Annotated in this window: 39 protein-coding genes (1 of these 39 cut by a window edge); 25 read left to right on the top strand and 14 right to left on the bottom strand. The window is 38.3% G+C overall.

What is annotated here, in order from left to right; all coding sequences use genetic code 11:
• Together MCQ_RS04120 and MCQ_RS04115 are read right to left on the bottom strand one after the other, a co-directional pair.
• Positions 1-242: the beginning of a M48 family metallopeptidase gene (locus MCQ_RS04120; RefSeq protein WP_006923724.1), read on the bottom strand. Its footprint begins 490 nt before the window's first position; 242 of the gene's 732 nt are visible here — the first part of the coding sequence; the start codon lies at positions 240-242; the stop codon falls past the left edge of the window.
• Between the two features lie 22 nt (positions 243-264).
• Complete coding sequence (locus tag MCQ_RS04115) at positions 265-1,056, bottom strand: alpha/beta hydrolase (protein ID WP_006923723.1); 792 nt, start codon at positions 1,054-1,056, stop codon at positions 265-267.
• 215 nt (positions 1,057-1,271) lie between these two features.
• On the opposite strand from MCQ_RS04115, the gene infC reads away from it, so the two are divergent.
• Both infC and MCQ_RS04105 read left to right on the top strand, forming a co-directional pair.
• Entirely contained in the window at positions 1,272-1,790 is a 519-nt protein-coding gene (infC, locus tag MCQ_RS04110) for a translation initiation factor IF-3 (RefSeq protein ID WP_006923721.1), read from the top strand.
• Positions 1,791-2,033: 243 nt separating this feature from the next.
• On the top strand, positions 2,034-3,800 hold the full coding sequence (locus MCQ_RS04105) for an ABC transporter ATP-binding protein (RefSeq protein ID WP_006923719.1): 1,767 nt from the start codon (positions 2,034-2,036) through the stop codon (positions 3,798-3,800).
• 27 nt (positions 3,801-3,827) lie between these two features.
• On the opposite strand, the gene MCQ_RS04100 is transcribed toward MCQ_RS04105, so the two are convergent.
• A complete protein-coding gene (locus tag MCQ_RS04100; protein ID WP_006923718.1) occupies positions 3,828-8,474 on the bottom strand; it encodes a translocation/assembly module TamB domain-containing protein in 4,647 nt (1,548 codons plus the stop codon).
• Positions 8,474-10,435: an autotransporter assembly complex protein TamA gene (locus MCQ_RS04095; RefSeq protein ID WP_006923716.1), complete on the bottom strand. Its 1,962-nt coding sequence runs from the start codon at positions 10,433-10,435 to the stop codon at positions 8,474-8,476. Before MCQ_RS04095 ends, MCQ_RS04100 begins: the two co-directional genes overlap by 1 nt.
• 420 nt (positions 10,436-10,855) lie before the next feature.
• Here MCQ_RS04095 and MCQ_RS04090 point away from each other — a divergent pair, with 420 nt between their 5' ends.
• Positions 10,856-12,388 carry a YifB family Mg chelatase-like AAA ATPase gene (locus MCQ_RS04090; protein WP_006923714.1) on the top strand — a complete coding sequence of 511 codons (1,533 nt, stop codon included), beginning with the start codon at positions 10,856-10,858 and terminating at the stop codon, positions 12,386-12,388.
• A 12-nt stretch (positions 12,389-12,400) separates the two neighbouring features.
• Here the strand turns inward: MCQ_RS04090 and MCQ_RS04085 are convergent, their stop codons facing one another.
• Complete coding sequence (locus MCQ_RS04085; protein WP_006923707.1) at positions 12,401-13,264, bottom strand: transporter substrate-binding domain-containing protein; 864 nt, start codon at positions 13,262-13,264, stop codon at positions 12,401-12,403.
• Between the two features lie 955 nt (positions 13,265-14,219).
• Here MCQ_RS04085 and gyrB point away from each other — a divergent pair.
• The 15 genes from gyrB to trxA all read left to right on the top strand — a co-directional run bounded on the left by gyrB (position 14,220) and on the right by trxA (position 39,013).
• Entirely contained in the window at positions 14,220-16,652 is a 2,433-nt protein-coding gene (gyrB, locus tag MCQ_RS04075; RefSeq protein ID WP_006923706.1) for a DNA topoisomerase (ATP-hydrolyzing) subunit B, read from the top strand.
• Positions 16,653-16,772: 120 nt separating this feature from the next.
• Complete coding sequence (ubiE, locus tag MCQ_RS04070; protein ID WP_035007885.1) at positions 16,773-17,555, top strand: bifunctional demethylmenaquinone methyltransferase/2-methoxy-6-polyprenyl-1,4-benzoquinol methylase UbiE; 783 nt, start codon at positions 16,773-16,775, stop codon at positions 17,553-17,555.
• Between the two features lie 2 nt (positions 17,556-17,557).
• Positions 17,558-19,144, top strand: a complete 1,587-nt coding sequence (gene ubiB / locus MCQ_RS04065; RefSeq protein ID WP_006923704.1) for a 2-polyprenylphenol 6-hydroxylase — start codon at positions 17,558-17,560, stop codon at positions 19,142-19,144.
• Positions 19,145-19,213: 69 nt separating this feature from the next.
• The gene (coaBC, locus tag MCQ_RS04060; protein ID WP_006923703.1) at positions 19,214-20,605 is read left to right on the top strand and encodes a bifunctional phosphopantothenoylcysteine decarboxylase/phosphopantothenate--cysteine ligase CoaBC; all 1,392 of its coding nucleotides are present in this window, start codon (positions 19,214-19,216) and stop codon (positions 20,603-20,605) included.
• Positions 20,606-20,850: 245 nt separating this feature from the next.
• Positions 20,851-21,570 carry a sulfate transporter family protein gene (locus MCQ_RS04055; protein ID WP_006923702.1) on the top strand — a complete coding sequence of 240 codons (720 nt, stop codon included), beginning with the start codon at positions 20,851-20,853 and terminating at the stop codon, positions 21,568-21,570.
• A gap of 566 nt (positions 21,571-22,136) precedes the next feature.
• Positions 22,137-23,057: an acetyl-CoA carboxylase, carboxyltransferase subunit beta gene (gene accD, locus MCQ_RS04050; protein ID WP_006923701.1), complete on the top strand. Its 921-nt coding sequence runs from the start codon at positions 22,137-22,139 to the stop codon at positions 23,055-23,057.
• Between the two features lie 4 nt (positions 23,058-23,061).
• Positions 23,062-24,381, top strand: coding sequence for a bifunctional folylpolyglutamate synthase/dihydrofolate synthase (locus MCQ_RS04045; RefSeq protein ID WP_006923697.1), 1,320 nt, complete (start codon positions 23,062-23,064; stop codon positions 24,379-24,381).
• 43 nt (positions 24,382-24,424) lie between these two features.
• A complete protein-coding gene (locus MCQ_RS04040) occupies positions 24,425-25,423 on the top strand; it encodes a complex I NDUFA9 subunit family protein (RefSeq protein ID WP_006923696.1) in 999 nt (332 codons plus the stop codon).
• 208 nt (positions 25,424-25,631) lie between these two features.
• Positions 25,632-25,757, top strand: a complete 126-nt coding sequence (locus tag MCQ_RS09795) for a hypothetical protein (protein WP_006923695.1) — start codon at positions 25,632-25,634, stop codon at positions 25,755-25,757.
• Positions 25,758-26,258: 501 nt separating this feature from the next.
• Complete coding sequence (gene ahcY, locus MCQ_RS04030; RefSeq protein WP_006923694.1) at positions 26,259-27,656, top strand: adenosylhomocysteinase; 1,398 nt, start codon at positions 26,259-26,261, stop codon at positions 27,654-27,656.
• 37 nt (positions 27,657-27,693) lie between these two features.
• Positions 27,694-30,159, top strand: coding sequence for a PAS domain-containing sensor histidine kinase (locus tag MCQ_RS04025; RefSeq protein ID WP_006923693.1), 2,466 nt, complete (start codon positions 27,694-27,696; stop codon positions 30,157-30,159).
• A gap of 54 nt (positions 30,160-30,213) precedes the next feature.
• Complete coding sequence (locus MCQ_RS04020) at positions 30,214-31,704, top strand: bifunctional tRNA (adenosine(37)-N6)-threonylcarbamoyltransferase complex ATPase subunit type 1 TsaE/phosphotransferase (RefSeq protein WP_006923691.1); 1,491 nt, start codon at positions 30,214-30,216, stop codon at positions 31,702-31,704.
• Between the two features lie 282 nt (positions 31,705-31,986).
• Positions 31,987-35,109 (top strand): double-strand break repair protein AddB, encoded by a 3,123-nt coding sequence (gene addB, locus MCQ_RS04015; RefSeq protein WP_006923689.1) that lies wholly within the window; start codon positions 31,987-31,989, stop codon positions 35,107-35,109.
• Positions 35,106-38,582 (top strand): double-strand break repair helicase AddA, encoded by a 3,477-nt coding sequence (gene addA / locus MCQ_RS04010; protein WP_006923687.1) that lies wholly within the window; start codon positions 35,106-35,108, stop codon positions 38,580-38,582. Before addB ends, addA begins: the two co-directional genes overlap by 4 nt.
• Positions 38,583-38,689: 107 nt before the next feature.
• Positions 38,690-39,013 carry a thioredoxin gene (gene trxA, locus MCQ_RS04005; protein WP_006923685.1) on the top strand — a complete coding sequence of 108 codons (324 nt, stop codon included), beginning with the start codon at positions 38,690-38,692 and terminating at the stop codon, positions 39,011-39,013.
• 101 nt (positions 39,014-39,114) lie between these two features.
• Here the strand turns inward: trxA and MCQ_RS04000 are convergent, their stop codons facing one another.
• The 3 genes from MCQ_RS04000 to MCQ_RS03985 all read right to left on the bottom strand — a co-directional run bounded on the left by MCQ_RS04000 (position 39,115) and on the right by MCQ_RS03985 (position 43,970).
• The gene (locus MCQ_RS04000; RefSeq protein ID WP_006923683.1) at positions 39,115-40,692 is read right to left on the bottom strand and encodes a peptide chain release factor 3; all 1,578 of its coding nucleotides are present in this window, start codon (positions 40,690-40,692) and stop codon (positions 39,115-39,117) included.
• Complete coding sequence (locus tag MCQ_RS03995) at positions 40,692-42,353, bottom strand: lysine--tRNA ligase (RefSeq protein WP_006923682.1); 1,662 nt, start codon at positions 42,351-42,353, stop codon at positions 40,692-40,694. The genes MCQ_RS04000 and MCQ_RS03995 overlap by 1 nt, the downstream gene beginning before the upstream one ends.
• Positions 42,354-42,755: 402 nt before the next feature.
• Positions 42,756-43,970 carry an argininosuccinate synthase gene (locus MCQ_RS03985; protein ID WP_006923680.1) on the bottom strand — a complete coding sequence of 405 codons (1,215 nt, stop codon included), beginning with the start codon at positions 43,968-43,970 and terminating at the stop codon, positions 42,756-42,758.
• Positions 43,971-44,152: 182 nt separating this feature from the next.
• Between MCQ_RS03985 and MCQ_RS03980 the strand changes: the two genes are divergently transcribed.
• On the top strand, positions 44,153-44,791 hold the full coding sequence (locus tag MCQ_RS03980) for a LysE family translocator (RefSeq protein ID WP_006923678.1): 639 nt from the start codon (positions 44,153-44,155) through the stop codon (positions 44,789-44,791).
• Positions 44,792-44,793: 2 nt separating this feature from the next.
• Here MCQ_RS03980 and rlmN read toward each other — a convergent pair whose 3' ends face one another.
• The 6 genes from rlmN to lptC form a co-directional block, all read right to left on the bottom strand.
• On the bottom strand, positions 44,794-46,023 hold the full coding sequence (gene rlmN / locus MCQ_RS03975) for a dual-specificity RNA methyltransferase RlmN (protein ID WP_006923677.1): 1,230 nt from the start codon (positions 46,021-46,023) through the stop codon (positions 44,794-44,796).
• Positions 46,024-46,064: 41 nt separating this feature from the next.
• Complete coding sequence (locus MCQ_RS03970) at positions 46,065-46,574, bottom strand: invasion associated locus B family protein (protein WP_006923676.1); 510 nt, start codon at positions 46,572-46,574, stop codon at positions 46,065-46,067.
• A gap of 1,349 nt (positions 46,575-47,923) precedes the next feature.
• Positions 47,924-48,388: a PTS IIA-like nitrogen regulatory protein PtsN gene (ptsN, locus tag MCQ_RS03965; RefSeq protein WP_006923674.1), complete on the bottom strand. Its 465-nt coding sequence runs from the start codon at positions 48,386-48,388 to the stop codon at positions 47,924-47,926.
• Positions 48,389-49,574: 1,186 nt separating this feature from the next.
• Positions 49,575-50,369 carry an LPS export ABC transporter ATP-binding protein gene (gene lptB, locus MCQ_RS03960; protein WP_006923673.1) on the bottom strand — a complete coding sequence of 265 codons (795 nt, stop codon included), beginning with the start codon at positions 50,367-50,369 and terminating at the stop codon, positions 49,575-49,577.
• Positions 50,370-50,375: 6 nt separating this feature from the next.
• A complete protein-coding gene (locus tag MCQ_RS03955) occupies positions 50,376-50,984 on the bottom strand; it encodes an LptA/OstA family protein (RefSeq protein ID WP_006923672.1) in 609 nt (202 codons plus the stop codon).
• An 82-nt stretch (positions 50,985-51,066) separates the two neighbouring features.
• Positions 51,067-51,711: an LPS export ABC transporter periplasmic protein LptC gene (lptC, locus tag MCQ_RS03950; protein WP_006923671.1), complete on the bottom strand. Its 645-nt coding sequence runs from the start codon at positions 51,709-51,711 to the stop codon at positions 51,067-51,069.
• A gap of 208 nt (positions 51,712-51,919) precedes the next feature.
• Here lptC and ihfB point away from each other — a divergent pair, with 208 nt between their 5' ends.
• The 6 genes from ihfB (at position 51,920) to MCQ_RS03920 (ending at position 57,351) form a co-directional block, all read left to right on the top strand.
• Complete coding sequence (gene ihfB / locus MCQ_RS03945) at positions 51,920-52,198, top strand: integration host factor subunit beta (protein ID WP_035007952.1); 279 nt, start codon at positions 51,920-51,922, stop codon at positions 52,196-52,198.
• Between the two features lie 8 nt (positions 52,199-52,206).
• Positions 52,207-52,503 (top strand): LapA family protein, encoded by a 297-nt coding sequence (locus MCQ_RS03940; RefSeq protein WP_006923669.1) that lies wholly within the window; start codon positions 52,207-52,209, stop codon positions 52,501-52,503.
• Between the two features lie 187 nt (positions 52,504-52,690).
• Complete coding sequence (locus tag MCQ_RS03935; RefSeq protein WP_006923668.1) at positions 52,691-53,623, top strand: class I SAM-dependent rRNA methyltransferase; 933 nt, start codon at positions 52,691-52,693, stop codon at positions 53,621-53,623.
• A 2-nt stretch (positions 53,624-53,625) separates the two neighbouring features.
• Positions 53,626-54,459 (top strand): TrmH family RNA methyltransferase, encoded by an 834-nt coding sequence (locus MCQ_RS03930; RefSeq protein ID WP_006923667.1) that lies wholly within the window; start codon positions 53,626-53,628, stop codon positions 54,457-54,459.
• A gap of 11 nt (positions 54,460-54,470) precedes the next feature.
• Positions 54,471-54,971: a signal peptidase II gene (gene lspA, locus MCQ_RS03925; RefSeq protein ID WP_006923666.1), complete on the top strand. Its 501-nt coding sequence runs from the start codon at positions 54,471-54,473 to the stop codon at positions 54,969-54,971.
• A 445-nt stretch (positions 54,972-55,416) separates the two neighbouring features.
• Positions 55,417-57,351 carry an MFS transporter gene (locus MCQ_RS03920; protein WP_006923665.1) on the top strand — a complete coding sequence of 645 codons (1,935 nt, stop codon included), beginning with the start codon at positions 55,417-55,419 and terminating at the stop codon, positions 57,349-57,351.
• Positions 57,352-57,671 lie beyond the last annotated feature (320 nt).

Below are 57,671 nucleotides of genomic sequence, written 5' to 3'. Positions count from 1 at the left end.
TCTTTGAGATAAGAATTTTCGGAAGAAATAAATATATGAGAAAGGCGCTCTTCAAGCCAAGATCGATGTTTTTCCATAAAACACTGAACTGCACACAGGCTTATCGCCGGCGGCGTTGTCAAAAAAATCCTCCTCCCACCCGCATCAATGCGTAGTGTGAAACGGCGCGCACACTTGTGCTCTTTTATTCGTAAAGGCACTCTACGATTAGAGAAAACAAAATCCTGTTCATAAACAGCCATACACAATATCTTTTATAATAAATCAAACTGGTCTTTCTTCCGCATTGATTCTACCAATTAATGCTGTCAACACTGTTTCTAAACAATCCAAATCTTGCGGACGTGAAAATCGGTGAGTTGCATCACGAATAAGTGTTAATGTTACATCCTGCAAAGGCAAATGATCAAGTAAACCCAGTGTATGCTGATAGGGTATCTCCTGATCTTCCATTCCTTGAAGAATATGGACTGGACATTCAATATCAATGCATCCTTTCATGACGCTATTGTTTCGCCCATCTTCAATCAATGCTTTTGTGAAAGGCATCGGATCCGCATCAGCAACTGCAGGCCGTTCAATATAACCTTTTTCTTCCAAAATCTTCCATTCCGCTGGACCTAATGCTGGTTCCACCAAAGTTTGCGTAAAATCAGGAGCTGGCGCAATTAATACCATACCAGCAAGCGCCTTGTTTTTCTGCGCGAGCATCATAGCAAGCCTTAAAGCAATCCATCCCCCCATAGAGCAACCAATCAAAATTTGTGGTCCTTCACAATAAGCTTCAAAAACTGCTAAACTTTCCTTTACCCAACGCGAAATCGTTCCTTGGAAAAAATCACCTTCAGATTCTCCATGTCCAGAATAATCAAAACGTAAACAAGATAAATCATTTTTTTGAGCTAAATCATCAATCAGCACCGCTTTGCTACTCAGCATATCAGATTGATAACCAGAAAGCCAAACCAAACCAGGAGAACAACTGCCTTTACGATGACGTACAGCAAGATTCGTATCTTCAAATGAAAAAAATTGAAACAGATTATTTCGGTTCATCGCTATCTTTCCTCTCTCAAATATTTTTTACTTATAAAAGAAAAAACTCCCTCTTCCAAGCCAAGTCTCAAAGCAATAAATCAAATAATAAAACGAATTCTAGTTGTTTTTTCGCATATAAATTCTAGTTGTTTTTTCGCATATAATTGTATATTAAATAGCTCGTAGTAGATGAATCAAACTAAGGAGCATAAACCATTCGCAGACCGTTTAAAATGACACCTACCCAGAAAGATGGGCCACGTTCAAATCAGGATATTCGGGTTCCCTGCGTTCAGCTTATCAATGATGAGGGACAGAATCAAGGAATCGTTGCGACGCAAGAAGCGCTTGCTATGGCTGCAGATGTCGGGCTTGATTTGGTTGAAATTGTACCAAATGCAGAACCGCCTGTGTGTAAGATTGTTGATTTGGGCAAACTGAAATATCAAACCCAAAAGAAGGCGGCTGAGACACGTAAAAAACAAAAAGTCATCGAAATCAAAGAGATTAAGATGCGTCCAAATGTTGATGTTCATGATTATGAAGTCAAGCTTAGGGCTGTACATCGTTTTATTGGTAACGGTGATAAAGTGAAGATTACTTTACGTTTTCGTGGTCGTGAAATGGCGCACCAAGATCTTGGAATGAAGCTTCTTCAGCGCGTTAAAGAAGATACAAGTGAGATTGCTAAGATCGAATCTGAGCCAAAACTCGAAGGCCGTCAAATGATGATGGTAATAGCCCCTAAATAATTTTTCATTAAAATAGCATATAGTTGTAGTAGAGTTCGCAACTTATTTACAATAAGACTATTGTACAATATGATTTTAAGAGCACTGCATATACCCATGGGCAATTGTAGTGCTTCTTAAATTTTATGGTTAGTGTGTGCCAGATTTTCTATAGGAAGACACTTTTTTATAAAAACGCTAAACGTTTGTAATAAGGAATGCTGCAATCTTGCATAAAACAATGATAAAATATACAAGCGTTTTATGATCAAAAAACAAATTTCCTCTTTTGATAAACATCTTATCATCCGTCTTTTACGAGAAAATTTTTGTAAACATGTACGTTGGTACAGTGCAGCTATTTTTTCAATGATCATCATTTCCTGCACAACTGCAGCCAGCGCATGGATGATGCGTGATGTTGTCAATTACATTATTGATGCGCAAAATTTTAGTATGATTGTTTTGGTGTCTAGCATCATTGCTTTCATTTTTATTCTCAAAGGAATTGCAACTTTCGCCCAAATTTATTTTCTGAGTAAAGCAGGCAACAGTATCGTTGCTGAACAACAGCGAAAAATCTATGCACGCCTTATGGAACAAGGAGTTTCCTTTTACCAAAATAATACTTCATCCGATCTTCTAGTCCGTGTGACCCATAACGCCACAGCAGCCCGTAATGTCATTGATATCATTATCACAACTTTTGTACGTGATTTGCTTTCCCTCAGCGGTCTGTTACTTGTTATGTTTATTCAAAATTTTGCATTAATTAGCATTACCTTAATAATAGGCCCATTGGCTTTTTTCGGTATCCGAATGGCGTTAAAGCGCGTTCGTAACCTTGTCGAAAAAGAACTTCTTTCGCTCAGTGAAATTATCAAAATTGTGCAAGAAAGTACTATTGGTATTCGGGTCATTAAAGCTTTTTCATTAGAAGAAGTGATGAAAAAACGTATGAATAAAGCCATTTGCAATGTTGAGAAACAAGCAAACAGTATTGCAAAACTTGAAGCTATTACAAATCCGATTATGGAAACACTCGCTGGTGTCGCTATTGCCGGTATTATCTGCTTTTCTGGCTACCTTGCAAACCAACGTGCAGGCGTTCAGGGTGAATTAATGTCTTTTATTGTTGCTTTACTTCTAGCCTACGAACCTGCAAAAAGGCTAGCAAATTTACGTGTTAAAATTGAATCTGGTTTAGTCAATATTCGTACAATGTATGAAATACTCGACACTCCTCTTACAGTTATAGAGCATAAAGAAGCGAAGGATTTGGATCAAACACAAGGAGCTATTCTTTTCGAACATGTTTCTTTCGCATATACGGACGGACAGATGGTGTTGAAAGACATCAATTTAGAAATAGAACCTGGAAAAATGACAGCTTTAGTGGGACCTTCAGGTTCAGGAAAGTCAACTCTTATCAACCTCATTATGCGCCTTTATGACCCCACACAGGGACGTATATTGATCAATGGTCAAGACATCCGTCACATCACATTTCGCTCTCTTCGAAATCTTATGGCCTATGTAGGACAGGATACTTTTCTCTTTCAAGGAACTGTTAAATACAATATTAAACTTGGAAAAGAAGGTGCTAGTGACAATGACATTATAAAAGCAGCAAAAACAGCCAATGCTCACGACTTTATTATGGGATTGCCAAATGGTTATGACACACAGATAGGGGATAATGGCAGTAATCTTTCAGGTGGACAAAAACAACGACTCGCCATCGCAAGAGCAATGCTTCATGAGAGCAAAATCTTGATTCTTGATGAAGCAACAAGCGCGTTGGATTCACACACTGAAGCCCAAATTAGTGAAGCCCTTTACCATCTCACCAAGGGGCGTACAACTATTGTCATTGCCCACCGCCTTTCAACCATCGTTCGCGCTGATAAAATCGTTGTAATTAAAAATGGGCAACTGATTGAACAAGGCACCCAACAAGAACTGCTAGCAAAAGAAGATGGTTTTTATAAAAAGCTTCATAATATCCAATTCAAAAAGCAAATGTCCTAAGCGGTTGGATCTTATAAACTTTCATCCTTAATAGTCTCTTTCATAAAATAAGCCAACACTAGAATTCTTTTCATTTCCTATTGCGCCTTTAGCTTTGAGATGGCGTGAAATGTCCAAATTAATTGTTCCTTTCGTCGTCCCATCTGATCCTGCTTCAAAACCTAAGTAAACATTATTGTGTATGTAACGACCAACGCGTAAGCCCGTATTACCCTTTTCATCAACGATAACATCAAGATCATCAAGACCAATTTTAGTCCGTAAAGCATTCAACAAGGATGTATTAGCAGCACCCGCAAGTTCAGCTGCTGCTGCCGCAAGCTGAGCAATCTGAAATGGTGATAATTCGTTAAGAGAACGATTAAAAATCAAACGCGCTAAAACTTCATCCTGTGGCAAACTCGGTTGTGAAGAAAAATTAACATCAAGATTATCAATCGTTCCACTTACGGTTACAGTGACGCGAATATCACCATTATTATTATTGGTCACAAAATAAACAGTAGGATTAAGATTACCGCTAAAGCTCGCTTGTCCTTGATCGAAATTGAGACGTTGTGAAAGAATATCGAAACGCCCACGAATCATCCGAAACTCACCAACTGGATGCACATCATGCAATGGTCCCATTAAGTTAATGCGCCCTCCTAATTCGGTATCTAGACCTCGCCCACGTACAAAAAGCTGATTGTGCGCAGTAATACGCATATTTAACTTTACAACCGATGAAGATTCTTGAGAAACGCTACGGTTTTGGCTGTAGTTTTTAACATCAGCACGTTCGAGCGTTTTTTGAATTGGTTTGGTTAAATTCTTGTTTTTAATATCAAGAAATTTTGCATTTTGAAAATGATCAGGAACAAAAACTTCAGCTTTTTCAACTGTAATATCACCACCAATAACAAGATCACTCGTAAAATGACCCATCATTGTCATCTTACCTGACAACGTTGCAAGAATCATAGAACCATCATTGTAATTAGCGTGATCGAGATGAATTACCAAATCTGTTTGTAAATCATTTGTGATATGACCTGAAGCAGAAAGAGAGCCTCCACCAGATGAAGAAGCAGAAGCTTGCTCTATTGTAATACGATCGCCATTCAATTTACCTTCAATCGTTATATTGTGTAGCTCCAAATTAGTTTGCGAATCGAAAAAATGACCATTAATGACAGAAAAATTTCCGACAAACTGTGGCTGAAATAAGGCTCCATTTAGAGTAGCATTAATTTTTGCTGAGCCCATTGCATACGCTCCACGCTCAGCTAAAAATGGGTCAAAAAAACCAAGAGGCATTGTACCCTTAATGTTCAATCCAACTCCTGAACCACCAAGAGGTATAGGTCCACTTATAAAGAGATCCAATCCCGTGTATCCATTCATAGTAACGCGCTCGATATGAAATGTCGATTTTTCATAAGAACCGCGAGCAGTCATATTTATCGACGCAAGCCCTTTATGTGTTGTAACGGTTAAGTTTTGGCTAGAAAGCTCAAAATGAGCAGATGGATCTTTCAATGTTCCACCAATATCAACCTTGCCCGTTACTATTCCTCCAAGTGCTTGTTTCTCGATAAAACCATTCGCTAAATACGCAGGCAAATTTTGTAAATTGACATGTAAATCAAACTTATTTTTACCTAAAGACACAGTTCCCTGCACTTGTGCCTGCAATTCCTCACCGGTTAAATCTCCATTCAAAGTAACGATTTGATCTACTGTTTGACCTGTAGCAGAAAATACAAAAGGCATTATTTTTTTATCTTGAAGAGCAACGGTTGTCAGTCCCTCACCTTTTATATCATAGATTACAATAGGTTTTTTTAAACTGCCGCGAATCATAGCTTTGCCTGTTAAAGTACCAGCAACTCCAAGATCAGGTTTCCATAAATTGGCAACAGTGACAGGAAAAGCATTCATTGTAAGATGCAGGTTAAGGGTATCATAAAAATTACCTGCAAGTACAACCTTGCCTCCATTAACTGAAAGTCCCAATTCATTTACCACTATTCCATCTTTATCAAAAACAATCGTAGCGCGTTTGGGCAATTTTGCATGAAAATTGGATTGTTTCACATCCATGGTTTCAATCTGTATTTCTCGTTTTATGCCTCCTAGAATCTCCGCCGTAATCATACGACCAGAGAGTTGTGCATTTGTATTATCATGCAACATTGCTTGAACAGTAAAAGCTGTTTGTCCATCTTCGTCATTGGCGTGAGCCTTCAAACGATTAACCATCATAAAAGGTGTTTGAATATTCTCTGCATTGATAAAACCATCAAACTGGGTCATGCCAAAAGGATCAAATATATCAGCTTTGACTTCCAACTTTTTAATTTTATTCTTTGCAAAACTTAAACGATCAACATGAGCCTTCATATTTGCTTTTTGTCTGCCATTTTGTTCGTCAAAAACAAAATCTCCTTTTACTTTTCCACCACCTTCCTGCAAAAATAATGCAGCAAGCGTTGAAATATCGTCAGAGTCAATATGCAAAGCACCTTTCACAAAACCTTCAATTGTTTGAGAAAGATTACCTGTTATCTTCGTGCTCCCTCCTTTAATATTGATACCTTGAAGTTTTCGAAGCTGATTGGTTTCCTCAAAAGAAGCAGATACATGTAATGGTTTTTCAGCAAAAGTTCCTTCACCTTTTACAGAACCTGTTAAAGAGGTAATTGGTGATGTCTTATCTACCACTGTATTGATAATGAATGTTGTATTTTGGAGTTTCTTACCCACCAAAAAGGCTTCAGCAACATGCGCACGTGTGCTAAGGGTTATACGACTGTTTTGTCCTCTGGCAGCACTATGGATTGTAAACGCCCCACTTATTCTCGGGTCTAACATGGCAAGATCAGATATCTGAGCAAACAAGTCCATATTAGCGCTCTCACTTGAAAAGCGTCCATCAGCTTTTATGTTTGCATATTGATTTTTCAAATGCAAACGACGCAAAACTAAACCCGTCGCATTTCGAGCAACACCCCCTGAAAGAATAAGATTCCCTTTAAATAAACCATCAAAAGGTTTCACGCCTATTTTTGTATTGTTGGCCATCCCTGATAATTCAAGATCAAAAGTGCCACTCATTAAACCAATCGTTCCTTTGGCTTTAATATCTGCGCTACCAGAAGGTGATTTTTCACTCAACAAATCCAAAAGAGCGAATGTTTGTGCTTTTAAACCAAAATTACCTTTGAAAATAAAACGATCTATTTTCCCTTTTAACCAAGCAGAAAAATCCTGAGCTGTAATACTAAAATCATGAATCAAAACTGGTTTTTTAGAAACAATATCAGCATCTAAATGCACATGAACCGTTTGGTTTAAACTTTCTACCAGCACACCCTTATTCTTTGTAATCCCCTGAAGTGTTCCATTAACCTGAATACCAACATGACGAGACACTGGATCATCAAGATTTTCGCTTACCCCGCCCATATCAAAAATTGCATCACGAATATGAATATTTTGATTGCTCAAATGATGTACAACAAGTCGTCCATTCCATAATTGTTGCCCTTCGCGGCCATAATCAATGGTTAAAGCAAGATTATCGACACGCATTGGCGTTTCTGATGCTGGCAAAAGAATAGACCCTTTTTCCTTATCAGGAGCTATTTTGCCATTCACAAAAAGCCGCCGTAAAAATCCATCTGCTGTTACTTCAGCATTGGCAACAACATTCATTGCTTTTCCCTGAATAACCATATTATCAAGGTGCGTTACGCCCTCTTTTGTCGTTCTTACCTCTGCTTTCAATGTAATATCAGATTCAAAGAAGCTACGATATTGAGGAGGCATTAAAGAGCCAAGTGTGCCCTTTAGTTTAGTAGAAAGACTGTGTCCTTCTTCAACACTTGCAAGAATAACATCGCCATCTAAAATAGGATGGTGATCGGCTTCTAAATAAAGTTTGACAGCCAAATCATCAAAAGTACCATCACCTTTAATGGCAAGTTTTAATGCAGGGCACTTTTCAATTTTCAAAACATTGGCTAAAATGCCATTTTGCGGTTCATCAGCAGAAATATCAATTTTAGCTGTACGATTGCTATTGGATAGCTTTGCTAAAACAGAAAAAGAACCAGGATTATCTAAACGATGAGCCGTCATATCAGCATCAAATTCACCATTAGTTAAAGTGAGATGTCCTTTTAAAGCTACATCAGCAGATAGACCAAAAAGATCCTGTTCAAACCCTACATGCTTTGCCGTAAATGTATTGATAGAAATAGCTATAGGCAATTTTGGTAAAGAAAACTTCCTCGTCTCAAGGGAAGACATAAGAGAAGAGTTGCCCTGTGGTTTACGCAAAAACGCAATCTGTCCCAACGAAAGCTGGTTAATATCCATGCGTCCTCTGAACAATGCAAGACGGTTCCAATCCATTTTAGCATCGGTGATCTTAAGCCAAACACCTTTTTTATCACTAACAGTAATAGCATCAATTGACACTTGAGAAGACAGTGTCCCCCGCATATTATGTAAACGAACTTGGCGATTAGGTGCTGAAAGTTTACGTTCAATCAAAGAGACAAACCATGAACGATCATCCATAGTTTCACTGGAAGGTAAATTTCCTCTCTGGGCAAAAACAAAAACGCCTACAAAAAGAAAAGAAAGTCCAAATAAAACGGCCCATAAACGCACACTTTTTTTCATTAAAATGCTTGCCCTATACCTACATAAAAACCAACACGAGGATCGCCTTTCTCCCGCTTAAGAGGAAAAGCTAAATCAATACGTAAAGGACCAAGACCTGTCATATAGCGACCTCCAATGCCGGCTCCCCATTTAATTTTTTGAGAAAAATCAAAACGCGCCTTTTCCCCTACGAGACCTCCATCAAGAAAACTGACAAACCCTATCTTATCATTTAAAGAAAAACGTAATTCTGCCGAACCTTCAACAAGTGCTCGCCCACCAACAACAGCATTATTTTCTGTTTTGATACCAATATTGCGATAAGCATAACCACGAACAGATCCACCACCACCAGCAAAAAAGAGTGTATCTGAAGGTACATATGCTGCATCACTTCCAATAATAGTACCAAGCTTTGCTCGCGCTGCAAAAACAAAACGATCCTTTTCATCCAGCGTCCAATAAGAACGTCCTTCCACAGTCATTTTTGTCACAAAACTGCTAAAGCGCATTTCATAGAAAGGTTCAACAAGCGCTTCACTATAAAAGCCTTTTGTCGCATTAAACTTATTATCACGATTATCGAAAATCAAACCACTTGGTAATCCAATTGTGGTAAAATGACGGCTCCCCAAATAGACATCGCGTGAATAACCATTAGAAACTTCTACAGCAACCTGTCCCGATAGATCATTATTGAAGATATGCGTAATACCTATTTTTCCTCTGATAGCTTTTGTCGTGTAATTGTCTAAGACATCTTGCTGTACTTTTAGTTCCGTCCTGAAGTCTGTATCAGGAGTCAGTGTACCAGGCTTTATAAATGTACCTCCGAAAAGATAATCAAAATTCTTGAAATTATAAGATTGCTCCTTATTACTGCCGACACCGCTTATTTTTGTCTCAATTTTGATGCGTTCCGCATGGCCAAAAAGATTGTTATGCATCCAGTAAGCTTCAAAACCGGCACCATCTAATGTCGAATAACTGCCACCTGCGCCAAAACGACGTGGTTTACGTTCTTCTAAAACAAGCGTAAGTGGTAAACTACCATCAGAATTAATTGTATCAGCTTCACGTATATTTACAGCACGAAAAACATTAAGACGTGCAAGCCTTTCATTCGCCTTAGCTAACTTATCAGAATCGTATTTTTGGCCTAATTTTAATCCTGTCATCCATGCAATATAAGCTGAATCCACGCGTGGCTTCTTACTAACATTACGCACATTTAAAGGACCGTAATAAGCTTCTACTCCAGGATCAACGGCAATTTGCGCATCAATGAGACGTGCAGCATGATCAGCAACCACTTCACTATTAACAACTTTAGCTTTAGCATAACCTTGTCGGCGCCATCCTTCAACTGCCCATCTTTCTGCTTTAAGAATGGTTTCAGATTTAGCAACAGTCCCAACTTTATAGCCTAATTCTTCGATTGTATGCATTTTATTGGGTTTATATTTTAAGAATGGAGCAACTTGATCAATACCAGCAACACTAAAAACATATCGCGGACCAGCATCAATTGTAATAACAATATGGGATTTTGCTGGAAGTTGAGTCACGGGACTCAAATCAGCGGCTTCTAAACCATTAATCTTAATACTAATAACACCACCATAACGTCCATCAGCATAAAGAGCAGAAAGTATTGCCCGATAATCTGAACGGGCTTTAGCTAACAAACCAGAAGAACTAGATAAGGCTTTATCTTTATCAGCGACAAGAGAAGAAACAGATTTAACTATCTTAACACCTTCTAACGACGCACCCGGCGATGGAACAACATCAACTGTATAAAACTTCTCTGTACCACTAAAATTAGAAGAGGAATTTATTTTTTTTCGACCAAAAAGAGGAATACCGAAAAGCTCAAATGCTGCAAGCGGCTGCGGAAAAGCAAAAACGAAGCATAAACCTATAAATACACTGCGTATGATTCCTGATTTTAATAAAATCCCTGTCCGACATATCATCAAATCAGATACCTTTAGTACAATTACATCTTTATAAATAACATCAAAAAAAAAAGATAAACATATCTATTTGCAATATTTCATAGCTTTGCTCACATCAAATAACAGTTTTTTGCTAAATAACGTTTTCTGCTGGAGATGTATAACTCATCCTCCCCCTTCTATTCAGAAAATTGTGCATTGCTGTGCAACACAAACAGCCACTTCTTTTTTTCTAGCATATTCATTTAGCGTATTATAAATGTTTTATTTAGCCGCATATTATCGTGGTTAAATTTGCGCAAATTATCACCTATGACTGCACTACAAAAGCTTGCATACGTATATAGATCTCTCACTCCAAAAAACCATACAGACATTTCTTGATTTTTATGCGCAGATATGATTGTTTCTTCCAAGTCAAAAGGGGGGGGCAAACTGATGATCGCACGTATTACAACTGTTGCTTTTCGCGGTCTAGAAGCAGTACCTGTTGATGTACAGGTTATGATTTCTTCTGGTAAAATAGGGATGGCTATTGTTGGATTGCCAGATAAGGCGATCGCAGAAAGCCGTGAACGCGTGCAAGCAGCTCTCCATGCTTGTGGGCTTTCTATGCCTAACAAACGAGTTACCATTAATCTTGCGCCAGCGGATTTACCTAAAGAAGGATCACATTATGATTTGCCAATTGCCGTCGGCTTAATGCTTGCTATGGGAATTCTTCCTCCTGATGTAGCGCAAGATTACATCATTTTAGGAGAATTATCGCTGGATGGGTCACTTACAGCTGTCAATGGTGTTTTACCAGCCACAATGACAGCTTTATCACTTGATAAAGGGCTTATTTGTCCCCACCCATGCGGACCTGAAGCGGCATGGGCAAACGCAGAAATGAACATTCTCGCGCCTGAAACTCTTCTCACCATGGTCAATCATTTTAAAGGAACACAAATACAAAAACGCCCGCAACCACGCCAATATACAATCCAGACTGAACTTCCAGATCTTTGCGAAATTAAAGGACAAAAAACCGCCAAACGTGCATTAGAAGTTTGTGCAGCTGGGCGACATAACCTTTTGTTTGTAGGTCCTCCTGGTGCAGGAAAGTCTATGTTAGCTCAACGCTTACCTTCCATTTTGCCGCCTCTTGATAGCCGTGAGCTCTTAGATGTTTCTCTCATTGCTTCTATTACAGGAGAAACAGTCCATAATACCATTTCACTCCACTGCCCCTTTCGTGCCCCGCATCATTCTGCTTCCATGGCAGCAATGATCGGTGGTGGACTTAAAGCACGACCAGGAGAAGTCTCACTTGCACATAATGGCGTTTTATTTCTTGACGAGTTGCCTGAATTTTCTCCACAAGTTCTCGATTCTCTTCGTCAACCTTTAGAGAGCGGAGAATGTGTTATCGCCCGCGCTAACCATCATATTAGTTACCCTGCCCGTATCCAGCTCATTGCCGCAATGAACCCTTGTCGATGTGGTATGGCAGGCGAAAAAGGCCATGTTTGCGCAAAAGGAATACGCTGTCAAATTGACTATCAATCTCGTATTTCTGGTCCTCTGCTCGACCGAATTGATTTACGCATTGATGTTCCTGCTTTAACAGCTATGGACCTTATGCAACCAGAACAATCAGAAAAAAGTTGTGACGTTGCAAAACGCGTCGCGCGGTGTCGTGCAATTCAAGCCAAACGTTTTACAGCATTGGGTCTTGATCAGATTCGCACTAACGGTGATTGCCCTGCCAAAATCATCGAACAAATTGCTATTCCTGATCAAAACGCTGCTAAACTCTTACGGGATGTGAGTAAAAAGATGTACCTTTCTGCACGTGCCTATCACCGCATTCTCAAAGTTGCACGCACCATTGCTGATCTGGAAGAATCAGAGCATCTTTTACGCCATCATCTCGCAGAAGCTATTTCCTATCGACTGGGTACTGAACAATTAGCAGCTCTCTCTTAAGAAAAATATTCATCAATAAAAACTAATCGGAAAATAACGCAGATAAAGCTCTGTAAGCTTGCCATCATTTTCTAGAGATTTCAGAGCATAATTGAGTGCACTAATCAATTTTTCGTTCCTTTTTGCAACAGCAAGCCGCATTCCTTGACCCAATAACTGTGGAGCAATATAAGCACCCCCAATAAAATGGCAACAATCAAAAGATTTTGGATCATTTAGCCATAATGATAAAGCAAACCCATCATCAAAAATAAGATCAATTTTATGATCCTGTAGCGCTTTATAGAGCTCTGTTCTATTCTTAAATCCCTGCCCTTTAGCTTCAGGAAAATAACTATGAAACAGCTTTTCGTGAACACTTTCGAACAAAAATCCACTGTTTAAATGTGTAAGCTTTTTACTTATTGGCTCATCAAAATTCATAGGACGAGAAGCAACAAACCGGGCAGGAAAACGTAGATAAGTCTTTGTAAAAAGAAGATTTTGATGCGTTTTAATGGTTTCTTTTAAACCAGCGATTATCACTTCTGCGCCACCATTTTTAACACAATCTACGAGCTCTTCCCAAGGAAGCACTTCCACTTCACAAAATTTCTCTAGATTTAATTTTGAACAAATAGCACGCAATAAATCGATATTATAGCCTGCAAGGCGTCCTGTTTTGTCAAGAAAGTTAAAAGGAGGGTAATCAAAAGTTGTTACAAAACGCAAACGGATTATAGTCGTTGTATCAGGTCGTAGCAAATGTTCATGCGAATCAAAAAAAGAGGGCAGTCTCAAAGCTGTTTCAGCCTTTGCAAGGAATGGAAAGAGCATTTTCCACACTATAAAGAAGATTCTCATAAGAGCCCTTAACACATCTATAGGTTTATTCATTTTCAAAATTTTTCCCCCTCCATGCTTTTTCAAAGCCAAAATGCAACTTGCTCAGTTGCAATATTATTTAATGCACTTAACTGAAAAATCTGGTATTTTAATAAATTAAAGGCTGATATTTTTTTATTTTTAAAAAACTGAACAGTTTTCATATATGCTTCAGAATATAGCGACAATGTCCAAATTTTGGCACAAACCTTCTCAAATTAAATAAATGCACAAAAGAAAGACATTCTGGAAGAAAGTGTTTTTTAGTATAAATGTAAAACATAAAGACTTCTGTATGATCGTCAGCTTTATTTTCTCCTAAATATCGCCACTGAATCAAAAAAATTTCTTGTATCTTGCTTCTGAACAAACGAAAAATCCGTTCTCTAAACAATACATTCTGATTTTTCTGCTCGCATAAGCTACAAACCGTACATACTTTGAACGTCATTCTATAATTTTACCCAAATCCTCCACTTACCAATACCGAATGCCGTAAAAACACGTTATCCATTTTAGGCATTATGTTAAGAATAAGCAAAATGAACGACATATTTTTATCTAGTCAATCATTATATATCGGACAAAAAGAATGTTCATTAAGGGTTGGTTTGATTAGCTTGCAATATGCTCTTATTCATCACCATAAAAGAAACGATAACATCTCATTCTTCGCATAAACAAAAAATCCAAATGACTATTTTTTCTATCAAAAATTAATATTCCATAGAAATCACCTTTATTAAATTGCACGCATTATTTTACATTCAAAACGCAATTTACAGTACAACATCATTTACATATGCAAAAATCATTCTCTTTCTCTTAATGTATTAACAGATGTTGAATATAGAAATGATATACGGTAAATGTTTAATGTGGTTATTCCATAAATAACTGGCCAAAACATTAAGCTTAGAAAATGCTGATGAAATATCGCAATTTGAATACAGAAATGGATTAACTTATGAGTGATGAAATAACCTCACCAGTGTATAGTGACGAATATGATGCCTCTTCCATCAAAGTTCTTAAAGGTCTTGACGCTGTACGCAAACGTCCTGGCATGTATATCGGCGATACAGATGATGGTTCAGGTTTGCACCATATGGTCTATGAAGTTGTAGACAATGCTATTGATGAAGCTTTAGCAGGCCATGCCACGCTTGTGAATGTCACACTTCATGCTGATGGATCTTGCTCTGTTCGTGATAATGGACGCGGAATTCCAACAGATATTCACCCAACAGAGGGTATTTCAGCAGCTGAAGTTATCATGACACAGCTTCACGCAGGCGGAAAATTTGATCAAAATTCTTATAAAGTTTCAGGTGGATTACATGGTGTTGGTGTCTCTGTTGTTAATGCATTATCGGTTTGGCTAAAACTGCAAATCAAACGCAATGGTAAAATCCATGAAATGTCATTTACTCATGGAGTTGCCGACTCCCCGCTAAAAATCATTGGTGATTGCGATGCTGAAAGTGGAACAGAAATCAGGTTTTTACCAAGCTCTGAAACCTTTACTATGGTTGAATTTGATTTTGAAACCTTGGAACGCCGCTTGCGGGAACTCGCTTTTTTAAATTCTGGCGTCTATATTCTTCTTGTTGACGAACGTCATGCTGACATTAAATCCGTCGAATTGCACTATGAAGGTGGACTAATTGAATTCGTCAAATATATTGACCAATCGAAAAAAGCGCTGCTAAATAATCCTATTTACATTGCAAGTGAAAAAGACGGGATGAGCGTCGATGTTGCTTTATGGTGGAATGATTCCTACCATGAAAAGGTATTGTGTTTTACCAACAATATCCCTCAACGTGATGGTGGAACTCATTTAATAGGTTTTCGTAGTGCTCTAACACGCCAAATTAATGGCTATGCTGAATCTTCCGGTATTGCAAAAAAGGAAAAAGTTAACCTGACTGGTGATGATTGCCGTGAAGGTTTAACCGCTATTCTTTCAGTCAAAGTTCCTGATCCCAAATTTTCTTCGCAAACAAAAGACAAATTGGTTTCCTCTGAAGTACGCCCTATTGTTGAAAATTTGGTGAATGAAGGGCTTTCGGTATGGCTGGAAGAGCATCCCAATGAAGCGAAGTTGCTTATTAGCAAAGTTGTGGAAGCTGCGACAGCACGTGAAGCAGCACGTAAAGCGCGTGAACTCACAAGACGAAAAGGAGCGCTTGATATCACTTCTCTGCCCGGAAAACTTGCCGATTGCCAAGAACGTGATCCAGCGAAATCTGAAATTTTTATTGTTGAAGGAGATTCAGCTGGTGGTTCCGCAAAAAGTGGACGTTCACGTCAAAATCAAGCGATTTTACCCCTACGTGGTAAAATTCTCAATGTTGAACGCGCTCGCTTCGACCGCATGCTCTCATCTGATATGATTGGAACACTTATCACCGCTCTAGGAACTTCCATTGGTAAGGACGAATTTTCACCAGATAAATTACGTTATCATAAAATTATCATTATGACAGATGCGGACGTTGATGGTGCACATATTCGCACCTTGCTCCTTACCTTCTTTTTTAGGCAAATGCCCGAATTGATTGAGCGTGGACATCTTTATATAGCTCAACCACCCCTCTACAAAGTAGCACGAGGTAAGTCTTTCCAGTATATTAAAAATGAAGCAGCATTCGAAGAATTTTTGATTGATACTGGACTAGAAGAAACAACATTAGAACTATCAACAGGAGAAGTTCGTGCAGGTGCTGATTTGCGCCAACTCGTTGAAGACGCTCGTGTGTTACGTCAACTTTTGAATGGTCTTCATACCCGCTATAATCGCAATATTGTTGAGCAAGCAGCAATTGTTGGAGCTTTTAATCTTGAAACCTTTGCAACACCAGAAAAAGCTCAAAAAACAGCCGATAATGTGGCACGTCGTCTTGACTTAATTGCCGATGATATGGAGCGTGGTTGGAGTGGTCATTATACATCGGAAGGAAGTTTATGTTTTGAACGTATTTTACGCGGGGTCAAAGATATCATTACCCTCGATGCAGGGCTTATAAATTCAGCTGACGCACGTCAAATTGATCGCATTTCCCAAAATTTCATAGAAATATATAGTCCTCCCCCCCTCCTGCATCGCAAGGATAAATCAGAGCGCATTTTGGGACCTATGAGTCTCTTAGAAAGCATTTTTACAAATGGTAAAAAAGGCATCACTCTACAACGTTATAAAGGTCTTGGAGAAATGAATGCTGAACAACTTTGGGAAACAACCCTTAATCCTGATGCGCGCGCACTTTTACAAGTTAAAATCAATGATGCAACCGATGCAGATTCTCTCTTTTCCCGTTTAATGGGTGATGAAGTCGAACCGCGTCGGGCTTTTATTCAAGACAATGCCTTAAGCGTTGCTAATCTTGATATCTAAAAGCGCTCTTTTGTTTCTAGCTTTATACAATGTCGCGATTTTACACGTTGTTTTTTCGTATTTGAAAAATTTTTCCTATGCTTCATTTACGATAAAAGAAAAATAAGGAAGGTCATGCACATGACAGCTGAAACAGAACGCGTAGGAATTAAAGGAGGCATGGAGCATTCTTTTGGCTTTAAAAAAATTGATGAAGCGCAAAAACAATCTATGGTTGATGGTGTGTTTCACTCTGTCGCTGAAAACTATGACAAGATGAATGATATCTTATCACTTGGGTTACACCGTGCATGGAAAAACTCCATGGTTGCATGGCTCTCTCCACCAAGGCGTTCTAATTGGAAAGTTCTTGATGTGGCTGGTGGTACCGGTGATATCGCCTTTCGCATTCTTAATGCTTCACGCCGACAAGCGCATGCTACAGTACTTGATATTAACGGCTCAATGCTCAGTGTCGGCAAAAAGCGTGCACAAAAAAATGGTCTTGCCCCTCTCATTAATTTCGTTGAAGCCAATGCAGAACATCTCCCTTTCGAAGATCAAAGCTTTGATGCTTATACAATTGCCTTTGGAATCCGCAATGTACCGCATATTGATCTAGCTCTTAGGGAGGCTTTTCGTGTTTTAAAACCGGGTGGACGTTTCTTAAGTTTGGAATTTTCAAATGTCGAGATGCCTCTGCTTAACAAAATTTATGACCTTTGGTCTTTCCATGCTATCCCTAAGCTTGGTCAACTCATTGCAAATGATGGCGATGCTTATCGCTATTTGGTTGAATCCATTCGTAAATTTCCTAAGCAAGATGATTTTGCTCATATGATCAATCATGCAGGTTTTTCGCGGGTATCATACCGCAACCTCACGGGCGCAATCGCAGCACTACATTCAGGCTGGAAGATTTAAAAATGGTGCAAATTTCTACTTACTTTCAATTGATGCGCGCAGGATGGGTTTTAGCACGTGAAGGCGTTTTGAGTGCTTTGCCTCATGACGATCTTAAAGGATTTCCAGCATTATGTTATCGTATAGCAAGTATGTTAGCACGACGAAAAACGAAAAAAAAACGGAGATCTGAGAATATTTCGTATGCTATTAATAGGCTCGGCCCTTCTTACATAAAACTTGGTCAATTTCTTGCTACCAGACCTGATATTGTTGGACGTGATATTGCGGAGGATCTGGCACAACTACAAGATCGTGTCCAAACATTCTCTTATACCGATGCAATTATCCAAATTGAAAGTTCTCTTGGCCGATCCATCAATGACTTATTCCTAGACTTTTATCCATCTATTGCCGCTGCCTCTATTGCTCAAGTTCATCCAGCTGAATACTATGACAAAGAAGGCCATAAAAAAAAATGCGCTGTTAAAGTTATTCGTCCTAATATCAGAACACGTTTTGCTAAAGATCTTAGAGGCTTCTATCTCATTGCCCATCTACAAGAACGATACATTCCTGCTTCTCGACGCCTTCGTCCTGTTTGTGTCGTAGACACTTTAGCACAAACCACACGTATTGAAATGGATTTACGGTTAGAAGCGGCCGCAATATCAGAAATGGCTGAAAATATTCAACATGATCTAGGTTTTCGCGTACCCCAAGTCGATTGGGAACGAACAGGACGCAATGTTTTAACAATGGAATGGATCGATGGCATACGAATATCTGACATTTGCGCACTCAAAGAAGCTGGTTTTGATTTAAAAGCTTTAGCAATCACACTTATCCAATCCTTTCTTCGCCATACACTACGTGATGGTTTCTTTCATGCCGATATGCATCCTGGTAATCTATTTGTAGACTCAGAAGGATGTATTGTTGCTGTTGATTTAGGAATTACGGGACGGCTTGGCAAAAAAGAAAAGCATTTCCTTGCTGAAATCCTTTACGGTTTTATTACCCGTGATTACCATCGAGTAGCGCGTGCTCATTTTGAGGCAGGATATGTGCCTTCATACCACAACATTGAAAGCTTTGCTCAAGCCAATCGCGCTATTGGTGAACCGATTCATGGACAATCAGCGCAAAGTATTTCCATGGCTAAGTTGCTCACATTGCTGTTTGAAGTCACCGAATTATTTGATATGCAAACGCGACCTGAACTTTTATTATTACAAAAAACTATGGTTGTCGTGGAAGGTGTTGCACGCACATTAGACCCAGATTTTAATATGTGGAAAGCCTCTGAACCAGTTGTTAAAGAATGGATTGGCAAAAATTTAGGACCCGTGGGAATTGCAAAAGACTTCAGTGAGGGAGGGCAAGCACTCCTTTCGCTAGCACGTAAAACACCACAACTGATACAAAATTTTCAACGTATGGAAGAAGATCTCAATCAAATGGTAAAAACAGGATTTAATCTTTCTCCTGCTAGCCTCAAACAACTTGCTGTTGAGCAAAGTCGCACTAACCGCTATGGCCGTTATAGCCTCTTCATCATTGCATTTTGTTGTATTTGCCTTACTTTTTACTTTTTTTATCTTTTCTAATCTACTCAATATGCTAAAACATAGCGATTATGAAATCATTGAAATCGCTTTATTTCTTGGATATATTTTATGGCAAGTATTACCATTCGTAATCTTTCACCTGAAGCTAAAGAATCTTTGCGTATACGCGCCGCGCAAAATGGGATTTCTATGGAAGAAGAAGCCCGCCGTCTTTTAAGCAACTCTGCTATTCCAGCCATAATCCCCTCTCAACCAAGCTCTATCGAAATGAAATCATTGAAATCAAAGTCACTCCTTCTTATTATTGGTGGTAGCATTGCAGCCTATAAATCGCTTGATCTCATTCGCCGTTTGCAAGAACGGGGAGCACGCTTGAATATTGTCATGACAAAAGCAGCGCAAAAATTTATTACTCCTTTAGCAGCTGAAGCGCTCAGTGGTCGTACTGTGTATAGTGATTTATTCTCACGTGAAGAAGAACATGATATTGGCCATATCCGGCTAGCACGTGATGCTGATTTGATTATTTTAGCACCGGCCACAGCCAATCGTATTGCAAAAATAGCCAACGGCATAGGAGATGATCTGGCCGATTGTGTGCTTTTAGCAGCACGCTGTCCTGTTTTGATTGCACCAGCCATGAATCCAGCGATGTGGGCACATCGAGCAACTGTTCGCAATATCGCGCAACTACGCGCAGATGGTATTCATATAATTGGACCAGAAATCGGCAAAATGGCTGAGCGTGATGAAACTGGCTGTGGACGCATGAGTGACCCCTTAACCATTGTAGCCGCGGTAGAAACGCTTTTACGTGTACAAGAAAGACCACTTTCTGGTCGTCATTTCATTGTTACCTCTGGTCCGACCCATGAACCAATTGATCCAGTGCGTTATCTTGCTAATCGCTCTTCAGGTAAACAAGGCCATGCCATTGCAACGACTTTAGCCAATTTAGGTGCAAAAGTGACGCTTATTTGTGGACCTGTTGATCTTGCCGATCCACAAGAGGTGAAAACTATTCATGTTGAGACAGCATGTCAGATGTTACAAGCCGTTCAAGCAGCTTTACCCGCCGATGGCGCACTTTTTGTTGCCGCTGTTTGCGACTGGCGCAGCAAAACGCAATCTTCACACAAAATTAAAAAGCATGCTCATCAAACACCACCATCCTTGCAAATGGTCGAAAATCCTGACATTTTGGCAACAATTGGCCATGCTTCAAACCGCCCACCACTCGTGATTGGCTTTGCTGCTGAAACCTGTGACGTCATTACCAATGCACAAAAAAAATGTATCGAAAAAGGAGCAGATTTTATTCTTGCTAATAACATTTCTCTTCCTGATGGCACAAATGTTATGGGTGCTGATACGAATCAAGTGTGTCTTGTTAGCAAAGAAAGCATTGAACAATGGCCACACATGACAAAACAACAAATAGCTGAAAAATTGGCAAATATTGTTGTGTCATTTTTCTCATACACTGCTTTTCCTAATTAAATTAAATAATAGCACTTGATGTATGAAATTAAAAAAATAATGCGCTCTCTTCCAAAAATCGGTTATGTATATAGCTATAAAGGAAACTCGTAAATTTTACCTTATTTGTAAAACAATATCAGTTTTCCATCCTTAATGCCTTAATCGATCAAAATCATTTAGCTTGTAAAACGAAAAAATAGACATTCTATATTCTTTAAATTTATCCTCTTGTTTTCTCATTTTATTTTCTTAATCTATTATCTATGATTTTTACTGCTGCATATCGTGCTCTACAACGCCTCTTAACTCCCCAGTATCGCACCATAATATTGAAAGCATTGGGACTTACTTTTATTTTGCTTTTCATTATATGGTTATTTATACGTGAACTTTTTATGACTTATTTTGGGCTTTGGATTGCTCATTTTCTTCCTGATTTATCAGATTGGGCAGGATTATTAGAATTAAGTATACTTATCATTTTTAATTTAGGTTTAGCTTTAGTTATGGCTTTTCTAATTGCCCCAATCACAGCCATGATCGGAAGCTTTTTTATTGATTCGGCTGCTGAAATTATTGAAAAAGAAGATTATCCGAGCGAACCTATTGGGCACGCATTGTCATTTGGACGTTCACTTATTCTTTCTTTAAAATTCTTTATTTTAAGCCTTCTCGGTAATGTACTCGCTTTTATTTTGTTTTTCGTGCCAGGTATCAATTTGATTGCCTTTTATGTTATTAATGGATATTTATTCGGCCGTGAGTACTTTGTATTTACTGCTTACCGTTTTCGGTCTAAACAAGAAGCTCATGCTTTTCTACATGTTCACGCCATAACGGTTTTTGGGGCAGGATTGTTGATAGCGTTTTTTGTTTCAATTCCTCTTCTTAATCTAACAACACCACTTTTCGCAGCCGCACTTATGACACACTTATATAAAATGCTTTCCCAAAAAGGCATCACACGCATCAAACCCAAATAAAGGCATTCTTTTACCTAAAAATTAGCAAAATGCATGAATAAAAACGAACATAAAAAACGTTTGATCCTTTAAAAAATCGCGTTACTTTTTCATCATCAGGTAAAATTCTTGCTCCTGTGCAAGCATTTTGCTAACATAATATTATCGCATGCATTGTTTTTATGGACTATTTATCCTTATTGATGTTTATAATTATAAGGCTTTTTTGTTTCAGGTTTGCAATACTGACATTAATGGTTTGCTGAATGTTTATTTTTCATCAGCAACAAATGAGAAGCTTGCAACCAGCACAAACAATGGAATTTAATATCAAAGCAAAAGAGTAAATAATGGAAGTTATTAAAACTTCTAACAGATTTTTTATAAGGAAATACTTTTATTTAAACTACCGCTGTAACATTGAAAAAATAAAAAATTAAAGGATAATGGGGTTAAAAGCTGTACGCATATAGATAAAAGTATTAAATGGGTCTGTTTATTAACTGGAAAAGCGAGTCTGTCTATTCAGTCCTATATTCCCTCGAATCGCGCAAAAAGTGTATAATTTCTAAAGAGAGGCTACAAAGATGAACTGGATTACAAATTATGTTCGTCCTAAAATCAATTCCATACTGGGACGCCGTGAAATTCCAGAAAATCTATGGATTAAAGATCCCACCACTGGTGAAATGGTGTTCCATAAAGATTTAGAAGTTAACCAATATGTAATCCCCACTTCTGGTTATCATATGCGCATCAGCGCCAAAAATCGTCTCCTGCATTTTTTTGATAATGGTGTTTATACGCCTCTTGAAAATCCAAAAGTTGTAACCGACCCTTTAAAATTTCGCGATGAAAAACGTTACATTGATCGGTTAAAAGATTATCGTTCCAAACTTGGTGTTGATGACAATATTTTAAGCGCACGAGGTACTATTGAAGGTTTACCGATTATAGCTACTGTTCAAGATTTCGCTTTTATGGGTGGATCACTTGGGATGGCTTCGGGAGAAGCTATCATCAAAGCTTTTCATACTGCCATTGCTGACAAATGCCCTTTAGTTCTTTTTGCCGCTTCTGGCGGAGCACGCATGCAAGAAGGAACACTCTCATTGATGCAGATGCCTCGTACAACCGTAGCAATTGAAATGCTGAAAGAAGCAAAACTTCCTTATATTGTGGTTCTAACCAATCCTACTACCGGTGGCGTTACTGCTTCTTACGCTATGCTTGGTGATATCCATATTGCCGAACCTGGTGCCATGATTGGTTTTGCAGGACCACGTGTGATTCAACAAACCATACGTGAAACCTTACCAGAAGGTTTTCAAAGCAGTGAATATCTGCTCGAACATGGCATGGTTGATATGGTTGTATCGCGTTTAAAAATGAAAGCTACCATTGCACGACTTTTACGTTTGATGATGAAATATCCTGCAGCTGTTAATCCTTCCAATCCATCGCAAACAAATTCTCAAGCATCGCTTTCTAACACAGAAGCTGCCTAAACTCATGAAAAAAAATCAAGTGCAAAGGATGGTAGATGATTTACTGAAAAACTATCCAAAAAAATTTGATCTTTCTTTAGAGCGTATTTCTCGTCTTTTGGGACATCTTGATAATCCCCACTTAAAACTTGCGCCTGTTATTCATATTGCTGGAACAAATGGCAAAGGATCTGCTTCAGCCATTTGTCGCGCTCTTTTAGAAAGTGCAGGCTACCGGGTTCATGTCTATAGTTCACCTCATTTGGTGAACTGGAATGAACGGTGTCGACTAGGTAAAATAGGAGGCGGTCAACTTGTCACAGAGAGCCAATTGGCTGAAATAATTCACGAAATCATAAAAGTAAATCGTCAAGAGCTGATTACTATTTTTGAAATTTTTACAGCAGCTGCCTTTATGTTGTTTAGCACACATCCAGCTGATGTAGTGATTCTAGAAGTTGGATTAGGAGGACGTTTTGATGCTACAAATGTGATTAACAAGCCAGCTGTATCTCTCATTATGCCTATTGACTATGATCATGAGATTTTTCTTGGAAGCACAATTGCACAAATCGCTTTTCAAAAAGGTGGAATTATCAAACCAGCAGTTCCTGTAGTCATTGGTAAGCAAGATCATGATGAAACCCTTTCTATTTTAACGTCTATTGCTGATAAAAATAAAGCACCTTATTCCCTATTTGACCAAGATTATCAAAGCTATACAGAATATGGACATATGGTATTTCAAAACAATCAAGGTCTTATGGATCTTCCACTTCCTAACCTTATTGGGGCTCATCAAATTGCTAATGCCGGAGCCTCTCTTGAAGCAATTCATCAAGCAGGGTTTCAACTTTCAGAAAAAACGATAAGCCATGCCCTGCAAAATATTTACTGGCCAGCACGGATGCAACATCTCACCCATGGAAACTTAGTTGATCAACTGTCTCCTAATATTGATCTATGGCTGGATGGTGGACACAACCCGGCCGCTGGAAAAGTAATTGCAACAGAACTTGCTCAATGGAAAAAAAAATCAAACCGCCCTATTATTATGATTGCTGGCATGATCAACACCAAGGATACTGTCGGTTACTTTCGGCCTCTCGCAAACCTTGTAGATAAAGTCTATACGATCCCATTGAGTGACAATAACGCAAGTATTTGTCCAACAATTTTAGCTGAATCAGCGCGAAAAGTAGGAATTCTTGCTAGCCCTCAAGCTCATCTACAAGATGCTTTACAGAAAATTCACTCAGAACATAGAGAAGCTATCGTCCTTATTAGTGGTTCCCTTTACCTTGCCGGTGATATTTTACGTGACAATAAAACACCACCATGTTAGGGATTGCTTATTCATAAAGTTTTAAAAGATAGAACTTCTAGTCATGCAGCTTGATTGTGCACTTTATCAAAATCCTAAACTTATTACTGTTTTCGGCGGCTCTGGTTTCGTGGGGCGGCATGTCGTTGAGGCTTTAACTAAGCGAGGTTACCGCGTTCGCATCGCTGTTCGCTATCCACAAAAAGCCTATTACATGCTACAAATAGGAGAAGTGGGACAAACCCAAATGCTCAAAACTGATATCAAGCATCGTGCCTCTGTTGCACGCGCGTTGCTTGGTGCAGATGGTGCTGTGTTTCTTGCTGGTAGCTTAACACAAGCAAATCAATCGAATTTTCAAAAGATACAAACTGACGGTGCACAAAATGTTTCTGAATTAGCAGCTGAAGCGGGTATTCCACTCATTTATATGTCCGCACTTGTAGCTAATCAAAACGCTTCTTTTCTTTATGCACGTGTTAAATCTATGAGTGAGAAAATTATTCAGGACAAGCATCCTCAAGCAATTATTATGCGCCCATCCGTTATCTTCGGGCCAGAGGATTGTTTTTTTAATACCCTAGCAAATCTATCGTGTTTTTTACCGATTATACCCCTTTTTGGAGGAGGACAAAGCAAATTGCAGCCCGTCTATGTTGGTGACATCGCTGAATTTGTTGTGCGTGCTTTAGAAGGACAAGTTATCTCTGGAAAAAGTTATGATCTTGGTGGTCCACAGATTATCACATTTCAAAATGTTCTTGAAAACATATTGAAAATCATTCACCGTAAAAAAATATTTGTCTCTATGCCTCTTTCTGCAGGGCTGTTGATCGGAAGTTTTTTGGGAGCTATCGGTAAATTCCCTCTCATGCCAACATTGATAACAGCCGATCAAATACGCTTCCTGCAAATGGATAACATTATTTCTCAAGAAGCTATAGAAAATGGATATACTTTAGAAGGAGCAGGTATTACCCCCAAAGCAATGGCTGCACTCTTGCCAAGTTATCTATGGCGATTTCGTCCACAAGGTCAATTTTCCCAAAATTTACCAGCCTAACACATGCTCTCAAAAGACTTAGTCAAAATATTGATTTATAGTAGTGCTTTATTTTTACCCATATTGAGAAATTAGAGTACCGAATATAATTCTATATTCTCATTTCAAGTCCTTGAATTTAACATCATTAAAAACTTTTATTTTCACATCACAACAAGAAACAACGTGTGAACACAAATCGTTTAAAAAAGGAATCGCTATATCTCTTATGAACCATCTTAATGCAAAAGCAGGTGCAATATTGGGAACTAGAGAAAATAATAATGGTTCTGGTTGGAATAATGGTTCTGGTTGGTACCTTTATAAGCGTAAAGATGATGGCGGTATCCAATGATCTTGCTTTCGTACCATTCATGGGTAGCATTCATGGGCAGCGCCAGAAAATGCCAATGACGAGCAAAGTGAAATGTTCCTTGAAACAAATAGTGAATGACAGCACGATAGTATACTACTCTTGGTAGCACATATCTCTTGTGACTAAATTTTTCTAATTTACAAAAAGAAAAAAGTAAAAGTAGATGTATTAATGAAATTTATATATTTGCGCTTTTTTTCAGAAGACAGAATTTCATAACAAATTCTCTTTGTAATTTTACCCTTCTCTCAGTTCAAAAACTAACAAACGCAGATAAGATTTGTTCGCACAATAGAGTTTTTATAAGCCTCCCTATACCCTGTCAATAACATCACTACCCATTAGCAAATACATGCCTTTTGCACAAATTTATAGAAACTTCAAAAAAATTTTTTCACAGAGAGAAGTTTTTCTATTGGCTTGCATTTTTTTTTAATTTCTCCTACCGTCTCGAAGAAATTAATTTTGAAGGAATAAAGAATGGCAGCCCAAGATTATGTTGTCAAAGATATTGCACTTGCTGCTTATGGTCGTAAAGAACTTGATATTGCCGAAACCGAAATGCCTGGTTTGATGGCTTGTCGTGAGGAATTTTCTTCCAGTCAACCTTTGCGGGGAGCACGTATTTCCGGTTCATTGCATATGACCATTCAGACAGCCGTTTTGATTGAAACACTGAAAACACTCGGTGCCGATGTACGGTGGAGTTCTAGCAATATTTTTTCTACGCAAGATCATGCAGCAGCAGCTATTGCAGCCACTGGTACTGCTGTTTTTGCGGTTAAGGGTGAAACACTTGAAGAATATTGGACTTATATAGATGCCATTTTCCAATGGCCTGATGGCAATCCTTCCAATCTTATCTTAGATGATGGAGCTGATGCCACAAATTATATTTTAACGGGCAGCCGTGCAGAAATAGATAAGGATATTCTCTCTCATCCCAAGACAGAAGAAGAGACATTTTTTTTCAAACAAATTCAAAAGCGTATGGATGCTACACCAGGATTTTTCACACGCCAGCGTGCAGCAATCAAAGGTGTGAGCGAAGAAACCACAACGGGCGTACACCGTCTTCATCAACTACAAAAAGAAAAGCTTCTGCCTTTTCCTGCTATCAATGTCAATGATAGTGTCACGAAATCAAAATTTGATAATAAATATGGATGTAGAGAATCATTAGTAGACGGTATCCGACGCGGGACAGACGTAATGATAGCTGGGAAAACTGCCATTGTCTGCGGTTATGGTGATGTAGGTAAAGGTTCAGCAGCATCTCTTTCAGGCGCTGGGGCTCGTGTTAAAGTGACAGAAATTGACCCAATTTGCGCTCTTCAAGCAGCTATGGACGGCTATGAAGTGGTGACTTTAGATGATGCTGCCTCCAGTGCTGATATTATCATAACAACAACAGGCAATAGAGATGTTGTCCGCTTAGACCATATGCGTCAAGTTAAAGATATGTGTATTCTTGGAAATATTGGCCACTTTGATAATGAAATAGAAGTATCAGCCCTTAGAAATTTGCCATGGACGAATATTAAACCACAAGTCGATATGATCACTTTTCCCGATGGAAAACGCATAATTTTGCTCTCTGAAGGTCGTTTGCTAAATCTCGGTAATGCTACAGGTCATCCATCTTTTGTCATGTCAGCTTCATTTACCAATCAAGTTTTAGCGCAAATTGAACTCTTTACCCGTTCAGAGCACTATAAAAATGAAGTGACTGTCTTGCCCAAACATCTTGATGAAAAAGTTGCACGTCTTCACCTTGATCGACTAGGAATAAAATTAAGCGTTTTATCAGAAGAACAAGCTGCCTATATTGGAGTCACACCACAAGGACCTTATAAACCAGATCATTATCGTTACTAAATGTTTCCTTGGGTTAAAAGAAAAAGGAAAACGCATCGTGCCCAGCTTTGGTGATTATGACCCCAAAGAAAAAACTCAAAAAATAATCCGAATCTGCAGCGAGATTTTTTGTCTTGTTTTCCTTTTCTCTCCAACATGCGCTATTGCGCAGTCATTGGAAACACATCTCCCTTTCGACTTCACTTTACCAGATGGTCCATGGCTCCTTTTAGCGCTCTGTGGAGGAGTTTCTTGTGCTTCACTTCTCATTTGCATGGCAGTTATTATGCGTGCAAAAAAAGCTTCATGGGAGCCTTTGAAGAGAATTCAAGCAGACTTTTCTGAAAAACTTCAATATTATGAATGGCTTCTAGAAGAAACTGGACAATATCTTCTTATTTGGGAAAATCCAACGACTTTACCACGTATGGTAGGCAATATTCCTGCATTGCAAAAAGTGGGAATTCACCAAGAAAACTTTCAGCGTTTTGAGCTTTGGCTTGAAGAAACCTCTCTGCGAGAACTTGACTATGCACTCACACAATTGCTTTACAAGTCTCACCCTTTTGACCTCTCTATCACCACCAATAACAATATATTGTTGCAAGTTACAGGTGTAATCGCAGGAACAGTAGCCATTGCACGTTTTCAAGATATCTCAACCCAGCAAAGCGAAAATGCTCGTTTACAGAAAGATATCGCCCGCATTCTCAACGAGCTAAGAATGCAACGCAACCTCCTTGATCTTATTCAAGAACCGGTATGGATACGAGATTGTGAAGGGAACTTTTATTTTATCAATCGTGCCTTTAAAGAAATGACAGGCTTTCGAGAAAACAGTAACGAAGTTGTTGATCTTTTCAATGAAACAACGCAACGTAAAACAAATGAAACAGAAACAATTTTTCAAGAGTCCGTTTATACAGTCATTGATGGAGAACGGCACCGTTTTCATCTCACTCGTATTACAACAACTGAAGGGATGGCAGCTTTTGCGCGTGATGAGAGCGCATATGAAAATCTTGCCAATGAACTAAAACGTGTTCTTCAAAGTCATTGTGAAACACTTGATCAAATCTCAACGGCTGTAGCCATTTTTGATACTAACCAAAAATTAAAATTCTGCAACCATGCTTTTAAAATCCTATGGCCGCTAGAGAGTTCTTTTCTAGAAAGTGAACCAAGCCATACATTGCTTCTTGAGCATTTGCGTGAAAAAGGGCTCATTGGTGAACACCCTGATTGGCGCAGGTGGAAAGAAGAACTTTTTAAAGCCTACCAACAAACAGAATCAAATCAGCAGATTTGGAATCTTCCAGATGGGCGTACATTACGTGTTATTTCTAGTCCTCACCCACAAGGAGGTGTTACTTGGCTTTACGAAAATCTTACAGAAAAAATCGATCTTGAACGACGCTATAATACACTCATTAAAATACAAGGCGAGACACTTGATAAACTTTCAGAAGGAGTGGTGGTTTTTGGCACCGATGGACGTCTTCGTTTATCGAATCCAGCTTTATCAAAACTATGGTTTCTCCCTTATAATTTACTGGTAGAAGGCACCCACATTACACAATTACAAAGTCATTGTTCAGCCCTAAGCGTGGGAAAAGAATGGGATGAATTTACCAGATTTATTACAGGTTTTGCTGAAAAACGTGACACATATTCAGGGCGGATGGACCTAAAAAATGGAATGATTATTGATTACACACTGGTCCCGCTTCCCAATGGACAAACGATGCTTACGTTCGTTAATGTTACTGATACTGTCCATGTCGCGCGTGCTCTTCAAGAGAAAAATGAAGCATTAGAAAAAGCTGATCATTTGCGCAATGAATTTGTTCAACATGTTTCCTATGAATTGCGTACACCCCTTACCAATATTATCGGATTTTCTGATATTTTACGCGATAAGATTTTTGGTCCTATCAATGAACGTCAACATGAATATCTTGGACATATTCATTCAGAATCAGGTACTCTCTTGAATATTGTTAATGATATTCTTGACCTCGCAACCCTTGATGCAGGTATCATGGAGCTGGACATAAAACCAGTTAATATTGCCGATTCTATGGTGCAAGCAGTAGCGCGCGTAGAAGAGCGCCTTAATGGACGCCATATTACGCTTTTACAGCAAATTTCTCCTTCCTTGAATTTTATTTCTGCTGATGCAACACGTTTGCATCAAATCTTTGTTAATGTGCTCAGTAACGCCATTAATTTTGCAACCGAAGCAAGTACGATTGAATTTTGTGCTGAAGAACAAGATGATAACATCGTCTTCAGTGTTCACAATGAGGGGTCTGATATTCCAGAAGACATCCTTGATCGAATTTTCAAACGTTTTTCTTCCCATGCACATAATGGTAGGCGTGCAGGAGCAGGCCTTGGTCTTTCCCTTGTCAAAAGTTTCGTTGAACTCCATGGTGGACACGTTGAAATTCTTACCGGCACTGGACAAGGAACAACGGTTAAATGTTTTTTTCCAATTCCCAAAGGAGATAAAGTTTTTTAATCTCGTTCTCTGATTATTACAAATTTTTTTCTCATCCATTTCATGGAATTTTTAATGAATTTTAGTTTTTTTCTTGAAAATGAAGAAGCAACAAAGCTTTTTGCGCAAGATTTAGCCCTCGCTTTAAAACCGGGCGATCTTGTGACGCTTCAAGGAGATCTTGGAACAGGAAAATCAACCCTCGCGCGTACGCTCATTCAAACACTTGCTAACGATAACACCCTAGATGTTCCAAGTCCTACTTTTACTCTTGCTCAAAGCTATCAACTTCCACAATTTGAAATTATTCATGCTGACCTTTATCGCCTTTCTATGGCAGAAGAAATCAACGAATTAGGACTTCATGAAGCACGTGAACAAGGCATTTTACTTATTGAATGGCCAGAAAAAAGTGCGGATCTTTTGGGACCAGTTACCTTTGCACTCACCTTACAGTATGAAGACTATGGGCGTCGTTTGACTCTTACATCAGCAAAACATTCTACTGAACGTCTACAGCGATCTTTTGCAATTCGCACATTTTTAACAACTCATGGGCGCGGTCATGTTCATCGTTATTTTTTAGCGAATGATGCCTCAACACGCACCTATGAACTTCTGGATAATGGGTATCATCAAGAAATCCTCATGGATTCACCAACCATGCAAATGGAACAAAATACAGATCCCTCCTACGCAACAATGGCAAACCTTGCAAAAGACATCTATCAATTTGTAGGAATTAGCCAACTCATTTTAGATAATGGATTTTCTGCCCCTCATATCTTTGTCGAAGATTTTGAAAAAGGTTTTTTGATTTTAGAAGATTTTGGACGTGAAGGACTTTTAGATCAAAGCGGTAATCCTATAGAAGAGCGTTATATTGCTTGTAGCGAATTGCTGGCTGCCTTTCACCAAAAATCATGGCCTTCAGAAAAGCAATTTGCAACATTTTTGCTTCAAATTCCCTCCTATGATTGCCAAATACTACAATCAGAACTTTCCTTATTGTTGGATTGGTATTTCCCCTTTCAAACACAAAAAACTTTAGATCAACAAAAACGTAAAGCTTTTTTTACTTGCTGGAAGCCCTATCTCGATAACCTCGTCAAAGGAGAAAATACCTTTGTCATGCGTGATTACCATTCACCTAATATTCTTTGGCGTGCGCATAAAAAAGGAACTGCACGTATTGGTCTGATGGATTTCCAAGATGGCTTAAAAGGTCCAACTTCCTATGACCTCGTTTCTTTAGCACAAGATGCACGTCTATTTATTTCACCAACACTTGAAGAAAAAATTCTCGATGCTTATTGCACTGCACGTCATAAAGCACCACGACCTTTCGATGAAGATGAATTACGTAAGCTTTACGCATTTGCAGGTGCTCAGCGGGCTTCGAAAATTCTAGGGATTTTTGTACGTCTTCACAAACGCGATGGAAAATCGTCTTATCTTAGATATCTACCCCATATACAGGATTATCTTGCCCGTAATCTTTCACATCCAACTCTTGCGCCTCTACAAAGCTTTTATCAAGAAATAGGACTCCTTCCAAAAGCATAAGAGAGTCTTACACTTTAACCTTCGCAAAATACTTTTGACCTAATAAATCCATTTTTCTAAAAAACATGAAGATAAGTATATGCCCGCAATCCATTCTCTTTTTGCAAATCTTTGATAAAAATGAATAAATATTATCGGTTAACCGCGGATTAACTTAAGTTAAAATCCTCTGCACAAGCATAGCTTTTCAGTTTTTCCCTGCATGAAAATTGTATACAGTAGAAACAATGCAAATAACTAATAAGAATGGAATATTTTCCATGTATCTCAAACGAGGGGTAAATGAGTCATACACCACGTGTTTTTTCTATTTCTCCAGGAACTTCTTTTCTACCGCATTTTGTTGATGCACTGCTCTCAGGAGCTCTTATTGGTGACTTTGCACCAAATGAAGATATGCAGACTGCTCTTGCTGATACCCTCATTTATGTGCCAACACGCCGTGCTGCTCGCGCTTTACGTGCTGCCTTTGTTGAAAGAAGCGATACACGATCAACCTTCTTACCAACCATTCGCCCCTTAGGAGATCTGGACGAAGATAGTTTCCTTTTTGTTGAAAACCATACCAATACTCTGAATCCTCCCATTGGAGAAAGTGAACGCCTCCTGCTTTTAGCACGCCTTATTCGTCCTTGGCGTGAAAATTTGCCTGCTCACCTGCGTGCCATGTTTGGTACAGAAGATGTACTTATTCCTGCTCATACTGCTGATGCAATTTGGCTTGCTCAAGATTTAGCACACTTGATGGACGAAATTGAAACAGAAGCAGCAGATTGGTCAAAGCTAAAAGAAATTGCACCTGATATGATAGCCGAATGGTGGCAAATAACCCTCAATTTCCTTACCATTGTCACACAAAACTGGCCGCAAATCTTACAAGAAAGACAAAGAAGCAATCCTGCTGAATGGCGCAATCAAGCACTCAAAATGCATGCAGAAACTTTACAACGTACGCAACCGAATAAACCCATACTTGCAGCCGGTGTGGCGAGTTCTATTCCAGCAATTTCTCATCTTTTAAAGGTAATTTCTTGCCTGCCAAAAGGAGCTGTCGTCCTTCCAGGTCTTGATCTTCAGATGGATAAAGAACAATGGGAGGCATTAGGCACGATCAATGAAGAAAAAACAACTTGTCATTTTTTCGATCATACTGCGAATGCTTTTAGCCATCCCCAATATCATTTAAAAAAACTTCTCTCTCTCATGAAATATCACCGCATTCATGTTCGTGAAATTGGTCAACAAAGTACAATAAAGAAAAAACGTATCGCTCTTTTATCAGAAGCATTTCGACCAGCCTCTACAACAGATCGCTGGGTACAAATTGTCCGTGATGATTATGAAAACCTTTGTGCAGACTGGTCATTCATTGAAGCTATCAACGAGCGCGAAGAGGCTCTTGCCATCGCTGTTGCCTTACGCAATGCCATTGAAGAGCCTCAAAAAACTGCAGCCCTTATTACAAATGACCGTAATTTAGCACGCCGTGTTGCTGCTGAATTACAGCGTTTTGGAATTGAAGCAAACGATTCAGGAGGAATACCACTTGCACAAACGTTGCCCTCAACCTTGTTACGGCTTCTTTTAGAAAATATATTTCAGCCCAATGATCCGATTGCTTTTCTTTCCCTTCTTAAACATCCACTCACAACGCTCCAACAAAGCCGTCATCGTTTGCGCAAAATGGCAGAAAATTTTGAACTCTTTGTTCTTCGCGGAAGCACTGGTCGCATTAATCTTTGTGAATGTGACCAATTTCTTGAAACATGGATAAAAAAACATTTGCATGATACTTCTGACAATAACACCCTTAATCAACAAATGAGAGAGGAAGCACATCTGCTTTGTCGTCTTTTAGTCAAAGCAGTAGAACCTTTAGCATCTCTCATGAAACAAGAGAAAGAATGCACTATAAATGAAGCTGCAATAGCAACTGTTGAGGTTTTTGAAAATTTTGGGCGTGATGAAAATGATTCTCTTGTAAATCTTTATCAACATGAAGCGGGACAAGCCTTATCAACTTTTTTACGTGAATTAGTGAGTGATCAATCAGGCTTAAAATTCCATCTCTGCGAATGGCCCGCTATGTTCTCAGCTCTTCTAGCAACTCGCTCCGTCACGCCTTCCCCAGGGGGACATCCACGTTTATTCATCTGGGGTACTTTGGAATCACGTTTGCAAACGGTTGATACTGTGGTCATTGGTGGTCTTAATGAAGGAACATGGCCCATAACAACCCGCAATGATGCTTTTTTATCACGACAGATGAAAATGATGTTAAATCTTGAACCACCAGAACAACGTATTGGTCTCTCTGCGCATGATTTTCAATGGGCTATGGGAATGAATACAGTGGTGATGAGCCGAGCGATAAGGGTTAATCATGCTCCTTCCCTTCCTTCACGCTGGTTACAACGTTTAGAAACGGTTATAGGAAAACAGGTTTGGAAAAAAATTCGTGCTCGAGGAGAAACATTGCTTCACTGGGCAAAAATGCTTGATAATACAGATATGATCGCCTGTGCAGAACGCCCTTGCCCTGTTCCCCCACTTGATATGCGTCCACGCCATTTTTCGGTCACTGAAATAGCAACATTGCGGTATGACCCTTATGCCATTTATGCTAAAAAAATCTTGCGTCTTAAACCTCTTAAAGCACTCATCCATGACCCAAACGCCGCGGAACGCGGAATGCTTTATCATGCTATTCTTGCTGCTTTTTGTACACAAATAAAGAATCTAAATGACGCAAATGCATTAGATATACTCCTCGCTCTTGGACGACAAGAATTTGATAAGTTCAATTTACCTGCCGATGTTGAAACAATTTGGTGGACAAATTTTGAAAATCTTGCTCCGTTTATTATCCAGTGGGAACGAAGTTTAGAACCACGCGAAAGGCATGCCGAAGTTCTATCGCAAAAAATACCTATAGGCACAACAGGTGTAACCCTTTCAGGACGTGCCGACCGTATTGATGTTTTGCCAAACAAAATGGTTGAAATTCTTGATTTTAAAACCAGCACTCCCCCTTCTTCCAAACAAGTTCGCGATTTATTATTTCCACAATTGGCACTGGAAGCAGCTTTGCTCATGCAAGGAGCCTTTACAAATTTTCAAAATCTTACCCCGGTAAATTTATTTTACATTCCCCTCACTGGAAAAGGTAAAATCGCTCCCCAATCTATTCTTTTAAAGAAAGGAGCAAAAGAACACCAAAGCGCAATCAAGCTTGGTGAAAAAGCATGGGAACATCTTGTTGCATTAATGGAATATTACCAAAATTCACAACAAGGCTATCTTTCACACGCAGTCCCTTTAAAAAAAGAATATGAAGGTGATTATGACCATCTTGCACGATTATGGGAATGGTCAAGCGATACTCATAAAGCAGATCAATCATGACTCTTTTTTCTATTCCTGAAGCAGCCCTCGATTCACAAGCAACGGCAACACATCCAAAAACAAACGTATGGGTTTCTGCAAATGCTGGATCTGGAAAAACCCACGTTTTAAGTGAACGCGTCATCCGTTTACTTTTAAACGGTACTCCCCCAGCACGCATCTTATGCCTTACTTACACAAATGCAGCTTCTGCTGTTATGCAATCGCGGATTTTTCGCACACTTTCCAGCTGGAATGAACTTGATGATGAACAGCTTCAAAAAACCTTATCGCAGCTTGAAAATGAACCCATCAATGCGCAAAAATTAACCTATGCACGTCAACTCTTCGCTCGTGCCCTCGAAACACCAGGGGGCTTAAAAATCCAAACTATTCATGCATTCTGTGAATCTCTCTTGCATTACTTTATGTTAGAAGCAAATATTGCTGGACATTTTGAACTTCTCGATGATATTAATCGAAAAAAATTATTACAAGAATCCCGTCGCCAGCTTTTAGAGCATAAAGATGCACAATCTTCTTTGAAACACTTACTTAAAGTTGTCAGTGAGCGTTCTTTTAATCAATTGCTATATGAAGCGACCGAGAAACAGCATAAACTCTCTGATTTTTTATCTTCTCTTCTGTCTGAAAATGAAGAGGAAAAATTGCGTGCCCTTTTTAATTTAGCGCCCGATGAAACTAACCAACAATTGCTGGAAAAAATTCAACAGATTGCTCATCTACCTCTTTATGCTCTTACACATTGCCAAACCTACGGCAATCAAAATCTCAAGGATATGATCGCAAAATTTTCCCAACTAGCAGAAGCTTCTTGTGAAACAACCATTATCAATATTATTTCTGATATCTATTTTACAACAGCAGGAGAACCCCGTAGTTTTTCACGTTTATCTTGTAAAAAAGCAGATGAAATTTGGCCTTTTATTCAACAAATGATTGAAGATAAACAAAGCAAACTTTCTGTTCTTTTAGAAAAATATCAATGCTTAAAAAGTGTTACACTCAATAGAGCTGCTTTTCAAATTTGCGCTATTTATCTTAAAATCTATACGAATTTAAAAAAAACAAATGGCTTTTTAGATTTTGATGACCTTATTGAACGTACACTTCATTTATTGCAACGTAAAGGCGCAAGCCAATGGGTGCACTATAAACTTGATAGTGGTCTTGATCATATTTTGCTTGATGAAGCACAAGATACTAACCCTGAGCAATGGCAAATCATTCAACTTTTAGCGCAAGAATTTTTCACAGGTCATAGTCAACGTGACAATGTACGCACTCTTTTTGCTGTTGGAGATGAAAAGCAATCTATCTATTCTTTTCAAGGTGCTGCTCCAGAAAATTTTGCTGCAAATGGGCGAATGATCCAAAAAAAAGCACAGCAAGCGAAACAAAAATTTGAAAAAATACAACTAAACTATTCTTTCCGCTCTACAGCTGATGTTCTTAAAAGCGTCGATCTTGTCTTTGAAACACCAGAGAATTACAAGGGACTTTCTGCAGAAAATACAAAAACAGTGCACGAAGCTATTCGTGTTCATAGCCCAGGTGATGTTATTTTATGGGATGCACTTTCCAAAGAAAAAAATGAATTTCCTGATGATTGGCATGTAACCGTTGATCATTTGGATACGCCCGCAATACATTTGGCGGAAAAAATTGCTGAAACCATTGCGGGTTGGTTGCATAAAGGAGAAATGCTTCCAGCAAAAGGACGCTTAATGCGTGCAAGTGATATTATGATCTTGGTTCGTAAGCGTGACGAATTTGTTTCAGCGCTTTCTCGTGCACTTAAGCAACGTAATGTTCCTGTAGCGGGTGCTGACCGTTTACAACTCACCAACCATATTAGTGTGCGTGATTTGATGGCGCTTGCACGTTTTGTCTTACAACCTCAAGATGATCTTTCCCTTGCTTGTGTTTTAAAAAGTCCTCTTTTTGCGCTCACCGAGGAAGAACTTTTTCAGCTTGCAGCCAACCGTACAGGTTCCCTTTGGCAAAGCCTTTGTATGCACGCATCAACACATTTATCTTTTAAAGATACCTTTGAAAGTCTTAGCAAATATCGCAATTTAGTTGATAAAATGCCGGTTTTTGAATTCTATAGCCATATTCTAAACAATGATAAGGGACGTCAAAAAATTCTAGCCCGTTTAGGTTCTGAAGCAAATGACGTGCTTGACGCTTTTATGGATTACACACTCACGATTCAAAAAACGGGATTACCAGGATTACAAGCTTTTTTGGAAACACTAAGCACAAGCGAACCAGAAATTAAACGCGAATTTGATCAAAACCATGAAGAAGTTCGTATTATGACTATTCATGCCGCAAAAGGACTTGAAGCTGCTGTTGTTTTTCTGGTGGATCCTGGTAGTGCCATTTGGCATCCCCAACATGCTCCACACCTTCTTAAAATTTCTTTAAACAATAAGCACTTGAATGATGAACAAGGTTTTATCTGGTGTCCAAACGCAGAATTCAACACAAAACCTTCTGAAAAAGCGCTTTCACATTTAAAAGAACGTGCAGAAGAAGAGTATAAACGCCTTCTCTATGTAGGAATGACACGTGCTGAAGATCGATTGTTTATTTGTGGATATAACGGTGAGAAAATCTCCTCGGATACATGGCTACAATTAGTAAAGAAAGCTCTCAAACCACACGCAGTTCCAATAAAAGGTCCTGCAGAGGATATTGCAGCTTGGCGCTTTCACATCACACCATCTTCTTCTACCCCAATAAATCAAGAAGCATCTTACATTGAATGCCCAACATTTCCGCCTTTGCCGGATTTTTTCTCTCATAAACTGCCAGAAGAACCAGCCTTACCAAGGCCGTTGAAACCCTCTGTTGCCAGTCTCTCCATTGAAGCTGATAATGAGCTTTTTTCTCATTCAAAACAGTTTAGTATTTCACCCGTTTTAGGAGAAATAAACACCAACAGAGCTTTTTCCATTGAATATGGTAATATTGTTCACCGATTGCTGCAATATTTACCCAATTGCGACCCCGAAAAACATCGAGATTATGCTCGACACTATCTCAATACCAAAGCCTCTCATTGGGATGAATCCCAAAGAGAAAAAGCACTTCATCATGTTTGGCAGATTTTAGATCATTCCTACCTGAAACCCCTCTTCTCTGACAACTCACGGGCTGAAGTCTCCTTAATGGGTATTGTAAAAATCCGTGGCAAAGAACAAGCAATTTCCGGTCAAATTGACCGTCTCTACATCACAAAAAACAGCATTATATTTGCTGATTTTAAAACAGGAACCCCACCAGCAAACGAAACCGCTATTGCCTCACGTTATTTGTTACAAATGGCTCTTTACCGAAAAATTTTACAGGTTATTCATCCCAATAAAGATGTTCAAGCTCTTCTTGTCTACACTAAAGAAGCAAAAATTTTTGAACTTTCTCCTGAAAAACTCGATGCGCTTCTTGATGAAATTGCTACCTAAGCTAAGAAAACCATTTCCCTCAAAGCTTATCATAATTTATCTTTGTAATAACTTGATATGAAGTACCATCATACCAATGTATAAAAGTAAATATAAAGGATAAACCAATGACCTGTATAAAAATTGATAAGAGCAATTTCGAAAGTGAAGTTCTCAGCTCTTCCACCCCTGTTGTAGTTGATTTTTGGGCAGAGTGGTGTGGCCCTTGCAAAATGATTGCTCCGATTTTGGACGAAATTTCAACAGAAATGCAAAACCAAATCAAAATTGCTAAAGTCAATATTGATGAAAACCCAGAACTGGCTACTCAATACGGAGTGCGATCGATTCCTACTTTATTGATGTTTAAAAATGGAAATGTTTCATCAAATATGGTTGGTGCTGCTTCTAAAGGACGTATTTCTGAATGGATTAAAGAAAATCTTCGTTAAATCTACCTATAATGATTTTTCCAAAAAGGAGAGGGATTTTACCTCTCTCTTTTATTTGACTTGTTTAAGAATAATTCTTTTCACATAGAAAAGATATCTGTTTATTCAGAGCGTATTTGATAATCTTTAAAAGTTGAAAATTTTATTTTCGGCGCTCGCTCTGCTTCATAATTCAATGAAAAATGATTTTCTGCCAAAAAAACTGGATCATTATCCAAATCATGAGCAATAGCAGAGCGATGATTGGTTACAAACTTTTGCAATTCATCTTTATCCTCTGCTGAAATCCAACGGCATACACTAAAGCGCGCTGATTCAAAACTTACCGGTAAAGAATATTCCACTTTCAGCCGCTCCGTTAAGACATCAATTTGCAAAGCACCAATCACTCCGATAAGAGCAGGAGATCCATCATCTGGAATAAATAATTGCACAACACCTTCTTCAGCCATTTGCTGCAGAGCTTCCTTAAGTTTCTTTGCTTTCATTGGATCGCCCAAACTAACACGACGTAGAATTTCTGGCGCAAAATTGGGCACGCCTTTAAAGAGAATATCTTCTCCCTCCGTCAATGTATCACCTATACGTAATGTTCCATGATTGGGAATGCCTACTATATCACCAGCATAAGCTTGATCAGCAATTTGACGCGAACGAGCAAAGAAAAACTGTGGTGTCGAAAGAGTCATCAATTTTCCTGTTCTTACTAATTTTGTCTTCATACCACGTTCAAGCGTCCCTGAACAAACTCGCAAAAATGCAATACGATCACGATGATTAGGATCCATATTAGCCTGAATTTTAAAGACAAATCCTGCCATTTTGGGTTCAGTCGCTATGACACTGCGTTGATCTGCAACCTGATCACGAGGACTTGGACCAAAATCAATGAGCGCATTGATCAAATCACGAACACCAAAATTTCGTAGAGCTGATCCGAAATAAACCGGTGTCATATGTCCTTCACGGAAAGCTTGCAAATCAAAATTCTTACAGGCACTACGGGCAAGTTCGACTTCTTCAATAAAAAGCGCACGTTGATTTTCAGGAAGCAAAGTTGCAACCTCATCAGGTCCAGAAACCACCTGTTGTGTTATCTCATCATCTTTTTGACGAAAACAATTGTGATGAAGATCAAAAGTGCCAACAAAATCTTTACCTATACCAATAGGCCATGTAATTGGTGCAGTGTCAAGCGCGAGCTTTTCTTCAATTTCATCCAAAATTTCTAAAGGATCACGCGCCTCACGATCCATTTTATTCACAAAAGTAACAATAGGAATATCTCGCAGCCGACACACTTCAAACAGTTTCAGTGTTCTCGGCTCAATCCCTCGTGCACCATCCAATACCATGATAGCACTATCAACAGCCGTAAGCGTACGATATGTATCATCCGCAAAATCTTCGTGACCTGGAGTATCTAATAAATTAAAAATATGATCTTCATATTCAAATGTCATCACCGATGTCACAACCGAAATACCACGATCACGTTCAATATTCATCCAATCAGAGCGAGTTTGAATACGGTCCTTTTTCGCCTTCACTTCACCAGCAAGCTGAATGGCACCACCAAACAATAAAAGTTTTTCTGTCAGGGTTGTTTTCCCAGCATCAGGATGCGCAATGATCGCAAATGTACGCCGCCGCTTTACTTCTTGCACTCTCTTTTCCATTATTCCCCCATAGGTCGTGCAAGCGCTTCAGCAATAAGTGTGCGCATTTCATTAATCCCATAGAGCGCAATAAATGATCCCAATCGTGGTCCTTTTTCTTGCCCTAAAAGAACTTCATAAAGCATTTGAAAAAAGACATTTGAAACCCCCGGCCCTCCTTCAGGACTTTTTTTGCTATGATCTTGGTAGCGTTCAGTTAAGCGAGCAACATCAAGAAGCGCATTTTGAAGAATGTTTCCATCAACAGTTTCTGGCAAACTGGCTAATTTTGCATCAATATTAATCAGCGTTGAACGCTCACTCTCATCAGGAACGCGAAATTTTTTATTTGGTTTGACAAAAACATCAAAATATTTAATGGCAAAATCCACCAACTGATCAAGTGCTGGATAAGTTTGTGCATTTGCTCCTTTAGCATAGCGAGAAATAAAACCCCAAAGAACCTCTTTATTATCAGCATTTGAAGCACTGACCAAATTTAATAACATCGCAAAGGACACAGGCAAATCATCCTGTGGAGGACAACCATTATGGATATGCCATACAGGGTTATTCAGCCGTTCTTTCCACTCTTGGCGACCATAAGCAGAAAGATGCGCATAATATTCATCAACGGCTTTTGGAATGACATCAAAATAAAGCCGTTTTGCTGTTTTTGGTTTTAAAAACATATAAAGCCCTAAACTTTCCGTTGGTGCGTAAGTGAGCCACTCATCAATGGTTAAGCCATTTCCCTTGGATTTGGAAATTTTTTGCCCCTTATCATCTAAAAAGAGCTCATAATTAAATCCTTCAGGCGGATTTCCACCAAGCACTTTGCAAATTTTAGAAGAAAGATTTGTCGAATCAATAAGATCTTTTCCTGCCATTTCATAATCAATGCCAAGTGCTGTCCAGCGCATTGCCCAATCCACTTTCCACTGGCATTTGACTTTTCCCCCTGTAACCTCCGTTTCAATGGTTTCTCCGGTTTCAGGCTCAATATAGGTAACAGTACCTTTTTCGACATTACAAGCAATCATCGGAACTTGTAATACTTTTCCAGAAACAGGCGAAATAGGTAAAAAGAGTGAATAAGTAGCACGACGCTCTTCACCCAATGTTGGCAAAACAATAGCCATTACCTTGTCATAACAAGCAAGTATTTTTAAAAGCGTTTCATCAAAACGACCGGAACTATAATAATCAGTAGCACTTGCAAACTCATAATCAAAACCAAAGCGATCAAGAAAAATACGTAAGCGTGCGTTATTTGCTGCTCCAAAAGAAGTATAAACGTCTCCAAAAGGATCTGGCACACAGCTAAGTGGTTGACCAAGATAGCTTTCCATTTTTTCTCGGTCAGGCACATTATCAGGAACTTTACGCAACCCATCCATATCATCAGAAAAACAAAGAAGTTTTGTTTTAACTTTATCCTCAGTTAAAACCCTAAATGCATGACGCACCATGGTCGTGCGTGCCACTTCTCCAAAAGTGCCAATATGTGGTAAGCCAGATGGCCCATAACCTGTTTCAAATAAAACCGTCTCTGGGTAACCAGTTTTTTCATACCGTTTGATAATTTTGCGTGCTTCTTCAAATGGCCAAGCTTTTGATTGAACAGCTATATCTCTTAATTCGGTTGTAAAGCTAAAGGTATCACACTGGTCACGCATCATTATCTTTATCCTAAAATTAAATTCTTTCACGAGATGGTGTATGGTTTTTGAATTTATTCGTCGATAATAGCAAGCGAAAAGGCGCAGATTTTCACCATACTCTTGCCATAATCAGCATTCGTCCTATTATTTTGTTTATATTTTATGTAAACGAAAGTGTGAATATTATGAATCGCAATTTTCTTGTTTTGATTATCGGTGTTTTAATCATTCTTCTCATAGGTTTTTCTTATTAAACTTATCGGCAAGAAAGCAAAACCTCTAGCATTGAGCTCAAGATTGATAAATAATCCATCTACAACCAAAATCAATTAAACAAATTGCCATTTTCAATTTTTGATATAAAAACTGTTCTGCACTTAACACTGTCAAAATGACTTCTGTTATGTTTTTCGTATGTATTCATGAGCGTGCTGCTAATGTACGTAGGCGTAATGCATTTAATTTAATAAAACCGGCAGCATCTTTTTGATCATAAGAACCCTGATCATCCTCAAAAGTTACTAAATTATGAGAATAAAGCGATTTTTTGCTTTCACGACCTTCAACAATCACATTACCCTTATAAAGCTTTAGCGTAACTTCACCTTCAACATTTTCTTGAGATAAATCAATGGCTGCCTGTAACATTTTACGTTCAGGTGAAAACCAAAAGCCATAATAAATCAACTCTGCATAACGCGGCATTAACTCATCTTTTAAATGAGCAGCTCCCCGATCCAATGTTAAAGATTCGATTGCCCGATGAGCCGTTAAAAGAATTGTTCCCCCCGGTGTTTCATAAATGCCCCGCGATTTCATACCTACAAAGCGGTTTTCCACCAAATCTAATCGACCAATACCGTTGTCGTGTCCATAATTATTCAATTCAGCAAGTAAATCCGCAGGAGATAAATTTTGCCCATTAATCGAGATAGCATCACCTTTTTTAAAACCAATTGTGATTATGGTTGCTTGATCTGGAGCAGCTTCTGGAGAAAGAGTACGCATATGGACATACTCAGGAGCAGGAAGTGCTGGATCTTCCAAAACCTTGCCCTCTGATGACGAGTGCAATAAATTTGCATCAACGGAAAAAGGTGCTTCTCCTTGATTATCCTTCTCTACTGGGATTTGATGTGCGCGCGCAAATTCAACCAACTCTGTCCGACTTTTAAAAGACCAATCACGCCATGGAGCAATAATCTTGATATCAGGATTAAGAGCATAAGCAGAAAGTTCAAAGCGAACTTGGTCATTACCTTTCCCTGTTGCTCCATGGGCAATCGCATCTGCACCCGTTTCCTTGGCAATTTTAATAAGGCGTTTTGAAATGAGTGGGCGAGCAATAGAAGTCCCCAAAAGATAGCACCCTTCATAAACTGCATTGGCTCGAAACATTGGAAACACAAAGTCACGCACAAACTCTTCACGTAGATCTTCAATATAAATTTCTTTAACGCCCAGTATTTCAGCTTTACAACGCGCTGCCTCTAATTCTTCTCCTTGCCCTAAATCGGCCGTAAAGGTTACAACTTCAACACCCAGTTCACTTTGTAACCATTTAAGAATAATAGACGTATCTAGCCCTCCTGAATAAGCTAGAACAACTTTCTTAACATTTTTCCATTTTTTCATTTTAAAGCTCTACATTATTTGCTTTCTTTTTACTCAGAAATCAAAACTATGCAAGCAATGAAAATAAATTCCCTTTAGACAACATTAAACAGATGCAAAAAAAAACGAAAAAGCGTAAAAAGGACCGTTTGTGTAAAGATATAAGTCGTGAACAAATCTTTTAAAGAATAAAGGAGATTTATATGTCATTTTTCCCTGAATGGTCTAGCATGATACAATTTTTTTCAGCAGCGTTGATTCTAGCACTCATTCCAGGACCTGATATTATGCTATCTGTATCACGCACCATTGCACAAAGCAAAAAAGCTGGAATTATGTGTACGTTAGGGAGTGCGACAGGTTTTGCTATTCAAGTTGTTGCTGTCGCACTTGGCATATCAGCGCTCATTTTTACCTCACCGCGCGCTTTTTTTGTTCTTAAAGTTGTAGGTGCCTTTTATCTTCTATGGCTTGCCTTTCAGGCATTGCGTAAACATTCGACATTTTCTCTCAAAGAAACATCCCCCAAATATCAAAGTCTTAGACGCAATTATTTTATGGCTATTGGAATTAATCTCTTAAATCCAAAAGTCATCCTTTTTAATGTAACTTTCTTACCACAATTTATCAATGCAAATGACCCTATGGCTATGCAAAAATTGCTCATTTTGGGTTTCTCTTATATTCCTATTGCTTTACCCATTAACATTTTTATAGTTTTTATGGCTCATAAATTTTCTAATGGACTTAAGCGAAATCCTTCTTATATTCGTTTTCTTGATTGGCTTATTGCTGGTATTTTTACCAGTTTTGCTTTACGCATTCTTATTGATGAAAATTAAGATCATTCACTGCCAATCACGTTTTCAAATTGCAAACGTTCTGATTTACGTAAACGTTCTGAAGCAGATTTAAGCTGGCCGCACGCAGCTAAAATATCGCGTCCACGCGGCATCCGAATAGGTGAAGCATAACCTGCTTGATTAACCACATCAGCAAAACGTTCAATTTGTTCCCAATCAGAACATTGATAATTCGTCCCTGGCCAGGGATTAAAAGGAATCAAATTGATCTTAGCAGGAATACCTTTAAGTAACTGAACCAATCGTTTGGCATCACCCAAACTATCATTTACATCTTTCAGCATAACATATTCAAATGTAATTCTCTTAGCATTCGAAAGACCCGGGTAATTACGGCAAGCTTCCATTAACAGTGCAAGTGGGTATTTTTTATTGATTGGAACAAGCATATCTCGTAACGTATCGTGCACCGCATGGAGTGAAATCGCCAACATTACCCCAATTTCCTTCCCTGTTCGTATGATTTCAGGAACCACTCCACTAGTTGAAAGGGTAATCCGACGTTTTGACAAAGAAAGACCGTCTCCATCAGAAGCGATTAATAAAGCTTTTTTGACTGCTTCAAAATTATAAAGTGGTTCCCCCATCCCCATCATAACAATATTGGTAATTTTACGCCCTTCAACTGGAACAATTGCACCATCAGGGGTCTTCTTATCAGGAAAATCACCCAAACAATCACGAGCAACCAATAACTGCGCCAAAATTTCTTCCGCAGTCAAATTGCGAACAAGCACTTGTGTTCCCGTATGACAAAAAGAACAAGTTAACGTACACCCTACCTGAGATGAAATACATAGAGTACCACGCCCTTCTTCCGGAATATAAACCGTTTCAATTTCAACAGATCTTCCAGCCCCACGTGCTGGAAAACGCAACAGCCATTTACGTGTACCATCTTTTGATATTTGTTCTGCAATAATTTCCGGACGTACAATGGAAAAATGATTTTTAAACATTTCTTGCATTGGTTTAGAAATGTTCAGCATTTCATCAAAATTTGAAACGCCACGCACATAAAGCCAATGCCAAAGCTGACGTACACGCATACGAGTTTGACGTTCTGGTACACCGATTGCCTTTAAAGCTTCGACCATTTCATCCTGCAACATGCCAATTAAAGAGAGCTTAGATCTCTCCTTCACTACAACACTATCTGTTGCTCGGGCTAAGCGTGCACCAACGGGTCTAAGATCATACGAAACGGCCATTGTTTTCCAATTTATATCGCTATTTTAAAGTTACAGAGACCTTAATGGCATTTTTGTGCCGCACTTAATGCAGCGGTCACCCCTTTTAAGGAATAAGTATAAGTGGTGTGGGTTCCCCGTTTTGAGAGTGCTCTCACTGTCATATTTTTTCCAGCACGCATAGCAGAAACAAGCTGTTTTTCTAGTGCTGATGATGCTAACCAAGCTGAAGAATCTTTCGTGAAAAAATCAAAACTCTTATCTCCAATAGTCACAGTAACCTTTGAACCTTCTTTAAGTGTATAACCAGCCATGAATTGCGGTTCAAACAAAACAGGTGAATTTGAACGCTTGGTTACCAAAAAGAAATTATCGCCGTGATTAACCGTCGTTGGCAGTGCCTCCAAAGGTACCGACAATACATAGCAAATTGTATTTCCTGGCGATTTATAAGAATAGGCTCCCCAAGCTTCAAATTGATCTAAACGGCTTGGCGCTTGTGCCCACACTGTTCCAGCAATCACCAAAACCATTACAGATGTAGCGATAACAGTTTTTTCAAATATTTTCATTTAGCTCACTTCTCTAGTCTCTAACAAGATTCTCTTCATTGAAAAGTTCAAAAAACTTGCCAATGCTTTAGTTCAATTGTTCCACCCCTCCTCCTTAAGCGAAATATTTTTGCGCCAATCAGAACAGTTTTCCTACGTCTAATTGTGATATTTTAGTTGTTACTACAACATGAATTTTTTACTCAATAACCAGATTTTAAAAAACAACATTTTGATTTTATTTCACCAATTTTGTTTTTTGTCTAAAAATCTACCTCTTTAAGCAATTATATTTCAAAACAAAATATAAACATACTATCACTCCGTTAAGAAATAAACTATGCTATTTTACTGCAAGCGATTTGTTGCAAAACCGTGTATATGCGTTCCCTTAAAGAACACTCCAAATTTCACAGCCTTTCGGATAGCATCAATAAACTTACCATACTAAACGCATTTGCGTTAGTAAAAATCGCAAAATACCCTCTATTTTCTCCAATTATAGTGTGTCCATGCTCTTGTTCAATATTGCCTAATTACCGGCCTTTTACAATTTTAAAGCCATTTTGCAAAAAAATACCAAATATTATCAACCTTTTTACCATGAAATAAAAGCGTATAGTTCTGCCTCAATCACCGCATATAATTCTGCCTATTTGAGATCATCTACTCTCGCCACATGCCTTACATTTTAAATTGCCAATTTCTGAAACGATAACAGTAACTAAAAAGGGCTTAACCGTACTGTTTCAACGAGTGAGATCACATTCACTCCCTTCTAGTAAAAATTTCTGAGAAATTCGTGTGACAAACATCACCATTTCATTTTGTATAATTATAAACAAAACATTAAACTCTTATTTTTCGATAATAATTCCTAAACCTTCTACCTCATAATTCTTTAAACAACCTCTCAGTCGATTAAATAAGCTTTTACACACATAAAAAAATCTCTTTTTAATAGCCAAACTGTCCTTAAATATTTGGCTTCTCTCACCATCTGATACAAAGGAAATGATATCTCTCATCCCTCTGAACCTTCAGGACTAATATTTATCAAAAATACTCAAATCATCCTGACTTATGAAAAAATTTCTATTCACAGATGAATACCTCCAGTAAATAAACCTAAGAGTATGATAATGAGTGTTTGATATTTGAAAAAACATAACAAAAGCCGGCGCTTGCTCCTATTCCCTGTTTTTTGAAGCAAAAATTCCTTTGCAAGCGATTTTTTAAATCATTTGGAGGCAACCAGTGTTCTCAAGTCCTTGAAGCCTAGATTACATCATTTTCTAACCTTCTCTGTAGTGCACTTACCCACAAGGTAACCATTACGCAGACTTTTGATTTATTCAATATGAGAACATCTATGCTGCATTTGATGCTGAATTCTGAACCAATAAAGCATAAAGCGTATTGGCATCATGCGTATTGCGCAATTTTTGGACAACTTCAGAATGACGCAAGATACGCGCGATCTGTGACAAAGCTTTTAAATGATCAGCACCAGCGTTCTCAGGTGCCAAAAGGAGAAAAACAAGATCAATGGGCTCATCATCAAGAGCTTCAAAATCAACAGGACTTTCAAGGCGCGCAAATATACCAATGATTCGGTTAATATTAGGTAGTTTCCCGTGAGGAATTGCAATACCACTACCCAGACCGGTTGAGCCTAATTTTTCACGTTGCAAAACAATATCAAAAACCACCCGCTCATTAAGGCCTGTCAACTCAGCAGCTTTTTCAGCTAAAATTTGTAGAACTTGTTTCTTCGAATTCGCTTTAAGAGCCGGAATAATAGCTTCCGGTGCAATTAACTCACTCAAATTCATACTTTAATCTTCCTTTTGCACGCTCAAATGCCCACCTACAAACCCGTAAATAGTATGGATAGTTAATAGTTGTATGACTTTCTTACATCATAGCATGTGTATTTACTTTTCAAACTGTAACGGGTAATAGGTCAATTCATCTCATAATTCACTATCAGCACAACAATAAGTAGTCTTCAGTCCCTAATTAAAAGGACGATAAAACAAGGAAATGTATTGTCCGTAAAAATAATGTCCCTACGATACTAACAAAGACCACCATTCACAAATTTTCGACCATTTAATCATAAACAGTTTGTGTACAATTCTTCATCAGATCTTCCTCTTCCTTTTAAGAACTGGCTCTCATAAAATGATGAGCATATCGAGATAAAATGGCTCCTTACTTTGACGATAGCTAGTGTAGCTTGAATAGTGCCCACTACAACCATCTAAATAGGCTTTAATACGTTCAACGGATATTTTAAAAAGACTCGCAAATCTGTCCTGATATCCACAGTAGTGCACCAGCTTTTAAATGCGCAAAGCAGAACAACAAAACATCACAACCCCTATTTGACAACCGTAATATATATAACCCATGGTGCTACCATCAAAATATAAGAAACAGCATCATCGATGCACTATATTGATTCGACAGAGAAAGTATTCTTAATTCTATATACCTTCCAATAACATGTGCATTTATTTACAGCTTCATTTATCATTCATTATAAAGTTAATCTAGCGATATCTTTTCCATGGTGCAATTAAAAGCAAACAAACCGATAAAATAATGATAGCATCCTATCTTGATGGATTTTTTCATCTCTCAACAAAAATTCAGTTTAAGATTATAGTTTATAAAAAAGTTTCGGCACAAAAAAGGAGATTTTCAGCAATAATGCGATAAACATAATAACAATAGAAAATTTTGTGCGTAACCCAATTAAAAAACACCCATTCCCCCTTTGCTTTCCAACACAAGCTCCTTAAAATATTATCATAATTTCCACCTTGTACCAATAATTGCTTTTAGTTACGTAATAGAAACGTTTATTGATAACACCTGTATTAAAAATCAAAATAAAATCTCATTCAACTTTGCGAAATACGTTTGATCATTTGAATATATGGGAATGGCACTTATGCTCACCATGATGTTGATCTGTTTAAGCTCAAGCAAAAACTCATAGAAGTTGTAAAATCAGAGAGAGAATTGATTTCCCAAATAAATTCTGCGCACATCAGCGTTGTTAATAATATCGTTAGGACAACCATGAACTAATACTTTGCCCGCGTGAATGATATAAGCGCGATCGACAAGCCCCAATGTCTCACGCACATTATGATCAGTTATCAAAACACCAATACCACGTCTAGTTAAATGACGAATAAGCTGCTGAATATCAAAAATGGCGATAGGATCAATGCCTGCAAATGGCTCATCAAGCAACATAAAATTGGGACGAGAAGCTAAAGCCCGCGCAATTTCAAGTCGCCGACGTTCACCCCCTGATAAGGAAAGAGCTGGCATTTTGCGTAAATGATCAATTTTAAATTCATGCAAAAGTGCATCTAATTCTTCATGTCGTTTAAGACGGTCTTTTTCGATTACCTCTAAAACAGCTTTGATGTTATTTTCTACTGTAAGACCACGAAAAATAGATGCTTCCTGCGGAAGATACCCAATACCTAAACGAGCCCGCCGATACATCGGTAGATGGGTGATATCAAATCCATCAATCTTAATTGACCCTCCATCAGATTTAATGAGACCTGTAACCATATAAAAACAAGTCGTTTTACCAGCACCATTTGGACCTAAAATGCCAACAGCTTCTCCGGTACGAATGCCGAAAGAAACACCATTAACAACCTGTCTTCCACGGTAAACTTTAACTAAATGACTGGCAACTAAGGTTCCCCTTAAGCGCTTTCTTAGGGCTTCACTTGCAAGCTCATGTCTGTCTATCTGTTTTTCTCTTTTGATTCCAAACATGAAATCTTAATGGCCATTCTTTTGACTTTGTTTAAAAATGATGGATACGCGACCCTTTTTTTCAGGCGTTTCACAACCTTCTAGAAAAGATTTTCCGCTTTCCATATCTGCCGTAAGTTTGCATCCCGTTGCCACATTATCACCATCAGTTAATACAACATTACTCCCTGTCAGGCTCATCATTTTTGACTTTCCATCAAAAACGCCTTTATCACCCGTAGCGATTTGCGTAGCAATTTTTATATAAACCTTGCCTAAAGCTTCCATTTTCTGAATACCCGTAGAACCGAACCAAGCAGGTAATTTTGCTTTCGTATCTACGTGATCCCTATCAGCACCTTTATGCGTCTTATCGTAGTAAACAACTAATTTTGCCGTTCGTAGAAGACGTTCACCTTGAACCACTGAAACATCACCATTAAAGAGTGCTATCCCCTCTTTATCACGTATTTCTAAAGAATCTGCATAGAGTTTCACCGGTTCTTTGTCATTTGATAGATTAATGCCAAAATAGGCAACTTCAGCATATCCAAAAACTGTTCCAAACCCTAATATTCCTACGCTCAAAGCTAAAATCAAACCCTGCCATTTTCTGTATGATCCCCTCGGCTTCATCTTATTGCTCTCAACTCTCTTGTTCGCACATGTATATACTTCTCTTTCATAAAATCGCTCAACGTTCGTATTTGATGTTATCTCATTGCTTGTCAATCACCAAATGCACCCCACCATGAAAATACATATTTTGCCCTTTTTCTCGAATTTGCAAAGCATTTGCTGCAAGATGCAAACCCGCATGCTGAATATCTACACGTTGATCTGTGATTAATTGCCCCTTAGATAGATTAATATCTGCTGCCATAAATTGTGCAACCATTCCATCATTTGTTGTAATAGTAAATGGCTTATCCAATTGCAAACATCCCTTAATATTATCGTAAATTCCTCCCTGTGCATCAAGAGAAACTTGTCTTTGTTTGCCTACAAGCACCTTAGCTGTAATGTTTTGCAACCCAATCACCCCAGAACGCATGCGATCTTGAAATGCCTTCTCCGCTTTGAGCCAATAAGGCTCATGAGAACGCGTGTAACCTTCTAATTTTGGATTGAGCATTGTCAATTTCATTATTCCATCTTCTTCATCATTCAAAATTACAGGGTCAGAAGCAGCAGGAACAAAGAAAAATGTAAACCAGCAAAAAACAAGTGCTGCGGCCAATGCACAGAGAGGTAAAAAAAATTTTAATATGCTAATGCGGCGTGAATGACGAGATGCTTTTTTAAAAACATCAGTAAAAGATGATTTTGTTGAAAAGATTTCATAATGATTGGGTACGGCCATACTCTCTTAATCTCTTAAATATTCAGCGTTTTTCAGTCTGTATAACCTCTCTAAGCGATATTTTCAAATTTTGCTTCTTGCAATTCGTTTTTTCTTGGTTTTATTTTGCTTTCGTCCATTTATAAATGTAATATGCATGTATATATGTAATGTGTTGCGTGAAGTTCACAATTATAAAAATCTTTTTTTGTATGAAAGAGAGGTTATTTTGGTTAAATCAGAGCTTGTGCAAATTATTGCCCGTCATAATCCGCATCTTTTTCAACGTGATGTGGAAAACATTGTGAATGCTATTTTTGAAGAAATTTCAACAGCACTCGCCAATGGCAATCGCGTTGAACTTCGCGGTTTTGGAGCTTTTTCTGTGAAAAGCCGCTCAGCCCGGAATGGTCGTAACCCACGGACAGGTGAAGCTGTTGTGGTTGAAGAAAAATGGATTCCTTTTTTCAAAACGGGTAAAGATCTGCGTGATCGTCTCAATCAGTGAGTAAAATGATGACAACTAAACGTATCCTTTTGGCAATTATTTTGCTACCTATTACAGTTGTTTTGATTGCTTTTATCATAGTTAACCGTCAAATAGTTACATTGACTCTTGATCCTTTTCGAATCAGCTCTGAAAATTTTACTTATCAAGCTCCTTTCTTTATATGGCTCTTTATTTTTTTCGGCTTTGGTGTTTTGTTAGGCAGCATAATCAATTGGTTTTCATATCATAAATGCAAAAAAGCTCTTAAAGAAAGCAAAGCGGAACTTGAGAAATTAAAAATGTCGATTGCAGATATGATATAAGAGTGCTTTGGTGAAATTTTTCTTTTGTTATGTTCAATACATCATGAGAAGAAATGGAAATATTCTTCTTCCTTTTCTTTATACATAATACATACTTTAAGCAGTTTTAGACCGTTGTATTATTACGAATAATTTAAGAGCCTTTTAAAGTGAATTTTTTTAAAATACCTGTATCGTGAAACCCAATATGCTTGCACAATGCTTTCAACCACACCACAGCAGTATGTATCCGCAGGAAAAACTACCTCTTATTTTAGAAACAGGTGTCAGTGCAGATTATGCTTTAATCGACTCTGGTAATGGGAAAAAATTGGAGCGATACGGTCCTTACCGCATTATTCGGCCAGAAGGTCAAGCACTTTGGAAACCAGCTTTATCACAAGAAAATTGGGCTAATGTTGATGCCATTTTCACAGGAAATCGAGATGAAGAGGGTGTTGGTCGCTGGTATTTTCCTAAAAAACCTCTTGGTGAAACATGGCCACTTTCATGGAATGGTTTGCTCTTTTTGGGACGTTTTACATCTTTTCGTCATGTTGGTGTTTTTCCTGAACAGGATGCTCATTGGCGCTCAATGGAAGAACAAATTGTTAAAGCCAAACGCCCCATCAAATTACTAAATCTTTTTGGCTATACAGGTATTGCCTCTTTGATTAGCGCACGCGCTGGTGCCGCTGTTACTCATGTTGATGCCTCTAAAAAAGCCATTACTTGGGCAAAAGCTAATCAGGAAAGAGCAGGATTAGTAGATTATCCAATTCGCTGGATTTGTGATGATGCAATAAAATTTGTCGAACGCGAACTGCGTCGGCAAAAAACTTATGATATGATTCTTCTTGATCCCCCTGCTTATGGACGTGGACCTCATGGTGAAATTTGGCAGTTTTTCGATCACTTACCAGAAATGATCAAAAACTGTCGTAGACTTTTATCCAATCAACCACTCGCTGTTATACTGACTGCTTATTCCATTCGTGCTTCTTTTTACACGCTTCACACTTTAATGCGTGACGAATTTATAAACTTTGGTGGTACAATCGAATCAGGAGAGCTGATCTTGCGTGAAGAAAGCGCTGGACGCGCTCTTTCTACTTCTCTTTTTAGCCGCTGGATTGCTTAAATATGTATACGTCTAAAATCGGTAAAGTTAAAGAAATTACCTCCCTTAGTAACCCAATTATCAAAGAACTTAAAGCACTTAGCCAAAAAAAGAACCGTAATCGAGAAGGTATTTTTATGGCAGAAGGACTTAAATTGATAATTGATGCTTTAAATCTCGGATGGAAAATACAAACACTCATCTTTTCCAAAAGCAAACTTGGTAATACTGCTGTTGAAAACACTGCTGCACACACAGTCGCGAGTGGTGGTTTCGTTATTAAAGCCTCACAAAAAATCATGGAATCACTTACCCGCCGCGATAATCCGCAAGCCGTTGTTGGTATTTTTAAACAACAATGGCAACCTCTTGAAATGATAAAACAATTAAGCGAAGATGTTTATGTGGCTCTTGACCGCGTGCGAGATCCAGGAAATCTTGGTACCATTATTCGCACCGCTGATGCAGTAGGGGCCAAGGGAATTATCTTAATCGGCGAAACAACAGATCCTTTTTCACCTGAAACAGTACGAGCAACTATGGGATCAATTTTTTCTGTACCACTTTACCGTAGTGATGAAGGCGCCTTTTTAAATTGGTCCAAAGGCTTTAAAGGCATGATTGTTGGTACACACCTCAAAGGAGATGTTGATTACCGTAGAGTTGATTTTAAAAATGGTCCCATTATACTCTTAATGGGAAATGAACAAAAAGGTTTAACAGATATTCTTGCAAATTGCTGTGATCAACTTGTACGTATTCCACAAAGTGGGCGTGCCGATTCGCTTAATTTGGCAGTTGCCACTGCTATCATGCTTTATGAGATCCGTCGTTCTCATTTAACACTTGAATCATAAGAGACCAAAATATGAAATGTAAATCTTTATCTTTTCTTCTTGGTTTGATTATTACAGTAGGGCTTGATCAATTGATCAAATATTGGGTTATGGATAACATGCCTTTAGGAGCAGTTATCCCAATTCTCCCTTTTCTCTCCCTGTACCATGTACGAAACTCTGGTATTGCATTTTCATTTCTTTCTTCTTTTTCTCAATGGGGACTCATTACCCTTACGTTAATTATTATTCTCTTTCTTTTATGGCTATGGAAAAATACCGAACACAAAAAATCTTTATCACGTTTTGGTCTTATTCTTATTATTGGTGGGGCAATTGGTAATCTTATTGACCGTATTTGTTTCCATTATGTCACCGATTATATACTATTTCATATTGATGATATTTTTTCTTTTGCTGTTTTCAATCTCGCTGATACATTTATCACGCTTGGTGCCATTGCCGTACTTATTGACGAATTTCGAATCTGGATTGAAGGAAAACGGACTTCTAATAAAATCTCTTCTGGATGAGAATACTGTTTCCCGCAAGCGTTCATTTGGATAAACGAATCAACCGAAAATGTGGTAAATTATTGATTTTTATTCATCAATTTTATTTTAGAAAATTTTCAACCATTTTACTTCTGAAACCCAATATCTTTATATTTTTCCATGTCAACTGCTTCATGAAGTTATAATAGATTTAAGTAGAAAGACTTGTTGTGACACGTTGTTATTTTCATTCAATGAGTTAAAATGATCAATGATCTTATCAATAATAGTTAAAAACTGTTATTTAGCCAAAGCTAGTATAAAATTAGCATCTTCTATCTGTTTAGATGTAGTCACCTACACAAGAAAAACAGCATTTTTATTGACTTGAAATCAAAAAAATTGCATTAATATCCTTAATTCTTCTCAAGATATGTGTCTTTCTTTTATTTCCATAGTATAATAGAAAGGAGAAGAGAAATTGATGAATAAAAAGAAGTCGACGCCTGCAAAAAATTTTCTAACTGCAGATAATCGTTCTTTTTTACTGAGTTCGCGTGCTTTTGCACCTCTTTTTTGGAGCCAGTTTTTCTCTGCTTTTAACGATAATTTTGTAAAAAATACTTTGATTTTTCTTATTGTTACATGTGATAGTTTAGAATATCAAGCAAGTCTTATTAGCCTAACAAATGGTGTTTTTTCACTTCCTCATCTTTTATTTGCTGCGACAGGAGGCCAATTGGCTGACAGCTTTAGTAAAGCGAAAGTTGCTCGTTTAATTAAATTCTTTACTCTCTTCATTGCTTTAGCAGCTGCAATTTCCCTCCTTTTATCCTCTATCTCCTTGCTTATGATATGCTTATTTCTCTTCAGTTCTGCTTCAGCACTTTTTGGCCCCCTCAAATATGCGGTATTACCCGACCATATAGCAAAATCTCACCTGCCACGTGCCAATGCATGGTTAGAAGCAGCAACCTTTCTTTCTATTTTATTAGGAACATTATGGGCTGGTCTTATTTTCGACTTTCAAAACCAATTACAAATTATTCCTGCACTTATTATAATTATCTTAGCTTTACTCTCATGGGCTACAAGCTGCTTTATGCCAGAAAATATTCCTGCACAGTCAACCCCTATTGTCGACCGTAACATTATACGTGCCACAACATCTATTCTTAAATCTTGTATCCAAGAAAAACGTTTACTGATTGCAAGCCTCATAGTTTCTTGGTTTTGGTTTATCGGAGCTACACTCTTATCAGCCACTCCAATATTGACGGCTTCCCTCAATTGCCTTGCTCACGGAACTATTATGTTCTTTATGGTTTTTTCCATTTTTGGTGCTATTGGTTCTGCTATAGTTGCTTGGCTTTCAGCAGAGCGGATTAACTTATTATTACCAGCTATAGGCGTTTTTGTTTTTGGTGCTGTTTGTATCGACTTAAGTGTTGTTATTCGTGGGCTTCCTCCTGAATTAAAAGTTAAAACCATTGTTGATTTTTTTTCGCATCCGCAATTATTGCACATTATATTTGATTTTGCTTTGGCAGCAATTTCAGCTACTTTTCTCGCTATTCCCGGATTTGCAGCATTGCAAGCATGGGCTAAACCTAACAAGCGAGCACGTGTTATCGCCGCTAATAATATCCTCAATGCTACAATTATGGTTATAGGAGCAGCTATTATTACTTTTGCTCAATATCTTGGTACTTCACTTGATATGATAATTCTTATTCTCGGTATTTCCTCCTTAATAGCTGCAATCATTATACTAAAATATCTGCCTACCAATCCTTTCAGCGACTTCACTTTTATTCTCTTACGCCTATTTTTTCGTTTAGAAATTAAAGGTATAGATAATCTTTCGAAATCAGGAAAATTTCCTATTCTAATTTTTAACCATGTATCTTTTCTTGATAGTCTTCTAGCTCTAGCTGTTTGCGAAACAACAAATTTACACAATCCAGTTATTATCATTGATACTAATACTGCGAAAATTTGGTGGATTCGTCCCTTTCTTAAATATACCAATGCTTTTCCTCTGGATCTTACAAATCCATTTGCAAATCGCCATCTTATACGCACAGCACAAGGGAAACCTCTTGTTATTTTTCCCGAAGTAGGTGATATTATCGTTAATAAAGATCTTATGAAGGTTTATGAGCGTGCTGCTATGATTGTCGATAAAACAAAAACAAAAGTGGCTCCCATTAAGATTTGTGGTCTTGAATATTCTTTTTTTTCACGTCCTTCTAAAATTCATGTACGCCGCAAACTTTTTCCTAAAATATATATTATCGTTCACGAACCTTTTGACTTAAATATTGATACGAATCTAAAAAGCCGCACCCGTCGAAAAGCTGTTGGAAATCAGCTGTATCGTATTATGTCTGATATGGTCTTTAAAACTTCAGGTTAAAATACTATACTTTTTCATAAACCTATTAAACGTCCTCGCAATTATAGGATATGTATAAAAATTATTGAGGATTCTCTTAAAAACTTGGCAAGTTATTGACTTATACCCCTATTTTCAAGAGTTGGAATTTTAGCTCCAAAATCAGCGGCCCTTACCCCAAAGAAAAATTATCAAAATGTTGCTGTATCTCAGCAAAGATAGATACAGGCAAAAAAAATTTTGCTTTTGCGCGTTAATAAAATATAGCCAAATAGTCAATTCTTTCCTAATTTATCCAAATAAAACAGCTTCTTCTGGTTATTATTAAAAGAGATTATCAA

Source organism: Candidatus Bartonella washoeensis Sb944nv (genome assembly GCF_000278135.1).
GTDB lineage: Bacteria > Pseudomonadota > Alphaproteobacteria > Rhizobiales > Rhizobiaceae > Bartonella > Bartonella washoeensis.
This window is presented reverse-complemented; position numbering and strand designations above follow the sequence as displayed.

Excerpts from the sequence above, each read along its gene's own strand:
- MCQ_RS04115 (WP_006923723.1), bottom strand. The coding sequence starts at position 1,056 with ATGAACCGAAATAATCTGTTTCAATTTTTTTCATTTGAAGATACGAAT.
- infC (WP_006923721.1), top strand. The coding sequence starts at position 1,272 with ATGACACCTACCCAGAAAGATGGGCCACGTTCAAATCAGGATATTCGG.
- MCQ_RS04105 (WP_006923719.1), top strand. The coding sequence starts at position 2,034 with ATGATCAAAAAACAAATTTCCTCTTTTGATAAACATCTTATCATCCGT.
- MCQ_RS04100 (WP_006923718.1), bottom strand. The coding sequence starts at position 8,474 with ATGAAAAAAAGTGTGCGTTTATGGGCCGTTTTATTTGGACTTTCTTTT.
- MCQ_RS04095 (WP_006923716.1), bottom strand. The coding sequence starts at position 10,435 with ATGATATGTCGGACAGGGATTTTATTAAAATCAGGAATCATACGCAGT.
- MCQ_RS04090 (WP_006923714.1), top strand. The coding sequence starts at position 10,856 with ATGATCGCACGTATTACAACTGTTGCTTTTCGCGGTCTAGAAGCAGTA.
- MCQ_RS04085 (WP_006923707.1), bottom strand. The coding sequence starts at position 13,264 with ATGAATAAACCTATAGATGTGTTAAGGGCTCTTATGAGAATCTTCTTT.
- gyrB (WP_006923706.1), top strand. The coding sequence starts at position 14,220 with ATGAGTGATGAAATAACCTCACCAGTGTATAGTGACGAATATGATGCC.
- ubiE (WP_035007885.1), top strand. The coding sequence starts at position 16,773 with ATGACAGCTGAAACAGAACGCGTAGGAATTAAAGGAGGCATGGAGCAT.
- ubiB (WP_006923704.1), top strand. The coding sequence starts at position 17,558 with ATGGTGCAAATTTCTACTTACTTTCAATTGATGCGCGCAGGATGGGTT.
- coaBC (WP_006923703.1), top strand. The coding sequence starts at position 19,214 with ATGGCAAGTATTACCATTCGTAATCTTTCACCTGAAGCTAAAGAATCT.
- MCQ_RS04055 (WP_006923702.1), top strand. The coding sequence starts at position 20,851 with ATGATTTTTACTGCTGCATATCGTGCTCTACAACGCCTCTTAACTCCC.
- accD (WP_006923701.1), top strand. The coding sequence starts at position 22,137 with ATGAACTGGATTACAAATTATGTTCGTCCTAAAATCAATTCCATACTG.
- MCQ_RS04045 (WP_006923697.1), top strand. The coding sequence starts at position 23,062 with ATGAAAAAAAATCAAGTGCAAAGGATGGTAGATGATTTACTGAAAAAC.
- MCQ_RS04040 (WP_006923696.1), top strand. The coding sequence starts at position 24,425 with ATGCAGCTTGATTGTGCACTTTATCAAAATCCTAAACTTATTACTGTT.
- MCQ_RS09795 (WP_006923695.1), top strand. The coding sequence starts at position 25,632 with ATGAACCATCTTAATGCAAAAGCAGGTGCAATATTGGGAACTAGAGAA.
- ahcY (WP_006923694.1), top strand. The coding sequence starts at position 26,259 with ATGGCAGCCCAAGATTATGTTGTCAAAGATATTGCACTTGCTGCTTAT.
- MCQ_RS04020 (WP_006923691.1), top strand. The coding sequence starts at position 30,214 with ATGAATTTTAGTTTTTTTCTTGAAAATGAAGAAGCAACAAAGCTTTTT.
- addB (WP_006923689.1), top strand. The coding sequence starts at position 31,987 with ATGAGTCATACACCACGTGTTTTTTCTATTTCTCCAGGAACTTCTTTT.
- addA (WP_006923687.1), top strand. The coding sequence starts at position 35,106 with ATGACTCTTTTTTCTATTCCTGAAGCAGCCCTCGATTCACAAGCAACG.
- trxA (WP_006923685.1), top strand. The coding sequence starts at position 38,690 with ATGACCTGTATAAAAATTGATAAGAGCAATTTCGAAAGTGAAGTTCTC.
- MCQ_RS04000 (WP_006923683.1), bottom strand. The coding sequence starts at position 40,692 with ATGGAAAAGAGAGTGCAAGAAGTAAAGCGGCGGCGTACATTTGCGATC.
- MCQ_RS03995 (WP_006923682.1), bottom strand. The coding sequence starts at position 42,353 with ATGATGCGTGACCAGTGTGATACCTTTAGCTTTACAACCGAATTAAGA.
- MCQ_RS03985 (WP_006923680.1), bottom strand. The coding sequence starts at position 43,970 with ATGAAAAAATGGAAAAATGTTAAGAAAGTTGTTCTAGCTTATTCAGGA.
- MCQ_RS03980 (WP_006923678.1), top strand. The coding sequence starts at position 44,153 with ATGTCATTTTTCCCTGAATGGTCTAGCATGATACAATTTTTTTCAGCA.
- rlmN (WP_006923677.1), bottom strand. The coding sequence starts at position 46,023 with ATGGCCGTTTCGTATGATCTTAGACCCGTTGGTGCACGCTTAGCCCGA.
- MCQ_RS03970 (WP_006923676.1), bottom strand. The coding sequence starts at position 46,574 with ATGAAAATATTTGAAAAAACTGTTATCGCTACATCTGTAATGGTTTTG.
- ptsN (WP_006923674.1), bottom strand. The coding sequence starts at position 48,388 with ATGAATTTGAGTGAGTTAATTGCACCGGAAGCTATTATTCCGGCTCTT.
- lptB (WP_006923673.1), bottom strand. The coding sequence starts at position 50,369 with ATGTTTGGAATCAAAAGAGAAAAACAGATAGACAGACATGAGCTTGCA.
- MCQ_RS03955 (WP_006923672.1), bottom strand. The coding sequence starts at position 50,984 with ATGAAGCCGAGGGGATCATACAGAAAATGGCAGGGTTTGATTTTAGCT.
- lptC (WP_006923671.1), bottom strand. The coding sequence starts at position 51,711 with ATGGCCGTACCCAATCATTATGAAATCTTTTCAACAAAATCATCTTTT.
- MCQ_RS03940 (WP_006923669.1), top strand. The coding sequence starts at position 52,207 with ATGACAACTAAACGTATCCTTTTGGCAATTATTTTGCTACCTATTACA.
- MCQ_RS03935 (WP_006923668.1), top strand. The coding sequence starts at position 52,691 with ATGCTTGCACAATGCTTTCAACCACACCACAGCAGTATGTATCCGCAG.
- MCQ_RS03930 (WP_006923667.1), top strand. The coding sequence starts at position 53,626 with ATGTATACGTCTAAAATCGGTAAAGTTAAAGAAATTACCTCCCTTAGT.
- lspA (WP_006923666.1), top strand. The coding sequence starts at position 54,471 with ATGAAATGTAAATCTTTATCTTTTCTTCTTGGTTTGATTATTACAGTA.
- MCQ_RS03920 (WP_006923665.1), top strand. The coding sequence starts at position 55,417 with ATGAATAAAAAGAAGTCGACGCCTGCAAAAAATTTTCTAACTGCAGAT.